Raw genomic sequence first — 56277 nt, 5'->3', positions numbered from 1 at the left:
CGGCACTTCGGTCAGCACCGTCGTGCCGCCGTTGGCAATCACATAGTCCGAGAAGCGGCCCAGCATCGGGTTAGCGGTAATGCCGGACAGGCCATCCGATCCGCCGCACTCCAGACCAAACTTCAGCTCGCTCAGCTTGCCCGGCTCGCGTTTGTCGTGGCGCATTACCTCGTACAGCTGGTGCAGCTGTTCAATGCCCGCTTCCACCTCATCGTCATGATGCTGACACACCATAAAATGCACCCGCTCAGGGTCAAACTCGCCGAGCGTCTCGCGGAAGGCGTCCACCTGATTGTTCTCGCAGCCGAGACCGATCACCAGCACCGCGCCCGCGTTCGGGTGGCGCACCATGTTTTGCAGCATGGTGCGGGTGTTAATGTGGTCGTCACCGAGCTGGGAGCAGCCATAGGTGTGGCTAAACAGATGCACCCCGTCAGTGCCTTCGGCATTGTTGGTCTCTTTCAGGAAACGCGTCTGGATCTGACGCGCAATCCCGTTCACGCAGCCAACGGTCGGGAGGATCCACAGCTCGTTGCGGATCCCCACGTTGCCGCTGGCGCGACGGTAGATCTGCACTTCACGATCCGCCGCCTGCATCGCTTCCGCGGGTAATTCAGGTTGATAGCTGTACTCGTCCAGATCGCTAAGATTGGTGCGGGTATTGTGGGAATGGATATGTTCACCCGGCTCGATATCCGCCAGCGCATGCCCAATCGGAAGACCGTACTTCACGACGTTATCCCCTTTGGCGATAGGCTTCACGGCAAATTTGTGTCCGCGAACGATCGCCTGACGCAGGGTGACGCTCTGGTTATCAACGGTCACCACATCGCCTTCACAGAGATCCGTCAGCGCGACGGCCACGTTATCCAGCGAATGGATTTTGATGTATTGCATATCAACCTCAAACGGCCCTAGTTCAGTTCAATGGCGAAGTAGTCACGCGCATTGTTAAAGCAGATGTTTTTCACCATTTCGCCCAGCAGCTGGATATCCGCTGGCGCTTCGCCTGCGTGTACCCAGCGGCCAATCATCTGGCACAGAATGCGGCGGAAATATTCATGACGGGTATAGGACAGGAAGCTGCGGCTGTCGGTCAGCATGCCAACAAAGCGGCTTAACAGGCCAAGCTGCGCCAGCTGCGTCATCTGACGTTCCATACCGTCTTTCTGATCGTTGAACCACCAGCCGGAGCCGAACTGCATCTTGCCCGGCATCCCTTCGCCCTGGAAGTTGCCGACCATGGTGCCCAGCACTTCGTTATCGCGCGGGTTCAGGCAGTAGAGAATGGTCTTTGGCAGCAGGTTTTGTTCGTTCTGTTTGCTCAGCAGCTTAGACAGCTCTTCGGCCAGCGGACGGTCGTTGATGGAGTCGAAGCCTACATCCGCGCCCAGCAGCTTAAACTGGCGCTGGTTGTTATTGCGCAGCGCGCCGATATGGTACTGCTGTACCCAGCCGCGACGGGCATACTCCGCGCCGAGGAACACCAGTACCGCCGTTTTAAACTGCGCCACTTCATGCTCGCTCAGGCCTTCGCCGGAGAGACGACGCGCCAGAATGCTGTCCAGCTCGGCTTCGTTTGATTCCGCAAACAGCACCACGTCCAGCGCGTGGTCAGAGACTTTACAGCCGTGCGCCGCGAAGTGATCCAGACGTTTGGTCAGCGCGGTTTGCAGGTCTGCGAAACGACGAATGTCGGTATCAGAGACTTCCGCCAGCTTCGCCATGTATTCGTTAAACGTGGCCTGTTCGATATTAAAGGCTTTATCCGGACGCCAGCTTGGCAGCACTTTGATATCAAACGCGCCGTCTTTGGCGATCGCCGCATGGTGTTCCAGAGAGTCAACCGGATCGTCGGTGGTGCCCACCATCTTCACGTTCATCTGCTTCATGATGCCGCGCGCGGAGAAGTTATCCTGCGCCAGCAGCGCGTTGCAGCGATCCCAGATTTCATCAGCGGTCGTTGGGGAGAGCAGCGTTCCGGTAATACCAAACGGGCGGCGGAGCTCAAGGTGCGTCCAGTGGTAGAGCGGGTTGCCGATGGTGTGCGGAACGGTGGAAGCCCAGGCGTCAAACTTCTCGCGGTCGGTGGCGTCGCCGGTACACAGGCGTTCAGCCACACCGTTGGTGCGCATGGCACGCCATTTGTAGTGGTCACCCTTCAGCCAGATGTCATACAGGTTTTTGAAACGATAATTTTCGGCAACCTGCTGCGGCGGCAAGTGGCAGTGGTAGTCGAAAATCGGCTGGTCTTTTGCGTAGTCGTGGTACAGGCGGCGAGCAAATTCGGTATCTAACAGAAAATCGTCGGTCATAAACGGCGTCATTATCGTCTTCCTCATTACGGGAGCGTCAGAAAGCGTATGTTCATATGCTGCAAAGTTATCACACCAATTTCCACCAACCGAAGCTTTTTTCGTGAGTGAGATCAATAAACGTCAACAAATAAATTACCCTCTATGGAGTAAACCCTTCTGCATCCCGCGCCATTACTGGCTTTGCCTGCAACGGTGAATGTCCCCACAAAGAATCATACATTTGTGATGTCACTCACCTTTTAAAGTTGTATGACAAGTTATCTTTTCGCCGTCGCAAACACTCAGCCGACGGAATGCATTACCGGTGTGAGAGACATCGGATTTAACGGTACGGATACCGACTTATGCACGCTTACTTATGGCAAGGTTCGGGCCGTTCCGGGACATGCTCCCGGCTACGCCCCTCCCGTTACACAACTGCTCCCGGAAACGGTTGAGAGGTTGCCGTGCTCTGGCGCGGAAATAACATAACGATGAGGTTTTAGATGCGTAAAATTAAAGGGTTACGTTGGTATATGATTGCACTGGTGACGCTTGGCACCGTGCTGGGCTACCTGACGCGTAACACCGTGGCAGCAGCAGCGCCAACGTTGATGGAAGAGCTGCATATCTCCACGCAGCAATACTCCTACATCATTGCCGCCTATTCCGCGGCTTATACCATCATGCAGCCTGTTGCTGGCTATGTGCTGGATATTCTCGGTACCAAAATCGGCTATGCCTTCTTCGCCATCGCCTGGGCGGTGTTCTGCGGGGCAACCGCGCTGGCCGGCAGCTGGGGTGGTCTGGCACTCGCTCGCGGCGCGGTAGGTGCAGCTGAAGCCGCCATGATCCCCGCAGGGCTGAAAGCCAGCTCCGAGTGGTTCCCGGCAAAAGAGCGTTCCATTGCGGTCGGTTACTTTAACGTGGGCTCATCCATCGGGGCGATGATTGCGCCGCCGCTGGTGGTGTGGGCTATCGTGATGCACAGCTGGCAGATGGCATTTATCATCTCTGGCGTGCTGAGCTTTGCCTGGGCCATGGCGTGGCTGATTTTCTATAAACACCCGCGCGATCAGAAAAAGCTCTCTGAAGAAGAACGCGAATACATCATTGGTGGTCAGGAAGCACAGCATCAGACCAACAACGGCAAAAAGATGACCGTCTGGCAGATCCTCGGCACCCGTCAGTTCTGGGGTATCGCCCTGCCGCGTTTCCTGGCTGAACCGGCCTGGGGTACCTTTAACGCGTGGATCCCCCTGTTCATGTTTAAAGTCTACGGCTTTAACCTGAAAGAGATCGCGATGTTTGCCTGGATGCCAATGCTGTTCGCCGACCTCGGCTGTATCGTTGGCGGCTACCTGCCACCGCTGTTCCAGCGCTGGTTTGGGGTCAACCTGATTGTCTCCCGTAAAATGGTGGTGACCATGGGGGCGGTGCTGATGATTGGCCCGGGTATGATCGGCCTGTTCACCAGCCCGTACGTGGCTATCGCCCTGCTGTGCATCGGTGGTTTTGCGCATCAGTCCCTGTCCGGGGCGCTGATTACGCTCTCCTCAGACGTCTTCGGCCGTAACGAAGTGGCAACCGCCAACGGTCTGACCGGGATGGCCGCCTGGACCGCAAGTACGATGTTTGCATTGGTAGTCGGCGCGCTGGCAGATACCATCGGCTTCAGCCCGCTGTTTGCCGTGCTGGCGATCTTCGACCTGATGGGGGCGGTGGTTATCTGGACGGTGCTGAGAAGCAAGTCGGCAGAGGAGCTGGCGAAAGAGTCCCTCGGGAAACCGGCGACGCAGAGTTAGCGTTGTTGTGCCGGGAGCCGGGTGGCGGCTTCGCCTGACCCGGCCTACAAAACCCATTAAAATCGTAGGCCGGGTAAGCGCAGCGCCAGCCGGCAAAATCTTCTCAAAAGCCGCCTCCGGGCGGCTTTTTTAATGGCAAAATCTGGAGAGTGGCACGCAAAAGTGGTATAACAAATCATCTGCCGTACCCTGCCTGGAGCGCATATGGAAATCACCGAACCACGTCGTTTATATCAACAACTTGCTGCCGAGCTGAAAGATCGCATCGAGCAAGGGGTCTATCTTGTCGGTGATAAACTTCCCGCCGAGCGCTTTATCGCGGATGAAAAAAGCGTGAGCCGCACCGTAGTGCGCGAAGCAATTATCATGCTCGAGGTTGAAGGCTACGTTGAGGTACGCAAAGGCTCCGGCATCCACGTGATTTCTAATCTGCCGAAACACTCTCCCGTCACAGACGAAAGTCTGGAGTTCGCCAGCTATGGTCCGTTTGAGCTGCTCCAGGCTCGCCAGCTGATCGAAAGCAATATTGCTGAATTTGCCGCGACGCAGGTGACCAAGCAGGACATCATGAAGCTGATGGAAATTCAGGAGAATGCCCGCAAGGAAAAATGTTTCCGCGATTCAGAGTGGGATCTGCAGTTCCACGTTCAGGTCGCCCTGGCAACCCAAAACACGGCGCTGGCGGCAATCGTTGAGAAAATGTGGACTCAGCGCGTTCACAACCCGTACTGGAAAAAACTGCACGACCACATTGATTCACGTACCGTCGACAACTGGTGTGACGACCACGATCAAATCCTTAAGGCGCTGATTCGCAAAGACCCCCATGCCGCTAAACTGGCAATGTGGCAGCACCTGGAAAACACCAAACAGATGCTGTTCAATGAAACCAGCGATGACTTTGAATTTAACGCTGACCGCTATCTTTTTGCCGATAATCCTGTCGTTCATCTCGATACAGCGTCGAGTGCCGCAAAATAGATGACGTTTCTGCCAGAAGGCGCTTCGCTGCGCCTTCTGGCTTAAATGGGTAAGCAAAACATATATAGTGTCAGCCTTTGTAAATCCCCTCGCTCCCCTCCATGGCTTACGCCAAAATCAACTCACCCCTGCAAATTCTGTGACGCAGAACGTTGGGCTTTGTTACAATTGGATTCAATTCCTTATTTTGTAAGTTAGTGCTTGCTAACCAGCCAATTAACAGGGAACAGTGTTGGCCACAACGCAATGTGTCCGCGAGCGACCATAATGAAATCACAACAATGTCGCCGTGCTGTTTGTCCCGGATAACAGGCGTGACGTTAACCGATTTCCAGGAACACTGAATGGAACTTTTGACCCAACTACTGCAGGCCCTCTGGGCGCAGGATTTTGAAACGCTGGCCAACCCTTCCATGATTGGCATGCTCTATTTCGTCTTGTTTATGATCCTGTTCCTTGAGAACGGTTTGCTGCCTGCTGCCTTCCTGCCCGGTGATAGTTTGCTGGTGCTCGTTGGCGTGCTGTGTGCCAAAGGGGCGATGGCGTTTCCACACACCATTTTATTACTGACCGTTGCGGCCAGCCTCGGCTGCTGGGTGAGTTATATCCAGGGGAGATGGCTGGGCAATACCCGGATCGTCCAGAACTGGCTCTCTCATCTTCCTGCGCATTATCATCAGCGTGCGCACCACCTTTTCCATAAGCACGGGCTTTCCGCGCTGCTGATTGGCCGCTTTATCGCCTTTGTACGCACCCTGTTGCCCACCATTGCCGGTCTGTCGGGGTTGAGCAGCACGCGCTTCCAGTTCTTCAACTGGATGAGCGGCCTGTTATGGGTGCTTATTCTGACCACGCTGGGCTATGCGCTGGGTAAAACCCCGGTCTTTATGAAATATGAAGATCAGCTGATGTCCTGCCTGATGCTGCTGCCCGTAGTTCTGCTGGTCTTCGGCCTGATTGGCTCACTGGTTGTCCTGTGGAAAAAGAAATACGGAGCCAGAGGCTGACGATGGTTATCTCACCGCTCGCTCTGCGCCGTTTTGCCTTTGCCGTGATTACACTGGTGGTGCTCAGCGCCATGCTGCTGGCATGGAGCGCGCTTTCACATCAGGAATCGACGCTGGCCATTCGCCCGGTAAACCAGGGTGCCAGCGTGCCTGACGGCTTCTCAGTCTGGCATCATCTGGATGCGAACGGGATCCGCTTTAAGAGCATCACCCCGCAGGACGATGTTTTACTGATCAAGTTTGATTCCCGTGCGCAAAGTGCCGCTGCGAAAGTGGTGCTCGACCGTACGCTGCCGCACGGGTATATCATTGCTCAGCAGGAAGAAGACAGCCAGCCAGCAGCCTGGCTCTCATTGATTCGCGATACGTCGCATCGGTTTGGATAACTTCCAGGATTCCGAATCTTTTCACTCACTTTGGTGAATCCTCCGTTTACTTACTATGCTTAAGTACGCGGAGCATCCCTCGAATGTACTCCGCATAACTTTGGATAGCGGCTTATGCCGCCACACAATGGAAGGTTTCGATAATGAAATTCCGCATTACTCTGGCTCTGGCCCTTTTTTCTTTAAGCACAGCATCCTTCGCAACTTCTCTCTGTCAGGAGAAAGAACAGGATATACAGCGTGAGATCGGTTATGCCGAAAAGCATAACAATCAGCACCGTGTTGATGGTCTTAAAAAAGCGCTGAGCGAAGTGAAAGCGAACTGCTCAGACAGCAAGCTTCGTGCCGATCACCAGAAAAAAATCGCTGAACAGAAGGACGAGATAGCCGAGCGCCGTCGCGACCTGCAGGAAGCGAAAGAGAAAGGGGATGCGGAAAAAATTTCTAAGCGCGAGAAGAAGTTGAAAGAAGCGCAGGACGACCTGAAAGCGCTGGAAGCTCGCGATTATTGAGTTAACGGAAATCTCAACAGGAGAGAATCATGTCAAAAGATACGACGTCTGAACATCTGCGCGCTGAACTGAAATCCCTGGCCGATACCCTTGAAGAGGTGCTGAACTCCTCTGCTGACAAGTCAAAAGAAGAGGTTAGCAAACTGCGCAGCAAGGCGGAGCAGGCGCTGAAAGAGAGCCGCTATCGTCTGGGTGAAACCGGCGATGCACTGGCGAAACAGACCCGCGAAGCGGCTGCCCGTGCGGACGAATACGTACGTGATAATCCATGGACGGGTGTGGGGATTGGTGCCGCAGTCGGTGTGGTACTGGGTGTCCTTCTGACGCGTCGTTGATATGGAAGATCCTCGTCACGCACAAGGGCCTGCTAACAACGTCCTCGGCATCGGCCAGCGTATTTTAACGACGCTGGTCGGGATTGCCGAAACGCGCGTCCGGCTGGCAGTGGTCGAGCTGGAAGAGGAGAAAGCGAACCTCTTCCAGATGCTGCTGATGCTCGGGCTGACCATGCTCTTCGCCGCGTTTGGTCTGATGAGCCTGATGGTGTTAATCATCTGGGCCATTGATCCGCAGTATCGTCTTAACGCGATGATTGCCACCACCGTTGTTCTGCTGGTCGCGGCATTGATTGGCGGTATCTGGACGCTGCGCAAAGCGCGTAAATCCACTTTCTTGCGCCATACGCGCCAGGAGCTGGCTAACGATCGCGCCCTGCTGGAGGATGACTAGCCGTGAGCGGTAAAGCCGAACGTCAGAAGCGGAAAGCGTACCTGTTAAGTGAGATCCAGCAGCAACGGCTGGACCTGTCTGCCAGCCGTCGCGACTGGATTGATGCGACGCGGCGCTTTGACCGTGGCTGGAATACCGTCCTGAGCCTGCGTTCATGGGCGCTGGTCGGCAGCAGCGTGATGGCTATCTGGACGGTTCGTCATCCAAATATGCTGATCCGCTGGGCCCGTCGTGGATTTGGTGCCTGGAGCGCCTGGCGTCTGGTGAAAGCGACGATTCGTCAACAGCAGTTGCGGTAGCCTTCTCGCCGGGTGGCGGCTACGCCTTATCCGGCCTACTTGCAAACGTAGGCCGGGTAAGCGCAGCGTCACCCGGCAAAATCCCCCTCCCTTACTCAATATCTTTGAAATAGATTGACAGTTTTCCTTGCTAACAATTGCTACCCGCCCCGTTTATGATGCTCTCCATCGACAGCAATGACGCGGTATCTACCCGGAATTGCAGACAAATAAAGTTCAGCCGCTGATGTGGTTTCCTGGAGAGTAAAATGAAAAAATTAGAAGATGTTGGTGTACTGGTAGCACGTATTCTGATGCCAATTCTGTTCATCGTTGCAGGTTGGGGAAAAATCACCGGCTATGCGGGTACCCAGCAATACATGGAAGCCATGGGCGTTCCGGGGTTCCTGTTGCCACTGACCATTCTTCTTGAATTCGGCGGCGGCCTGGCGGTACTGTTCGGCTTCCTGACCCGTACCACCGCGTTGTTTACCGCAGGCTTCACCGTGCTGACAGCGTTTATCTTCCACAGCAACTTTGCGGAAGGCGTGAACTCTCTGATGTTCATGAAAAACCTGACCATCGCCGGTGGCTTCCTGCTGCTGGCCGTCACTGGCCCGGGTGCATACAGCATCGACCGCGTTCTGAATAAGAAGTGGTAAGCACGCTATACTGAATGAACAAAAAGCGAGGAGACTTCTCCTCGCTTTTGCTATCTGACGGAGGAGAAAAAATGGGACAACTCGTAGACGGCGTCTGGCAGGATGTCTGGTATGACACCAAATCCACCGGTGGTCGCTTCAAGCGCTCAGCTTCGGCCTTCCGTAACTGGCTCACCGCTGACGGTGCGCCTGGCCCGAGCGGCGAAGGCGGCTTCGCGGCTGAGAAAGACCGTTATCATCTTTATGTTTCCCTTGCCTGCCCGTGGGCACACCGCACGCTGATTGTGCGCAAACTGAAAGGTCTCGAATCCCTCATTCCGGTTTCCGTGGTGAACCCGCTGATGCTGGAAAACGGCTGGACGTTTGACAGTGATTTCCCTGCGGCGACCGGCGACGATCTTTACCACCACGATTTCCTTTACCAGCTCTATCTGCGCGCCGATCCGCACTACACAGGACGCGTTACCGTGCCGGTGCTGTGGGACAAGAAAAACCAGACGATTGTCAGCAATGAGTCTGCGGAAATCATCCGCATGTTCAATACTGCGTTTGACGCGCACGGCGCCCGCGCCGGGGATTACTATCCGGTTGAACTGCGCGAAAAGATTGATGAGCTGAACAGCTGGATTTACGACAACGTCAACAACGGTGTCTACAAAGCCGGCTTTGCCACCAGCCAGGAAGCGTATGACGAAGCGGTCGGGAAGGTGTTTGAATCGCTGGAGCGTCTGGAACAGATCCTCGGCCAGCACCGCTACCTGACGGGTGACCGCCTGACGGAAGCGGACATTCGCCTGTGGACCACGCTGGTTCGCTTTGATCCGGTGTATGTCACCCACTTTAAGTGCGATAAACACCGCATCAGCGACTACCTGAACCTGTATGGTTTCCTGCGTGACATCTACCAGATGCCGGGCATCGCCGACACGGTCGATTTCGACCATATCCGCACCCACTATTTCCGCAGCCACAAGACCATTAACCCAACGGGCATTATCTCCATTGGGCCGTGGCAGGACCTGGATGAACCGCACGGGCGTGACGTTCGTTTTGGATAAATATTAAGGGCATCAATAGATGCCCTTTTTAAATTCACAATCTCCATCTATCCTTACCTCGATCGCTTAGAAAACAAGTGATTGACTGACTAATGAGGCAAGGAAAATGGACTGGTATTTAAAAGTACTGCGTAACTATATTGGATTTGGTGGCCGTGCCCGCCGTAAAGAGTACTGGATGTTTGTTCTGGTGAACTTCGTCCTCATTATGGTGCTGGGTATTATTGATAAAATTCTTGGCTGGGAGCGGGCTGGCGGAGAAGGCGTGCTGACTACTATCTATGGCCTGTTAGTCCTGCTGCCATCATGGGCGGTGCTATTCCGTCGGCTGCACGATACCGATCGTTCGGCGTGGTGGTTATTGCTGCTGTTGATCCCGATTGTGGGCTGGATCGTGATTCTGATCTTCAACTGTCAGAGCGGCACCCCGGGTGAAAACCGCTTTGGTCTGGATCCGAAAGCTGGCGTGTAAATCAGAGCCCGGTGGCGCTTACGCTTACCGGGCACAATTTTATTTATTGTGGTGGGCAAAGAGCTTCGGAATTTCGCGCAAGCACCACGATTTGGCTTCGCCCATGCTGTCGCGACGCCACGCCATAATGATATCCACTTCGCTGGTGTACTCCGGGCTCACTACCCGCAACCGTCCTTCCGCAATATCTTTTTCCACAAACGGATATGGCATCGTCGCCACGCCCAGACCGGCCAGCAGCGCCTGCCGTTTGTCTTCCAGTGAGGTCACCGTCAGACGAGGCTGTTTATCCAGCAGCTGTACCGTCAGTACCGGGCGCTCACGCGCGGTATCCGCGACCGCCACGCCGCGATACTTCACGCGCGTGACTTCTGAAAGCGGTTCCGGCTCCTGGTGAATCGGGTGATTGGGTGCAGCAACGTAGACGTTCATCACGCTGTAAAGCTTGCGCGAGTTGATTTCCGATGAGGAACGGAAGTGCATGTCCGGCGCAATGACGATGTCCGCCCTGCCCGTCTCCAGACGCTCCCACGCACCTGCCAGCACCTCGGTGATAATTGACAGCTGGGTATTGGCCTTCGCCGCCAGGCGGTCCACCAGCGGGAACAGCGCTTCAGTCGGCACCAGCGCTTCCGTCACCAGCGTCAGGTGGGTTTCCCAGCCGCGCGCCAGCGCTTCGGCGTCTGTCGTGAGCTTATCCGCCGCTTCCAGCAGCACGCGGCCGCGCTCCAGCAGCATCCGCCCGACGTTGGTGAATTTTGTTCGATGACCGGAGCGGTCAAAAAGCACCACGTCCAGCTCTTCCTCCAGCTTCTGCATGGTGTAGCTCAGCGCAGACGGAACACGCCCCAGTTCATCTGCCGCCGCCGCAAAACTGCCACGCCGGTCAATCGCGTCCATCACGCGAAGCGCCTCAAGCGTCAATGCTCTTTCTTTAGCCATCTCGTTCTCATTCAGGAAATTTGAACATACCAGGCAGAATATCTGGCTAACAATGCAGCGTCCATACCTTTACCATTGTTTTAGTGTAAAGAGAGGTCAAGTTTATGATTACGACAAGAACAGCTAAACAGTGCGGACAAGCCGATTTCGGTTGGCTGCAGGCCCGCTACACCTTTTCCTTTGGACACTACTTTGACCCTAAACTCCTCGGTTACGCTTCATTGCGCGTGTTGAACCAGGAAGTGCTCGCCCCGGGTGCCTCCTTCCAGCCGCGTACGTACCCGAAAGTCGATATCCTGAACCTGATCCTGGAAGGCGAGGCAGAATACCGCGATAGCGAGGGCAATCATGTCCAGGCAAAGGCTGGCGAAGCGTTGTTAATTTCCACGCAGCCGGGCATCAGCTACAGCGAGCATAACCTCAGCAAAGACAAAACGCTGACCCGCATGCAGCTGTGGCTCGATGCCTGCCCTGAGCGGGAAAATCCGCTGGTACAAAAGTTAGACCTGGCAGGCGATAAGCAGCAGTTGATCGCATCGCCAGATGGCAGCAAAGGTAGCCTGCAGCTGCGTCAGCAGGTGTGGCTGCATCATATCGAGCTGAAGAAAGGTGAACAGGCGAGCTTCCAGCTTCATGGCCCACGCGCCTATTTACAGTCGATTCACGGCACGGTGCATGCGGTGACGCACGCGGAAGAGAAAGAAGCGCTCACCTGCGGCGACGGAGCGTTTATTCGTGATGAAGCGAATATCACGCTGGTGGCGGATACGCCGCTGCGCGCGCTGCTGATTGATTTGCCGGTTTAGAGAACGCCCTCACCCTAACCCTCTCCCAATGGGAGAGGGAACCGATCGAGCCCCTGAACTCGCTACACCTTACTTGCCATAATCTCAATAATCTGCCGGTCCGTTGCCTGCATCGAGCGGCACGCCAGCGCGCACAGGTTCGAGATAGACTGCTCCACATCGTGTGCCACAATACCTTCGTTGCCCGTCACGGCCGAATCATCCAGCGCCATCATCACCGCTTTCCAGGCACTTGCCACGCTGGTTGAGACCTTCATGGCGCAGCTGTTTGACGCGCCGTCGCAGATCATCCCGCTGACGTCCCCGATCATGCTGCTGATGGCCATCGCAATCGTCTGGTAACTGCCGCCCATCAACCACGCCATGCCCGCCGACGCCCCCATCGCCGCCGTTGTTGCCGCACACAACGCCGACAGACGCGGAAGCTGGAAATGGATATAGATCGCCGAAAGATGTGACAGCATCAGCGCCCTCGCCAGCCGTTCGTCACCAGCCTGAACGTGCTCAGCCACCACTACCACCGGCATGGTGGCGGCGATCCCCTGATTGCCGGAACCCGAGTTGCTCATCGCCGGCAGCGTCGCCCCGCCCATGCGGGCATCAGAGGCCGCACTGGTGCGAATAACAATGTCTGAACCCAGATCCTGCGCCATCCAGCCGCGAGAGCGCTGCTTATTGAGCGTTGCGCCAATGTGCAGGCCCCATTTCCCGCTGAGCCCTTCCCGGGAGAGCGCATCGTTCAGTTGCCCTGCTTCCAGGATAAAGCGGATCGCCTCAAACGGGATCTGCTCAACAAATTCCAGGATCTGCGACAGCGTGATAGTTGAGAGCACCGCCAGCGGATCGTCGTTCATCTGGCACTGATGATCGTCAAGCGTAAAGCGCGTTTCGCCCTGATAAACCACCTCCACCACCCGGGTATGCCCGCCGGCGATGGTCACCATTGCCGAGGTATCTCCGGCATGCACCCGGGCACGAGAGTAAAGGATTTCATCGCACGGCTCCTGCAGTTTCACCTGCACCTTGCCAGAGGTCAGCAGCAATTTGGCCTGTGCCAGCGCCTCGGCTGACGCGTCTTTTAACACCTCCAGCCCGGCCTGTGCATTACCGCCGATTGCTCCCAGCGCCGCCGCAATGGGTAACCCAACCATGCCAGTGCCCGGTACCGTCACGCCAAGCCCGTTTTTCATCAGGTTCGGCGAGACCCACGCCTCAATCTGCGTAATGTCACCCGGCAGAAGATCTGCGGCCATTGCGCAGGCCAGCGCCAGAGAGACGGGTTCGGTACACCCAAGTGCAGGTTTAACTTCTTCCTGCACCGCGCGAATAAATTGATTCCATAAAGGATGAGTTTGCTCAGACATCGTTACGACCTTAATGACCCTCAGGAGAATGCGAGGAAAGGAGAAACACAAAGCAGTAGCCCGGTGATGACAATGATCGCCAGCGATACGCCTTTATATTTATGCAGTGCCGGGACCTTGTAGACCAGCCATGCAGGGATCAGGCAGCCCACCATGCCGAAGATGGGGCTGCAAATGGAAGTGAAGCTCAACACCGGCGCGTTTAACACAATCGCGCTCCAGGCCAGCAGGATGGCGAACAACATAATGCCGCGCTGAACGGTGTTTTCATTGATTGTATCTGCCGGCATTTTGCGGCGCAGGATGTTCATCACGATACCCTGCGTGGCCTCACGAAAGCCGAGATAGACGCCGAAGAATGCGGTCATTACCGCAAAGATATTCAGGATCACGCTGACGATTTTGACCCAACCCGCACCGTCACCGCTGATAAACTGCGCGGCTATCGCCAGGGCAGAGATATTTTGTTCATAGGCTTTGACCGCCTCATCGTGCCCCATCGCCAGCGTAAAGGAGACGGCGTAGAAGAAGACCGTCACAAACAGCACACCAAAGGCAATATTCATCGCCCGCAGCGCTTTATGGCGCGCAACCTCCACGGATTTTTCACGTGAACGATACGAGATCACCATCGGGCTTAAGGTCTGAATAAACAGAATTGAGGTTAAGGTAAAGGGCAGCGTAATGATGGCATTTTTAACCAGCAGCCACACGGGCGGCAGCATACCGACATTGGCTAAATGCCAGAGACCTATCATCGACAGCCCCAGCGCCGCCACAACAAACAGCTTGGTAAGAACCATCAGGCTGGAGACTCTAAACAGCAGCTTTTCACCGCGCGAGGAGATCGCCACCAGAATACAGATCAGGAATAACCCGTAAAAAGGATTTTCAGAGAGCAAATGGTCGGTCACACCAAAAGTATGCAAATACGATGCGCTGTCGTTGGTAATGGCGGTGGAATAGACAAACATCCAGATCACCAGCATCACGAAATAAAGCGCACCTAATAAAATCCCCCAGTTCTTGCCCAAATATCCGCTGATCACGCTCGGGTAGTCTTTGCACTCCGGTGATTCCGCCAGGGTATTAATAAAAAGACGCTGGAATAAATACATGGCCGGATAGCCAATTATTGATGAAAGCAAAAATACCCACAGCCCCATTAACCCGACCTGGACAGGGAGAAAAACAATCCCCGCGCCGATAGCCATCCCAATACTCATGATGACCCAACCCGTGTCGGTGCTGTCGAATTTAATTGCCGCTTGCCACTCGCTGTCGCTCATTCCCGCTCGCCTTGCCGCGGGGGAATCACTCACAATCACACTGCTGTTTGTTGCCGTATCCATTGGGCACTCGCTTATTTTGTAGGGTAATCAGTTGTTTTTATAGGTTTCCGATCGCCAGCGATTGCGATTCAGATGACTGCAGGTGTGTTATTGGTGTGGGAAGATCATATCCGGAGCGCGGGAGAAAAAGGTCACAACATTAATAAGGATATTCTATTTTTGGAGGAAGATTTTCTTCTGAATGTGGAAATTATGCTTGAACTTTCTAAAAGTGATGACGATCAAGAAATAAATACCCGCGCCATGCGCGGGCAGGAAATTAATTAGCCAGCGCGTTAGCCATATCGGTTCTGATCTGCTTACGCTGCTCCGGCGTCAATACCTGGCTGACGTCGAAGTAATACTTCACGCGGTAGTAACGGGTCTGCTCTTCAATTTTGCTGAACGCGGTAAGCTGGCTTTTCACCGTACTTTCGTCCCATTTACCCGCCTGGAACATGTCGATCAGCGCGCCGTCCTTTACGCCCGTCATCGGGATCTTGCTGACATTCTGTTCCAGTTGCTCATGCAGACCTTCAATTTTCTTCACCTGCTCATTGCTGAGCTTCAGGTGCTGAACCAGCGGATCCTGCGAGGGAGACGGGGCAGCCTCAACGTTAGCGGCCTGAGCCGTAAAACTGCACACCGTCAGTGAAGCCGCTACTAACGCAATACGGGTCATTTTCATCATCTTACTGTCCTTACATTCTGTTATAGGGGAAAGCAGGCGTATTGTTTTTCAAGAGCGGATGAATATGTGTGAGTAATTATATAAACAATTTTGTATGTTTAGCGGGCAAAAAAATGCCCCCTGCATTGAGGGGGCATGAGACCTGAAATGTCGTCAGATGGATTGCGTAAACGTCCTTGAAATCACATCCTGCTGCTGCTCGCGCGTCAGGGCATTAAACCGCACCGCATAACCCGAAACGCGGATGGTCAGGTTCGGGTAATTTTCCGGGTGCGCAATGGCGTCCAGCAGCATTTCCCGGTTCATGACGTTGACGTTCAGATGCTGCCCGCCCTCGATGGCCGCTTCGTGATGGAAATACCCGTCCAGCAGCCCGACAAGATTGGTTTTGCGCACCAGCTCATCTTTGCCCAGCGCCTGCGGCACGATGGAGAAGGTGTAGGAGATCCCGTCTTTCGCATAGGTGAACGGCAGCTTGGCGACCGAGGTTAACGAGGCCACGGCCCCTTTTCTGTCGCGGCCGTGCATCGGGTTCGCGCCAGGCGCAAACGGCGTGCCGCCGCGACGTCCATCCGGCGTGTTGCCGGTCTTCTGGCCGTAAACCACGTTGGAGGTGATAGTCAGGATCGACTGGGTCGGCACCGCGTTGCGGTAGGTTGGCAGCGCCTGAATTTTCTTCATAAAGCGCTCCACCAGATCGCAGGCGATGCTGTCCACGCGGTCGTCGTTGTTTCCGTACTGCGGGTAGTCCCCTTCTATCACAAAGTCGACCGCCAGACCGGTATGGTCGCGCACCGGTTTCACTGTGGCGTATTTAATGGCGGAAAGGGAATCCGCCGCCACCGACAGGCCAGCAATGCCGCAGGCCATGGTGCGATAGACGTCGCGGTCGTGCAGCGCCATCAGCGAGGCTTCGTAGCTGTACTTATCATGCATGTAGTGAATGAGATTCAGCGCGCTGATGTACTGCACCGCCAGCCAGTCCATAAAGTGATCGAGGCTCGCCATCACGGTGTCGTAATCCAGCACGTCATCCAGCAGCGGCTCAGTTTTCGGGCCGACCTGGATCTTCAGCTTCTCGTCCACCCCGCCGTTGATCGCGTACAGCAGCGTTTTAGCGAGGTTGGCGCGGGCGCCAAAGAACTGCATCTGCTTGCCGATCACCATCGGGCTGACGCAGCAGGCAATCGCGTAATCATCGCTGTCGAAGTCGGCACGCATCAGATCGTCGTTCTCGTACTGCAGAGAAGAGGTAACGATCGATACCTGCGCGGCGTATTTCTTAAACGCGATCGGCAGCTGTTCAGACCAGAGGATCGTCAGGTTCGGTTCTGGCGCAGGCCCCATGGTATGCAGCGTGTGCAGATAGCGGAAGCTGTTTTTGGTCACCAGCGTGCGGCCGTCCAGCCCCATGCCGCCGATCACTTCCGTCGCCCAGATCGGATCGCCGGAGAAGAGGGTGTCGAACTCCGGCGTGCGCAGGAAGCGCACCATGCGGATCTTCATAATGAAGTGGTCGATCAGCTCCTGCGCCTGAACTTCATTCAGCCGCCCGGCCTGCATGTCGCGCTCGATGTAAATATCGAGGAACGACGCCGTGCGCCCCAGCGACATCGCCCCGCCGTTCTGGGATTTTACCGCCGCCAGGTAGGCAAAATAGACCCACTGCACCGCTTCCTGGGCGTTCATCGCCGGACGTGAAATATCAAAGCCATAGCTCGCCGCCATCTGCTGGATCTGCAGCAGCGCGCGTTTGTGCTCCGCCAGCTCCTCGCGCAGGCGGATCGTCGCCTCGAGATCTTCACCGCGCTCGAGTTTCCCCTGCAGATCCGCAAACTGAAGTTCACGCTCGCGCACCAGATAAGCGATCCCGTACAGCGCCACGCGACGATAGTCGCCAATGATGCGCCCGCGCCCGTAACCGTCCGGCAGGCCAGTCAGCACGCCGGATTTACGGCAGCGCATCATCTCTGGCGAATACACATCAAAAACGCCCTGGTTGTGGGTTTTACGCAGATCGGTAAACAGGTATTCGAAATGCGGATCCATCTCGCGGCCGTAGGCTTCAAACGAGCTGCGGATCATGTTGATCCCGCCGTACGGATGCAGGGCGCGCTTGAGCGGTTTATCGGTTTGCAGACCGACGATCGTCTCCAGATCCTGGTCGATATAGCCAGGTCCGTGAGCCGTAATAGTGGTGGCAATATTGGTGTCAAAATCCACCGGGGCGTGGGTGGCATTCTCCTGACGAATGCCGACCATTACCTTCTGCCACAGCGCCGTCGTTGCTGGCGTCGCCTGCGCGAGGAAAGCCTCATCGCCTTCATAAGGGGTGTAGTTATGCTGAATAAAATCGCGCACGTTGACGGTGTCTTTCCATTCTTCACCGCGAAACCCGGCCCATGCGTCGCTGTAGGGCGCGACGCCCGTATCGATTGTTACTTTCATGTGTTTCTCGCTTTATCAGGCGTAAGCCGCAGCCGGGGTAACCTTCCCAAGACGGAGGGCGTCCAGCGCGATCATTTTTTCTTCGTTGGTAGGGATAACCGCGCAGGCCACGCGGGACGACTCGGTGCTGATGAGGCGCTCACCCGCGCTGCCCGGCAGGGCGTTTTTGGCGTTGTCGAGGCTGATACCAAACACCTTCAGGTGTTCCGCCACCAGCGCGCGGATCAGCATTGAGTTTTCGCCAATGCCACCGGTAAAGACCACCCCATCCAGGCGGTGCAGCGACGCGGCGTGACCTGCGATATGCCGTGCGATACGGTGCACAAAAGTCTGGATCGCCAGCTGCGCCCGTTCATTGCCCGCGTGCCAGGCTTTCTCCAGCGCCCGCAGATCCGAAGAGATGCCGGAGATCCCAAGCAGCCCGGACTCTTTGTTGACCACGCGCTCCAGGTCCTCGAACGACTGGCCGGTCTGCTGGGCAATCCACGCCATCGCGCCGAAGTCCACGTCACCGCAGCGCGTGCCCATCACCAGCCCTTCCAGCGGCGTCATCCCCATGGAGGTATCCACGCTTTCGCCATTGCGCACCGCACAGATGGATGCGCCGTTGCCGAGATGGGCAATCACCAGGCCGCTGTCATCGGGGGACAGCCCGAGAAGCGCCTGCGCCTGCCCGGCCACGTAGCGGTGAGAGGTACCGTGGAAGCCGTAGCGACGCACGCCCAGCTCTTCAAAATAGCGGTACGGTAATCCGTACAGATACGCCTGCGGCGGCAGCGTTTGGTGGAAGCTGGTATCGAACACCGCAACCTGCTGAACGCCCGGGAACAGGCGCTCTGCGGCTTCCACGCCGCTTAAGTTGGCGTAGTTATGCAGCGGTGCCAGCGGTGAAACCTGGCGGATCTGCTCAATCACCTCTTCCGTAATCAGGGTCGACTCGCTGAAGAGGTCACCGCCGTGAGCAATGCGGTGGCCAATTAAGGCCACGCTGCTCATCAGGTTACGCTTCTCCAGCTCCAGGGCGATGGCAGCCAGCGCCCCTTCGTAGTCGTGGTGAGCCAGACTGACCGGCTCACCCCCGTTCACGGAAATAAAGGCTTTCTCAGTGTTGATACCGTCCGCAATGCCCGTCATCAGGGCATCGCAGCTGCTGGCATCGAGCACCGAAAACTTAACAGAGGACGAACCGCAGTTAATAACCAGTACAACCGGAAACTCAATCATCATGTGACTCCGCTCTTCCTGAGCTTTGGTTAGAACAGTTTGTAAACGATATTCAGAATGGTCAGCAGGCCCACAACCATGACGAAGATGTTCTCCGGTCTGCCTTTATATTTCGCCATGGCCGGCGCTTTGCGGATGGCATACATCGGCAGCAGGCACAGCAGAGAGGCGATGATTGGCGCACCCATCGCTTCGATAAGGTCAAGAATGTTCGGGTTGGCGTACGCAACAACCCAGGTGGAGCCCATGATGAACACCATGCTGATGGTGTTCAGTTTGCCAACAGAGACTTTCTTCTTGTCGCCCTTGTAGCCGAACTTGAGGATCAGACCGTTCAGCCCTTCCAGCGTGCCCAGGTAGTGCCCGAAGAAGGATTTGAAGATAGCCACCAGCGCGATGATGGAGGCACCGTATTCCAGTACCGTCGCGAACGTTGATTTAGTTCCTGACATCGACGCAAAGTGGTTCGCCAGGTATGAGAGCACCGGAATGTTCTGCGCTTTGGCTTCCGCCATGTTCTGCGGAGAGAGCGTAAACAGGCAGCTAAAGGCGAAGAACATCACCACCGCGACCATCAACAGGCTGGCGCGACCGATGATTTTGGAACATTTCTGCTCGGTAAATTCTTTACCGAACTCTGGCTCGTACTCTTCACGCTTGGAGACCACAAACGAGGAGACGATGGGCGAGAAGTTAAAGGAGAAGACCATGATGGAGATCCCCAGCCATACCGTGACCAGGATGCCGTCATGACCGGTGAAGGTGATATCGCTCAGGTTGACCTGGTCGATCACCGCCGAGTTCCAGTAAGGGATCAGCGACAGGGAAATCAGTACCAGGCTGGCAATAAACGGGAACACCAGGAAACTCATCACCTTCACCATCAGGTCTTTACCGAACCAGATAACAAAGGCCATCAGCAGCAGCAGGAACAACGCCACCACGCCGCGGTTCAGCGCAGGCAGCTGGAGCTGGTTTTCCCAGAAGGTCATAAAGGTGTTGGTAATGGTGACGCCGTAAATCCACAGCAGCGGGCAAATGGCGAAGAAGTAGAGGAACGTGATGACCACCCCACCGGTCTTACCAAAGTGCTCTTCTACCGTTTCGGTGATGTTGCCGGAGACGTTGCTACCGGACAGGCACAGACGCGCCAGCGCGCGGTGGCAGTAAAACGCGATCGGGAACGCGAGAACCAGCATCAGCAGGATCGGGATCAAGCCACCAAAGCCTGCGCGAATGGGGAAGAACAGCACGCCTGCGCCAATCGCGGTTCCGAACAGGCCAAGCGTCCAGGTGGTATCAGACTTACGCCAGGAGGACGTTTTTGTCTGGCCAACGATAATGCTTTCTGTGTTGCTCATAGGTCACCTTTATGCGTCAACGAAGCCGGTAATTTGGGAAACGCGGGAGAGATCGATATTGCCGCCGGAAATAATGCAGACGGTTTTACGCCCCTGAATATAGTGGTCTAGCTTGCCGCTTAATAACGCGGCACAGGCCAGCGCGCCGGCGCCTTCCGTCACCACTTTATTTCGCTGAATGAGTGCAATCATGCTGTCGCGAATGTTATCTTCGCTGACCAGCACAATGTCATCGACTAATTCACGAACAATTTCGAACGGTAAATTACCGGGACGAGAAACGTCACAGCCGTCGGCCAGCGTGCCGGTAACGCGATGGCTTGTTATTTCTCCAGCCTGATACGATGCCGCCATGCCGTGAACATTTTCTGACTGCACGCCGATAATATTAATGGTGGGGTTGATGGATTTAATTGCCGTCGCAATCCCGGCAATTAAACCGCCGCCGCCGATAGGCACAATAACGTTATCCACATCGTATAAATCTTCGAGAATCTCCAGCCCGATGGTGCCCTGCCCGGCGATCACTTTGGCGTCATCATAAGGTGGAATAAAAATACGCCCTTCCATCTCGACGATCTCGCTGACTTTGGCGATGGTATCGTTGAAGTTCTCGCCGTGCAGTACCACCTCCGCCGAGTAGTCGCGCGTCGCGGCAACTTTAGACTTCGGTGCGCCCATCGGCATCACGACTTTGCCGTCAATGCCCAGCATGGCGCAGGAGAGGGACACCCCCTGAGCGTGGTTTCCCGCGGAGCAGGCGACGACGCCTTTGCGTTTTTCGGCGTCGGTCAGCGAGCTTAATTTGTTAAACGCACCGCGGATCTTAAACGAACCGGTACGCTGCATGTTCTCAAACTTCAGGAATATTTCGCCCTTACAGCGTTCGCTGAGATAATTCGAGCGTGGCATACCGGTTTTATATATCTTTCCTGCCAGTCGCTTTCTGGCATCCTGAATATCTTCAATCGTTACCGGGAGATCGTAGGTAATATGCATAATATCCTCGTTATAATAATTCATTCTTTTCGGGCAAAGTCAGGGTATCAGCGCGTTAACATGTTAACGCTCTGGGTGTTTTTAAAATGGATACTAATTATTCATCGTCGTCTTTCGATATTCATCGACGAATATTGTTTTGCCAGTTCAACTAATACTGACGCTGATTTTTTAATTCTGTAATTTTTCGACCACACGGCGGCATAACGCGCCACGGGTAATTCATCTTCCACTGGCAGGACAATAAACTGGTCAGAACCGAACGGGGCAATCATGTCGCGGGGAATGACCGTCAGATAATCGGCATTCAGCACAAGGTTATAAATGGTGACGACGGAATCGGTCTGGACGATGTTTTCAATGCTGATGTGGTTGTCTTGCAGGGTGGTCAGAAGTTCTTTGTAGTAGCCCATATCGGTTTGCGGCATCACCCACTGCTCCTGCGTGAGCGATGCCAGTGTCGTCGGGCCGGTGCACGTTCGTGATTTGCTGGCAACCAGCACAAACTCGGACTCAAACAGCGGCTCGACGTGCAGATCCTGCAGCAGCATTTCATCGCTCAGCGTGCCGATGGCGAAATCCAGACGACCATCGCGAATGGCCGGCAGGAAAGATGACAGCTGCGCTTCATACATGGAGACGCGTGCTTTCGGAAACACTTCCTTAAATTTTTTGATCATCTCAGACAGGAAGGTAAAGCCGATCAGCGACGGGTAGCCAAAGGATACGTCCATGACGGTGCTGAAGCTCAGGCTGTTGATTTCGCTCACCATGTTTTTCATTTCACGCGTGATCGACTCCGAGTAGGAGAGCAGTACCTGGCCCGCGGCAGTGAGTTTTACGCCGGTGTTTTTACGCACCATCACTTCCACGCCAAAGTAGGATTCGATATCGCTGATGATTTTGCTGACGGCGGGCTGCGTCAGGCCCAGCTGTCTTGCTGCAGAACCTATGGAGCCACTTTTAATGACTTCCTGAAATACCACGAGGTGCTGTGTTTTCGGTAGAATAATAGTGTTCATAATATTCTGCGCTTATTTCCCTATGACGGGGTGAATTCTACTCAATAATGTTTAAAGGGGTATGTGCTGTTACTCACAATTTCCTTTTCAGTGCCTTTAACCTGCACATCAATAAATCATTAAAAACCTTACCTATCAAGTAATTAGAAGACAATAAATACGCTACAACGCTGATATTGATCAACAAAAATAGCGGTAATAAATTTATTTTATGGCGATAACCCGAGCAAATTTAACTGTGGCAAAAAAATCAATAAAGACGATCTTTCAGGCAATTAAAGGACAATAAATAACCGTTATTTATTTGAAACATTCTTTCAATTTATCAAATTTTTCTGGCGCGAATTTTTAAGCTTCAGGAAAAGAGTGGAATACGTCACACATTCACGGGGCGAATGTTTTTAATTTCAATATGTACATATCAAACGAGTAAAGTTTCACGATCATTAAGGCAACGTTCGCAACAAATTATCAACACTAAAGATTGATGATTTTCTAGCGTGAAATTTCGTGATGTCGATCGTCTATAGATGCCGGATAGACATTGAAGGGGTAAAAACAGTGAAATGTGCTTAATGTCGCAAATATGAGAATTGATGTCGCTTATGCGATTGCCGGGTGACGCTGCGCTTACCCGCCCTGCAATCCTCTGAAAGCAAAAACCCCGCCGAAGCGGGGTTTTTTAAGAAGTTGAAGCTGACCGATAAGCCGGGTTCTGTCGTGGACAGTCATTCATCTAGGCCAGCAATCGCTCACTGGCTCAAGCAGCCTACCCGGGTTCAGTACGGGCCGTACCATGTGAACCCCTATTTGGCCTTGCTCCGGGTGGAGTTTACCGTGCCACGGACTGTTACCAGCCGCGCGGTGCGCTCTTACCGCACCCTTTCACCCTTACCTGATCCCGCTTGCGCGGGCCATCGGCGGTTTGCTCTCTGTTGCACTGGTCGTGGGTTTCCCCCCCAGGCGTTACCTGGCACCCTGCCCTATGGAGCCCGGACTTTCCTCCCCTCCGCCCGTCTCCCCCGAAGGGGACGACGACGAAGCGGCGACTGTCTGGTCAGCTTCGGCGCGCAGTATAGAGGGTTTGCGCGCCGCTGTCACCCTCAGGTGTGGGCAAGACGCGATTAACGCGCGACTTCCACCTTCGCCAGCTTTTCGTAGTAGCACGCAAGCGCGCTGTGGTCGGCCGTGCCCAGGCCATCCGCGCGCAGCGCCTGCATCATCTCCATGACCGCAGCGGTCAGCGGCAGCTGTGCCCCCACGCCGTGAGAGGTATCCAGCGCGTTGGCCAGGTCTTTAATATGCAGGTCGATGCGAAAGCCGGGTTTGAAATTTCTGTCCATGACCATCGGCGCTTTGGCATCCAGCACGGTACTACCCGCCAGACCACCGCGAATCGCCTGATAGACCAGGTCCGGGTTGACGCCCGCTTTGGTAGCCAGCGTCAGCGCTTCCGACATGGCGGCAATGTTTAGCGCCACAATCACCTGGTTTGCCAGCTTGGTCACGTTACCGGCGCCGATGTCCCCGGTATGCACCACGGAGCCCGCCATCGCTTTCATCAGATCGTAGTATTTGTCGAAAACGGCCTTGTCGCCGCCGACCATCACCGACAGCGTGCCGTCGATCGCTTTCGGCTCACCGCCGCTGACCGGCGCGTCCAGCATATCAACACCCTTCGCTTTTAACGCCTCGCTGATTTCACGGCTTGCGAGCGGCGCGATAGAGCTCATATCGATCAGCACCAGGCCAGGCTTCGCACCGTCGATAATGCCGTTCTCACCCAGCGCAACCTCTTTAACATGCGGTGAGTTTGGCAGCATGGTGATGATGACATCGCACTGCTCAGCAATGGCTTTCGCGGTGGTGGCCGCTTCTGCGCCAGCCGCTATCACCTCTGCCACGGCCTGCGGATTGTGATCGGATACCACCAGTGAGTAACCTGCTTTGATGAGGTTCTTACTCATTGGTTTACCCATGATCCCCAGGCCAATAAAACCCACTTTCAGCGTCATAGTTTTTTCCTCAATGATGGTTATTTTTTAAAAGCGTCCGCTAATTTCTGCGTGGCCGAGCGGAATACGCCGAGGTCGCTGCCGACGGCAACAAACGTGGCTCCCCACTCCAGATAGCGGCGGGCATCCGCCTCAACCGGTGCCAGAATGCCGCACGGTTTACCGTGCGCTTTGGCGCGGGCAAAGATGTGCTGAATGGCACGCTGTACGTCCGGGTGACCGGCATTCCCCAGGTGTCCGAACGCGGCCGCCAGATCGCTTGGGCCGACGAAGATACCGTCCACGCCGTCGGTGGCGGCAATTGCATCGACGTTATCGACGCCCTGCTGGCTCTCGATCTGGACCAGGATGGTGATGTTGCTGTTGGACTGCACGAAGTAGTCCGGGACGGTGCCAAACATGTTGGCGCGGTGTGAAACGGAGACGCCGCGGATCCCTTCCGGGGGATAGCGCGTGGAGGCCACGGCCAGCGCCGCCTGCTCTGGCGTTTCCACAAACGGGATCAGGAAATTGTAGAAACCGATATCCAGCAGACGTTTAACGATCACCGGTTCGTTGGTCGGCACGCGCACTACCGGTGCGCTGTGGCTGCCTTTCAGCGCCATCAATTGCGGAATAAAGGTGCTGATATCATTCGGCGCATGCTCGCCGTCCAGCACCAGCCAGTCGAAACCGGCCAGACCCAGCACTTCCGTGCTGATGGGGTTTGCCAGCGCGGACCAGCAGCCAATCTGAATCTGGTGTGCCGCGAGGGCCGCTTTAAACTTATTCGGGAAGATATCGTTATTCATCGCGTTTACCTTTTTAATTCCGCAGCCTTGTTCAATATCATTTTATTTATTCAGACGCAGCGACAGGATTATATTTATTATTCTGAGCTGGTTTGGCGTAATAAAATCGTCATTCAGTATAAGACGCAATCCACGACCGCACATTGTTTTAATGCTCAAGCATTCCGGTACATTTTGATAATATTTTGAGCATATGCACAAAGCACTGGGCGCTAATGCACAGAATCAGGCATTACTGGTTCCGGAGCGATCGGGATCACATTCTCACATCCCATCTGCTGACATGCTTTATTTCTGAAAGCCACGTATTTATTTCTACCATTAGAAAATGGGCTGACTTTATTATCAGACACTTTGCTGGAGAATAGTGAACAATGGCCGACATTGAAATTCGACACGCATCGCCGACGGCGTTCTATATAAAAGTGCATGACACCGATAACGTGGCGATTATTGTCAACGACAATGGCTTAAAAGCAGGAACCCGCTTTCCGGACGGGCTGGAACTGATTGAGCATATTCCGCAGGGACATAAAGTTGCCCTGGTGGATATCCCTGCTAAAAGTGAAATCGTGCGTTATGGCGAAGTCATCGGCTATGCCGTCCGCTTCATTCCGCAGGGGAGCTGGATTGAGGAGTCACTGGTTGAGCTGCCGGAAGCACCGCCGCTGAATACGCTGCCCCTGGCAACCCGCGTGCCGGAGCCGCTTCCTCCGCTGGAAGGCTATACCTTTGAAGGCTATCGCAATGCGGACGGCAGCGTCGGTACCAAAAACCTGCTCGGCATTACCACCAGCGTGCACTGCGTGGCGGGCGTAGTGGATTACGTGGTGAAAATCATCGAGCGCGATCTGCTGCCAAAATACCCGAACGTGGACGGTGTGGTCGGCCTGAACCACCTTTACGGCTGCGGCGTGGCGATTAACGCACCGGCAGCGGTCGTGCCAATTCGTACTATCCACAACATCGCCCTCAACCCGAACTTTGGCGGCGAGGTGATGGTGATCGGTCTGGGGTGCGAAAAGCTCCAGCCCGAGCGCCTGCTGCAGGGCACGGAAGATGTCAAAGCCATCCCTGCGGATGAGGCCAGCATTGTGCGCCTGCAGGACGAACGCCACGTTGGATTCCGTTCAATGGTCGACGATATTCTGCAGGTCGCAGAGCGCCATCTGGACAAACTCAACCGGCGCCAGCGCGAAACGTGTCCGGCGTCGGAACTGGTGGTGGGCACCCAGTGCGGCGGCAGCGATGCATTCTCCGGCGTGACGGCTAACCCGGCTGTGGGCTATGCGTCCGATCTGCTTGTTCGCTGCGGCGCCACGGTAATGTTCTCCGAAGTGACCGAAGTCCGTGACGCCATCCATTTGCTTACGCCACGCGCCGTCAATGAAGAGGTCGGCAAACGCCTGCTTGAGGAGATGGCCTGGTACGATAACTATCTGGATATGGGTAAAACCGACCGCAGCGCCAACCCCTCTCCGGGGAACAAAAAAGGCGGTCTGGCAAACGTGGTGGAAAAAGCCCTCGGCTCCATTGCCAAATCCGGTCAGAGTGCCATTGCCGAAGTGCTCTCTCCCGGCCAGCGTCCGACGAAGCGCGGCCTGATCTACGCGGCAACGCCAGCCAGCGATTTTGTCTGCGGCACGCAGCAGGTGGCATCCGGTATTACGGTGCAGGTCTTCACCACCGGGCGTGGTACGCCGTACGGTCTGATGGCGGTTCCGGTGATTAAAATGGCGACGCGCACCGAGCTGGCAAACCGCTGGTACGACTTAATGGATATCAATGCAGGTACCATCGCCACCGGGGAAGAGAGCATTGAGGAGGTGGGCTGGAAGCTGTTCCACTTCATTCTGGACGTGGCGAGCGGGCGGAAAAAAACTTTCTCGGATCAATGGGGGCTGCATAACCAGCTGGCGGTATTTAACCCGGCACCGGTGACGTGATCGTCACTAACGGCACCATTCCGTTCCCTCTCCCCTGTGGGGAGAGGGTTAGTGTGAGGGGAAAAACCCTCTTTAAACCAACACCACGTCGATCCCGCTTTTACGCAACCCGTCCAGGCTCTCGGCCGGAATGCCTTCGTCGACAATAATCATATCAATCCGTTGCGTATCAATGATTTTATGCAGGCTTGAGCGGTTAAATTTGCTGGAGTCAGTCACCACAATAATACGCTCTGCCACCTCGCACATTTTGCGGTTCAGACGGGCCTCGTCTTCGTTATGCGTACTCACGCCGCGATCGAGATCGATGGCGTCAACGCCCAGGAACAGCAGATCAAAGTGATAATTCTGTAAGGACTGCTCCGCCTGGTCGCCGTAGAAGGATTGCGACTGGCGGCGCAAGTGCCCGCCGGTCATCAGCAGTTCCACGCCTTCCGCCTCCAGCAACGCATTCGCCACGTTCATCCCATTGGTCATGGCAATCACATCCGTGTGCTGACGCAGCATGCGGGCAATTTCAAACGTCGTGGTACCGGAGTCCAGAATAATGCGGTGTCCGGGTTTCACCAGCGCGGCAGCGGCCTGCGCGATACTGCGCTTCACCGCCGTGTTGAGCGAGCTTTTGTCTTCTACAGAAGGCTCAGCGCCCGGCGAATTGCCCTCACAGATGAGCGCGCCACCGTAAGCGCGCACGGCGATACCCTGTTTTTCAAGGAATGCCAGATCGTTGCGGATCGTTACCGTTGATACGCCATATAAATGAGAAAGATCGTTAACCTGTACGCTTCCCTGCGCCCGCAGCCGCTGAATGATTTGCTCTCGCCTTTCACTGGTGCCGGTGATGCGCTTTTCTGCGGATGGATCGGTGCTGCTCATGCGAGCTCCTTAGTAAAAACACTTTCGTTTTATTTCGTTTTGCCTATTAACGCCTTTCTTTTGGGGGAATGCAAGCCCTGAAAACCCGCCTGGCATTCACCTTACCCGCGCTGAAACCTTTCATTCCGTTTCTTTTGTGAAACAGATCGGAAAACTATTATCTTTCGTTTTATTTTTATATCACCATGATGCAGGATTAAATGAAACAAAACGAAAGATAAGTGTCATCACCATCCGACATGGAGAGGAAAGTGAAACATCTGACAGAAATGGTGGAGCAGCATAAACGGGGGAAGACAAACGGAATTTATGCCGTCTGCTCCGCGCATCCGCTGGTACTTGAAGCCGCAATTCGTTACGCCTATTCGCAACAGACACCGCTGCTGATTGAGGCCACCTCAAACCAGGTCGATCAGTTTGGCGGTTACACCGGCATGACGCCTGCCGATTTTCACGGGTTCGTCTGCAAGCTGGCAGGCTCTCTTGGCTTCCCGGCGTCACAGCTGATCCTCGGCGGCGATCACTTAGGGCCAAACCGCTGGCAACATCTGCCCGCACGGGAAGCCATGGCCAATGCCGACGATCTCATTAAAAGCTATGTCGCTGCCGGGTTCAAAAAAATCCACCTCGACTGCAGCATGTCCTGTAAGGGCGACCCGGTTCCCCTGACCGACGCGATTGTCGCCGAACGCGCCGCACGTCTGGCAAACATTGCCGAAGCGACCTGTCGGGAACAGTTTGGTGAATCCGATCTGGTCTACGTTATCGGCACGGAGGTTCCGGTACCGGGTGGAGCGCACGACACGCTCACCGAGCTTGAGGTCACCACGCCAGACGCGGCGCGCGCGACGCTTGAAGCACATCGTCACGCGTTCGAAAAGGAAGGATTAAGCGACATCTGGCCACGCATTATCGGACTGGTGGTACAGCCCGGCGTGGAGTTCGACCACGCACACGTCTGCGACTATCGGCCGGAAAAAGCCATCGCCCTGAGCGAAATGGTGGAAGCCTACGATACGCTGGTTTTTGAAGCGCACTCCACTGACTACCAGACGCCGCAGGCGCTGCGCCAGCTGGTAAAAGATCACTTCGCCATCTTAAAAGTCGGCCCGGCATTGACCTTCGCCCTGCGCGAAGCCCTCTTCTCACTGGCCGCCATTGAAGAGGAGCTGCTGCCAGCGAAGGCCAGCTCTGGCCTGCGCCACGTGCTGGAAAACGTGATGCTCGACCGACCGAAGTACTGGCAAAGCCATTACCACGGTGACGGCAACGCGCGTCGCCTGGCGCGCGGCTACAGCTACTCTGACCGCGTGCGTTATTATTGGCCGGACAACCAGATTGACGAGGCCTTCGCGCGGCTGGTACGCAACCTGGCAAACGACCCTATCCCATTGCCGCTGATCAGCCAGTACCTGCCGCTGCAGTACAGCAAAGTTCGCGAAGGCGCTCTCAAGTCGACGCCTCGGGAACTCATCATCGACCACATTCAGGACATACTCCAGCAATACCACGCCGCCTGCGAAGGCGTAACGACGCAAAACGCATAATAAAAAGAGGAAAGCACTATGCCAAACATTGTCTTATGCCGCATTGATGAACGCCTGATCCACGGTCAGGTGGGCGTGCAGTGGGTAGGGTTTGCGGGGGCAAACCTGGTTCTGGTCGCCAACGATGAGGTGGCTGAGGATCCTGTTCAACAGAACCTGATGGAAATGGTGCTCGCGGAAGGGATAGCCGTGCGTTTCTGGTCATTACAAAAAGTGATCGACAACATTCATCGCGCCGCGGACCGCCAGAAAATTCTGCTGGTCTGTAAATCTCCCGCCGATTTTCTGCAGCTGGTCAAGGGCGGCGTGCCCATCACCCGTATCAACGTAGGAAACATGCACTACGCCAGTGGCAAACAACAAATTGCCAAAACGGTCTCCGTCGACGCGAACGATATTGCCGCGTTCAATGGCCTGAAAACGGCCGGGGTGGAATGCTTTGTTCAGGGCGTTCCGACAGAAACTGCTTTGGATCTCTTTAAACTGCTCTGAGGGATTCACAATGGAAATCAGTCTGTTGCAGGCATTCGCGCTGGGGCTTCTCGCCTTTATCGCGGGTCTGGATATGTTTAACGGGTTAACCCACATGCACCGGCCGGTCGTTCTCGGGCCGCTGGTTGGCCTGATTCTTGGCGATCTGCACACCGGGATTTTGACCGGCGGGACGTTAGAACTGGTCTGGATGGGCCTGGCGCCGCTCGCGGGCGCACAACCGCCAAACGTCATTATCGGCACGATTGTGGGTACCGCATTTGCCATTAGCACAGGCGTGAAGCCAGAAGTTGCCGTCGGGGTCGCCGTGCCGTTTGCTGTCGCGGTACAGATGGGGATTACGTTCCTCTTCTCCGTGATGTCCGGCGTGATGTCCCGCTGCGATCGCATGGCGGCCAATGCTGATACCAACGGCATTGAACGGGTTAACTATCTGGCCCTGCTGGCGCTCGGCATCTTCTATTTCTTGTGCGCGTTTCTGCCCATCTATTTCGGTGCGGAGCACGCGAAAACCGCCATTGACGTTCTACCGGCGCGTCTGATTGACGGCCTCGGCGTCGCGGGCGGCATCATGCCCGCTATCGGCTTCGCCGTGCTGCTGAAGATCATGATGAAAAACGTCTACATCCCTTACTTCATTATCGGTTTTGTCGCCGCAGCCTGGCTCAAGCTTCCAGTCCTGGCGATTGCGGCCGCCGCGCTGGCCATGGCGCTGATCGACCTGATGCGTAAATCACCTGAACCGACGGCTCCAGCGGCCCAGAAAGAGGAATTCGAAGATGGCATCTAATCAAACAACGTTACCGGGCGTGTCTGAAACTGAAGAGACCCTGCTGACCGGCGTCAACGAAAACGTCTACGAAGACCAAAACATAGGTGCCGAGCTGACGAAAAAGGATATTAACCGCGTCGCCTGGCGTTCAATGCTGCTGCAGGCCTCGTTCAACTATGAACGTATGCAGGCCTCCGGCTGGCTGTACGGGTTGCTGCCTGCGCTGAAAAAGATCCACACCAACAAGCGGGACCTGGCGCGGGCGATGAAAGGCCATATGGGCTTCTTTAATACCCACCCGTTCCTCGTGACCTTTGTTATCGGCATTATTCTGGCGATGGAGCGCTCCAAACAGGATGTGAACAGCATCCAGAGCACCAAAATTGCCGTCGGTGCGCCGCTCGGCGGCATTGGTGACGCCATGTTCTGGCTTACCCTTCTGCCGATCTGCGGCGGTATTGGTGCCAGCCTGGCGCTGCAAGGATCAATTCTGGGCGCGGTGGTCTTTATCGTGCTGTTTAACGTTGTGCACCTCGGCCTGCGTTTTGGTCTGGCGCACTACGCTTACCGGATGGGCGTTGCGGCCATTCCTCTGATCAAAGCCAACACCAAAAAGGTCGGCCATGCGGCCTCCATCGTCGGGATGACGGTGATCGGCGCGCTGGTGGCAACCTATGTCCGTCTCAATACCACGCTCGAAATCAAAGCCGGGGATGCGGTCGTCAAACTGCAGGCCGACGTTATCGACAAGCTGATGCCCGCGTTTCTGCCGCTGGTTTACACCCTGACCATGTTCTGGCTGGTGCGCCGTGGCTGGAGCCCGCTGCGGCTGATTGGTATCACCGTGGTGCTGGGCGTTGTCGGCAAATTCTGTCACTTCCTGTAAAAGCAAAGAGGTTGCGATGTTAGGCATTATTTTGACGGGTCACGGCGGTTTTGCCAGTGGGCTTGAGCAGGCAATGAAGCAGATCCTCGGCGAGCAGCCGCAGTTTATCGCCATCGATTTTCCTGAAACGTCCACCACGGCGCGGCTGACCGCTCAGCTTGAGCAGGCGGTGAGCGAACTCGACGCCCGGCACGATATTGTGTTTCTCACCGATTTGCTGGGCGGCACGCCGTTTCGCGTGGCCTCAACGCTCGCGATGCAAAGACCGGGCAGCGAAGTGATCACCGGCACCAACCTGCAGCTCCTGCTGGAGATGGTGCTGGAGCGCGACGGATTAACCAGCGAAGCGTTTCGTCTGCAGGCGCTGGAGTGCGGCCACCGCGGCCTGACGAGCCTGGTGGATGAGCTTGGCCGCTGCCGCGAGGAAGCGCCCGCTGAGGAAGGGATATGAGCCAGCTGCTGCGCGCACGACGGGTGCTCACCGAACAGGGCTGGCTGGATGACCACCAGCTTCGTATTGAAAACGGCGTTATCGCGGCGATTGAGCCTATCCCCACGGGCGTTCACGCCCGCGATGCCGATAAGCTCTGTCCGGCATACATAGATATTCACGTGCATGGTGGCATGGGCGTGGATGTGATGGATGACGCACCCGATACGCTGGACGTTTTAGCCATCCATAAAGCGCGTGAAGGGGTGGGGGCATTTTTGCCCACCACCGTCACCGCACCGCTGGAGCTCATTCACGGCACCCTCACGCGCATCGCCCGACGCTGTCGGTCGGGCGGCCCCGGCGCGCAGATTCTGGGCAGCTACCTGGAAGGCCCGTACTTCACCCCGCAGAACAAAGGGGCACACCCGTCGGCGCTGTTTCGGGAGCTGGATATTGCCGAGCTGGACGAGCTGATTACGCTCTCGAACAACACGCTCAAGGTAGTGGCGCTGGCACCGGAAAAACCCGGCGCGTTACAGGCTATCCGCCACCTTAAGCAGCGGGGTTTACGTGTGATGCTTGGCCACAGTGCCGCCACGTATGAGCAAACCCTCGCCGCCTTTGACGCCGGCGCTGACGGGCTGGTGCACTGCTATAACGGCATGACGGGGCTGCATCACAGAGGGCCCGGCATGGTCGGCGCGGGGCTGACGGACAAACGGGCATGGCTGGAGCTTATCGCCGACGGCCACCATGTTCATCCTGGAGCCCTGCGTTTATGCAGTTGCTGTGCGAAAGAGAGGGTGGTGCTGATTACCGATGCCATGCAGGCGGCAGGTATGCCGGATGGGCGGTATACGCTCTGTGGCGAAGAGGTCACGATGCACCACAGCGTGGTGAAAACCGCCTCCGGCGGACTCGCGGGCAGCACGCTGTCGCTGGATGCCGCAGTCAGGAATATGGTGGAGCACGCGGGCGTCACCGCTGAAGACGCTATTCATATGGCCTCGCTGCACCCTGCCCGCCTGCTGGGCATCGATCGTCAGCTCGGATCCTTAACGCCAGGGAAACGCGCCAATATGATTGCGCTGGACGGTGGTTTACACCTTCAGCAGATCTGGATTCAGGGCCAGGCTCTCCCCCTTTAGCCCTTTCATTGTGTCTCCTTTTGGCTTTACGGCCTGAAACCGTAAGGCCTTTCTTTTCCTTTCCTTAAATTTTCCCTTTCCTTTCACGATCACACTTTTCGTTTTATTTCTTTTCTTTCATTGAACTTTCGATTTCTTTTCTATAGATTTTATTTAACTGCTTAAGTGAACAAGTGAAACGAAACGAAAGATAGCGACACGTTTGCCAGCGTCTGATGTGGAATTCACACGACTAAGGACTGAGTTATGCCACAAATCACCCCCGCCGCCACAACCGGCACCTGGACCGAAGAAGAGATCCGCCAGCAGCCTGCCAGCTGGATCCGCTCGCTCAACAACATCGATAATCTGCGTTCCTCGATTGACGGTTTCCTGACGCCGCTGCTGCGCAAGCGCGATCTGCGGATCGTGCTGACCGGCGCGGGCACGTCCGCGTTTATTGGCGATATCATTGCGCCATGGCTTGCGAGCCACACCGGGAAAAACATCTCCGCCGTACCGACAACCGATCTGGTCACGAACCCGATGGATTACTTCAGCCCGACGCATCCGCTGCTGCTGGTTTCGTTTGCCCGCTCCGGTAACAGCCCGGAGAGCGTGGCTGCGGTAGAGCTGGCCAATCAGTTCGTGCCGGAGTGCTACCACCTGTCGATCACCTGTAACGAGGCGGGCAGCCTGTATCAGAATGCTGTCGACAGCGATAACGCTTATGCCCTGCTGATGCCTGCCGAAACGCACGATCGCGGCTTCGCGATGACCAGCAGTATCACCACCATGATGGCGAGCTGCCTGGCGGTATTCGCGCCAGAGACGATCGGCAGCCACACCTTCCGCGACGTGGCCGATCGCTGTCAGGCGATCCTCAACTCACTCGGTGATTTCCGCCACGGCGTCTTTGGCAACGAACCGTGGAAAAGGATCGTCTACCTGGGAAGCGGTGGCCTGCAGGGCGCGGCGCGCGAATCGGCGCTGAAGGTGCTGGAACTGACGGCGGGCAAGCTGGCGGCGTTCTACGAGTCCCCAACAGGCTTCCGCCACGGACCTAAATCGCTGGTGGATAGCGAAACGCTGGTGGTGGTGTTTGTCTCCAGCCATCCGTATACGCGTCAGTACGATCTCGATCTGCTGGCCGAACTGCGCCGCGAACGTCAGGCCCTGCGCGTCGTCGCCATCGCTGCAGAAAACGATCCGGTTATTGAAGCGGGTCCGCACATCCTGCTGCCGCCTTCCCGCCCGTTTATCGATATGGAACAGGCGTTCTGCTTCCTGATGTACGCCCAGGTCTTTGCGCTGTCCCAGTCCCTCAGCGTGGGCAATACGCCCGATACACCATCTGCCAGCGGCACGGTCAACCGTGTGGTGCAGGGCGTTGTTATTCATCCGTGGCAGGCTTAAGAGGATCGCACTATGAGCATTATCTCAACGAAATATCTTCTGCAGGATGCGCAGGCAAAAGGCTACGCGGTGCCGGCGTTCAACATCCACAACGCCGAGACGATCCAGGCGATCCTCGAAGTGTGTAGCGAAATGCGATCGCCGGTGATCCTCGCGGGCACGCCGGGCACGTTTAAGCACATTGCGCTGGAAGAGATCTACGCTCTGTGCAGCGCGTACTCGCTAACCTACGACATGCCGCTGGCGCTGCATCTCGATCACCACGAATCCCTCGACGATATTCGTCGCAAGGTCAACGCTGGCGTGCGTAGCGCGATGATCGACGGCAGCCACTACCCGTTCGAACAAAACGTGAAGCTGGTGAAATCGGTCGTCGATTTTTGCCACCTCAACGACTGCAGCGTCGAGGCCGAGCTGGGGCGTCTTGGCGGCGTGGAAGATGACATGAGCGTCGACGCCGAAAGCGCGTTTCTCACCGACCCGCAGGAAGCGAAACGCTTTGTCGAGCTGACCGGCGTCGATAGCCTCGCCGTCGCCATCGGCACCGCACATGGTCTGTACACCAAACGCCCGAAAATCGACTTCCAGCGGCTGGCCGAGATCCGCGAAGTGGTCACCGTGCCGCTGGTGCTGCACGGCGCGAGCGATGTGCCGGATGAGGATGTTCGCCGCACCATCGCGCTGGGCGTGTGCAAAGTCAACGTGGCTACCGAGCTGAAAATCGCCTTCTCTGACGCGGTTAAAGCCTGGTTTGCCGAAAACCCGCAGGGTAACGATCCGCGCTTCTATATGCGGGTCGGTATGGACGCCATGAAAGAGGTGGTCAGAAGCAAAATTACCGTTTGCGGCTCGGCAAACCGCTTGCTGCTTCCGGCAGAAGCCTGATTAAAAAGGAGCTTACCCTGATGAAAAAAATCCTCGCACTCTCAGTGCTGGCCCTGTGCGTTTCTCATAGTGCGGTGGCCGCGAACTACACGCTCAGTAACGACAATATTGCCCTGTCATTTGATGATGCAAACTCAACGGTAGTGGTTAAGGACAGCAAAGCTAACCATCCGCTCACGCCGCAGGAGCTGTTCTTTCTGACGCTGCCGGACGAGACTAAAATCCACACGGCAGATTTTAAAATCAAGCATGTCGAAAAGCAGGACAGCGGGATTGTCATTGATTTCACCCATCCGGAATTTAACGTGACGGTGAAGCTGAACCTGGTGAAGGGCAAATACGCCAGCATCGACTACACCATAGCCGCCGTTGGGCAGCCCCGGGATGTGGCTAAAATCACCTTCTTCCCGACCAAAAAGCAGGCTCAGGCTCCTTACGTCGACGGGGCAATTAACAGTTCGCCGATCGTCGCAGACTCGTTCTTTATTCTGCCGGATAAACCCATCGTTAACACTTACGCCTATGAAGCGACGACCAACCTCAACGTTGAGCTGAAAACCCCTATTCAACCGGCAACCCCGGTCAGCTACACCACATACTTTGGTACCTTCCCGGAGACCAGCCAGCTGCGACGTAGCGTAAACCAGTTTATTGATGCCGTCCGTCCGCGTCCGTATAAGCCTTATTTACACTACAACAGCTGGATGGATATCGGCTTCTTTACCCCGTACTCCGAGCAGGACGTGCTGGGGCGGATGGATGAATGGAATAAGGAGTTCATCACCGGGCGCGGCGTGGCGCTGGATGCGTTCCTGCTTGACGATGGCTGGGATGACCTGACCGGGCGCTGGCTGTTTGGCCCGGCTTTCAGCAAGGGTTTTGGCAAGGTACGGGAGAAAGCTGACAGCCTGCACAGCTCCGTCGGCCTGTGGCTCTCGCCGTGGGGCGGATATAACAAACCGCGCGATACTCGCGTCTCGCATGCAAAAGAGTACGGTTTCGAAACGGTAGACGGGAAGCTGGCGCTGTCAGGCCCGAACTATTTTAAAAACTTTAACGAGCAGATCGTTAAGCTTATCAAAAACGAGCACATCACCTCGTTCAAGCTCGACGGGATGGGTAATGCCAATTCGCATATTAAGGGCAGCCCGTTCGCCTCGGATTTTGACGCCTCTATCGCTCTGCTGCATAACATGCGCAGCGCCAATCCGAATCTGTTTATTAACCTGACGACCGGTACCAACGCCAGCCCATCCTGGCTGTTCTACGCCGATTCCATCTGGCGTCAGGGAGATGATATCAACCTGTACGGCCCCGGCACGCCGGTGCAGCAGTGGATGACCTACCGCGATGCGGAAACGTATCGCTCCATAGTGCGTAAAGGTCCGCTGTTCCCGCTGAACTCCCTGATGTATCACGGGATCGTCAGCGCGGAGAATGCGTATTACGGTCTGGAGAAGGTGCAAACGGACAGCGATTTTGCCGACCAGGTCTGGAGCTACTTCGCCACAGGCACCCAGTTGCAGGAGCTGTATATCACCCCATCCATGCTCAACAAGGCGAAGTGGGATACCCTGGCACAGGCCGCGAAGTGGTCCCGGGATAACGCCAGCGTGCTGGTGGATACCCACTGGATTGGCGGTGACCCGACGGCATTGCAGGTTTACGGCTGGGCATCCTGGAGCAAGGACAAAGCGATTATCGGCTTGCGTAACCCGTCGGATAAGCCACAAAGCTACTATCTGGATCTGGCAAGAGACTTTGAGATCCCGACAGACGGCACGACACAATTTGGTTTGAAGGCGGTGTACGGCAATAACGATAGCGTACCGGAGGCGTATAAAAACGCGGTGGTGATTACCCTGAAGCCCCTGGAAACGCTGGTGTTTGAGGCATTACCAGGAAAATAAAAGTGTTCAGCTGGCAGGTTAAGCCATGACCTGCCAGCTTCCTCCTTTCCTTGCCCCCAGGCGTTTTAATTTACCTTTTGTTTGCAAAGAACGGAGATATCGTTCCGCGGTGCGGGAAGTCACGCCCAATACAGATGCTAGCATTACCGCAGTCATTTGTGGTTGAACGGTAAGAAGCTCAAGAATAGCATTTTCCTTTTCCGACATTTCTTCCGACATTTTTTCCGACATTACGGACGACATCCCTATGCCTTCCCGCAAAGCTTCGGCCATATTTTGCAGCATAAACTCCACGAATGCCGTGCAATCACTGGCCCGATCGCATTGTCCTAAAATCTGGTAATAGCGCGTTTGCTGGAAGTGAATGAGAGTCTCAACGGGCAGCCATGCAAGTTCTGCACGCCATTGGCTTAAGATCAACGTTTGCCACAGCCGCCCCATGCGGCCATTTCCATCTGAAAAAGGATGGATGAATTCAAACTCGTAATGAAATACCGAGCTGGCAATCAGAGGGTGAAGATCGGTTTGCTTAAGCCAGGCAAGAAGATCGTCGATAAGACGGTTCATCTGCGAGGCTGGCGGAGCCATGTGGACTAACTGGTTCCCACGGTATATCCCTACATCCCCATGCCGAAGCTTGCCAGGATTATTGACCAGACCAGTCATGAGTAACCGGTGTGCACTGAGTAAGTCTTTAAGCTTCCAGGGCTTCCATTCGGGCAATTTTTCATAAGCAAGAATCGCGTTACGTACTTCCTGAATATCTTTTTCAGGTGCGAGCACGCGCTTACCCTCCATGATTGCCGTCACTTGCCCGGTCGTCAGAGAGTTATGCTCGATGGCCAGAGAAGCCTGGATTGTGCGGATTCGGTTCTCTTTGCGCAGTAGCGGAGAGGTTCTTCCTGAATGTGCCGCCCAGTGCCCTAATAGCTCACCAATCTCAACAACCTGATTGAGAATCGATGGTGTGATGGTAAAAGGGGGCTGATAGCGGCTCATCTGGATTATTCTCCCTGCTGCTCCAGCGCATATTTATACAACGCATTTTTCTTCACGCCGTGAATTTCCGCCGCCAGTGCAGCCGCTTTCTTCAGCGGCAGCTCTGCCTGCAGCAGCGCCAGCGTACGCAGCGCATCGGCAGGGAGCGCGTCTTCTTGCGCTTTATGCCCTTCGACGATCAGCACCATTTCGCCCTTGCGGCGATTTTCGTCTTCCTTCACCCACGCCAGCAGTTCGCCCACCGGCGCGCCGTGAATGGTCTCCCAGGTTTTAGTCAGCTCGCGCGCCAGCACCACGTAGCGGGCTTCTCCCCAGACGGTGACCATGTCTTCCAGGCTCTCCAGCAGGCGATGCGTGGATTCGTAGAAAATCAGGGTGCGCGGTTCCGCTTCCAGATCCTTCAACACGTCACGGCGGCCTTTGGATTTGGCCGGGAGGAAGCCTTCATAGCAGAAACGGTCGGACGGCAGACCCGCGGCGCTCAGCGCAGCAATGGCAGCGCACGGTCCAGGAAGCGGCACAACGCGAATACCGGCTTCGCGACAGGTACGCACCAGATGGTAGCCAGGATCGTTAATCAGCGGCGTACCGGCGTCGGAGACCAGCGCAATGTTCTGCCCTTCCTTCAGCTTCGCCACCAGCGTTTCGGCTTTTTGTTGCTCATTGTGATCGTGCAGAGCAAACAAACGGGCGTTAATCGCAAAATGTTGAAGCAGTAACCCGGTGTGCCGGGTATCTTCAGCGGCAATTAAATCAACAGCTTGCAATACGGTGAGCGCACGTTGGGTAATATCAGATAAATTCCCGATAGGAGTAGGTACAATATAAAGCTGGCCTTGAGAATTATCTGCCGTTTCGTGTTGTTTCATTGTTTCGTCCGTATTGCCGATTTAATATTGAGCATTGCGTAAAAAAAATCACTGGATACAGTATGGTACCGTTAACGTTTCTTCGAAAAAAAGCCACGCGCAGCGTGCCGCTTCTGCTGGCAGCCCTGATCTTTGCAGGCTGTGGCACCCAGGCACCTGACCAGAGCACAGCCCATCTTCAGGGTTCCGCTCAGGCTGACTCTGGCTTTTATCTGCAACAAATGTCGCAGAGTTCAAATGATACCAAGACCAACTGGCAATTACTCGCCATTCGTGCACTGCTGAAAGAGGGTAAAACCCAGAAGGCTGCCGAGCTGTTTAACCAGTTGCCGAAAGATCTTAACGACACCCAGCGTCGTGAGCAGAGCCTGCTCTCTGCCGAACTGAAAGTCGCTCTGAAAGATTACGCCGCCGCGAAGAAGATCCTCGGTGACATCGACGTGAGCGCACTGGATAAAAATCAGCAGGCACGCTTCTGGCAGGCGGGCATTACCGCTGAGCAGGGGCGTCCTTCGCTGACGCTGCTCCGTGCGCTTGTTGCACAAGAGCCACTGCTCGGTGGTGCGGATAAGCAGAAAAATATTGATGCCACCTGGCAAGTGCTTGCCTCTATGACCCAGGAACAGGCGCAGGCGCTGGTCATCAACGCGGATGAAAACGTCCTTCAGGGCTGGCTGGATCTGCAGCAGATGTGGTTCAACAACCGCAGCGATCCAAAAATGTTGAAAGCCGGTATTACAGACTGGCAGACGCGATACCCGCAAAACCCGGGCGCAAAAATGTTGCCAACCCAGCTGGTAAACGTGCAGAACTTTAAGCCCGCATCGACCAGCAAAATCGCCCTGCTTCTGCCGCTAAACGGCCAGGCGGCAGTGTTTGGACGTACCATACAGCAGGGTTTTGAAGCGGCGAAAAACGGCACCACGTCGGTAACGGGCAGCGCGGTTCCCGCACAGGCGGCCCAGGCGGCCAATGTGAATGACGTTGTCAGTCCTTCCGCCGCGGAGACCAGCGACCTGACCACAGCGCAAACCCCGGCGCAGGGCACGATGCAAAACCCGGTGACGGCCCCGACAACGCCTGCGGCTACTCCAGCACCCGCGACGCAGGCTCCGGCTGAGACACAGACAGCGCCTGCACCTGACGCCGCAGCAGCACAGCCCCAACAGACTCAACAGACTCAACAGCAGCCTGCCCAACCCGCAGCTCAACCTGCCGCGCAGCCGCAGGCCATAGCAGCCACCAGCGCCAACCCGGGCGCTGAGTTGAAAATCTACGACACCAGCTCGCAGCCGCTTGACCAGGTGCTGGCGCAGGTTCAACAGGACGGTGCAAGCATCGTTGTCGGCCCGCTGCTGAAAAATAACGTGGAAGAGCTGATGAAGAGCAATACCACGCTGAACGTGCTGGCGCTCAACCAGCCTGAGCAGGTTCAGAACCGGGCGAATATTTGCTACTTCGCGCTTTCTCCTGAAGATGAAGCCCGCGATGCGGCCCGTCATATTCACGAACAAGGTAAGCAGGCTCCGCTGCTGCTCATCCCACGCAGCACGCTGGGCGATCGCGTGGCCAATGCCTTTGCCGATGAGTGGCAGAAGCTGGGCGGCGGCGTGGTGCTGCAGCAAAAATTCGGTTCCGTCTCTGAACTGCGCGCGGGCGTGAACGGCGGAGCGGGTATCGCGCTTAACGGTAGCCCGGTGACCGCGAGCCTGCCGCAGCAGCAGGGCGTGACGATTGGCGGCCTGACGATCCCTGCCCCACCTACCGACGCGCAGATTAGCGGTGGCGGTAAAGTGGATGCGGCCTATATCGTTGCCACACCGCAGGAGATCGCCTTTATCAAACCGATGATTGCGATGCGTAACGGCAGCCAGAGCGGCGCAACGCTCTACGCCAGCTCACGCAGCGCGCAGGGCACCGCAGGCCCTGATTTCCGGCTGGAAATGGACGGCCTGCAGTACAGTGAAATCCCTATGCTGGCAGGCAGCAACCCGGCGCTGATGCAGCAAGCGCTCAGCACGGTGCGTAACGATTACTCTCTGGCGCGTCTGTATGCGATGGGTGTCGATGCGTGGGCGCTGGCGAACCACTTTACCCAGATGCGTCAGGTGCCGGGCTTTGAGCTTAACGGCAACACCGGCGATCTGACCGCGACTCAGGACTGTGTGATCAACAGGAAGTTATCATGGCTCAAATACCAGCAGGGGCAAATCGTCCCGGCCAGTTAAGCCGTAAAGAGACCGGCGATGCGTGGGAGTTAAAAGCGCGTCGCTGGCTTGAAGGCAATGGACTGCGCTTTATCGCCGCTAACGTCCGCGGGCGCGGCGGCGAAATTGACCTGATCATGAAAGACGGTCAGGTCATTGTGTTTGTAGAAGTCCGCTTTCGACAGTCCTCCCGTTTTGGCGGTGCTGCCGCCAGCGTGACGCTCGCCAAACAACATAAATTATTACAGACTGCCCACTTGTGGCTTGCCCGCCATAATGGGAGCTTTGATACTGTGGATTGCCGGTTCGATGTGATAGCCTTCACCGGAAATGAGATCGAATGGCTTAAAAACGCTTTTGGCGAAGATGCATAATTAAGATTTAAAAGGGATAACGTGCTCGAAAGAATTAAAGTGTGCTTCACAGAAAGCATCCAGACTCAGATTGCCGCGGCGGAAGCCCTTCCGGATGCTATCTCGCGTGCCGCAATGACGCTGGTGCAATCCCTGCTTAATGGCAACAAAATCCTCTGTTGTGGCAACGGCACGTCAGCCGCCAACGCACAGCATTTTGCTGCCAGCATGATCAATCGCTTTGAAACAGAACGCCCGAGTTTACCTGCCATTGCACTTAATACCGATAATGTGGTCTTAACAGCGATTGCTAACGATCGTCTGCATGACGAAATTTACGCGAAGCAGGTGCGAGCCCTGGGTCATGCTGGAGATGTGCTGCTGGCAATCTCCACGCGCGGCAACAGCCGGGATATTGTCAAAGCCGTTGAAGCCGCCGTCACCCGTGACATGACTATCGTGGCCTTAACCGGCTATGACGGTGGTGAGCTGGCGGGTCTGCTTGGGCCGCAGGATGTGGAAATCCGCATTCCGTCTCACCGGAGCGCACGTATTCAGGAGATGCATATGCTGACAGTAAACTGCCTATGCGATCTGATCGATAACACGCTTTTCCCTCACCAGGATGATTAAGGAGTTCTTATGAAGGCTTTATCGACCCTCGCAGTCCTTATGTCTGCATTACTGCTTCAGGGATGTATCGCTGCGGCCGTTGTGGGTACCGCCGCGGTAGGCACCAAAGCGGCAACCGATCCACGCACAGTGGGTACACAGGTAGATGACGGTACGCTGGAGCTGCGCGTTAACAGTGCGCTGTCGAAAGACGAACAAATCAAGAAAGAAGCGCGTATCAACGTGACGGCTTATCAGGGCAAAGTGCTGCTGGCAGGCCAGGCGCCGAATATGGAACTTGCCTCTCGTGCGAAGCAAATTGCGATGGGTGTTGAAGGTACCACAGAGGTGTTTAACGAAGTGCGCCAGGGCAAGCCAATTGGTTTAGGTGATGCCTCTTCCGATACCTGGATCACCACCAAAGTGCGTTCCCAGCTGCTGGGCTCGGACCAGGTCAAATCTTCCAACGTGAAAGTGACGACTGAAAACGGCGAAGTGTTCCTGCTGGGTCTGGTAACCGAACGTGAAGGAAAAGCGGCGGCCGATATCGCCAGCCGGGTGAGCGGCGTGAAGCACGTCACCACCGCGTTTACTTACATCAAGTAAGCCACACCTGACTGTAGGCCCGGTAAGCGCTAGCGCTACCGGGCTTTTTTTTACAGCAAAGCAATACTCCCCACAATCACCCCACTCAACGCCACCAGCCCTGCGGTGAGCCACAGCGCTTTCGCCGGGAATGACTTACGCAGCATGATGAGCGACGGCAGGCTGATTGCCGGCAGGGTGATAAGAAGCGCCAGCGCTGGCGCGGTGCCCATCCCGGCAAGCATCATGGTCTGAACAATGGGAATTTCAGCGGCCGTCGGGATAACGAACAGGCAGCCTGCAACGGCCATCGCAATGACCCACATTAGCGTGTTATCGATAGCACCATCCGCATGCGGGAACAGCCAGACGCGCGCCGCCCCCAGCACCAGTACCGCCAGGATATAAACCGGGATGGTGCTCCAGAAAAGCTGCCATAGCGCCCTGCCCCAGCGTGCGAAGAAACCGCCCTGCGGCTCGCTGACGTCCAGCTCAACTGAGGCGGGTTCTGCGTCAGTATCCTTCACCCATTTTTGCACCAGCGTCGCGACGACCAGCACGGTCAGCAGCCCGGCCACCAGGCGGATGAACGCGAAATGCCAGCCCAGCACAAAGCCCATAAACACCAGCGTCGCCGGGTTGAGCAGCGGGTTGCCCATCCAGAACGCCAGCGCGCCGCCCATCGACACGCGCTGGCGACGCATCCCTGCCGCCACAGGCGCGGCACAGCAGGAGCACATCATGCCCGGCAGGGAGAAAATCGTTCCCAGCAGCGTGCCCTGAAAGCGCGGCTGCCCGAGGGTTTTCACCAGCCAGTTACGGGGGATAAGCACCTGAATCAGTGAGCCCAGAATGACGCCTAAAACGGCGGCTTTCCAGACGGCAAGGAAGTAGACCATGGCATAGTCCCACGCCGCCTGCAGCGGGCTGGCATCAGCCTGCGCGAGAATAGATTTACCGATGCTGTGCGTTTCGGCAGCCGTAAAGGCTTTACCGTAGTACGGCTGCCATTTCACGTACCAGAGGCCAATAATGACCACGAGAAAGAAGAGTGCGGGCTTCCACCATTGAACAGGTGTTGCCGCCTGAGATGAAGACTGACCAGTCATAGCATTCCCCGGAGAGTATTAGGTAATTAGCCGGGGGAGTTTACGCCTCGCCCTGCGCGATTTCACGCAGTTTTGCCGAAGGGATAATGTTCACCCCTTCCTTCGATGGTGAAAGCGCCTCTTTCAACATGGCACGCGCCACGTCCCGCGCCTCAACGGATTTCCAGTTTCCGGGAAGGATGCGGAACAGCGGTGCGAAGATTGACTCATTGAAACGTCGTTCGTCCCGGTGTCCCAGCAGCATGGAAGGGCGAACAATCGTCAGGTGCTCCCACTTCTGGGCAATCAGCGCCTCTTCCATTTTGCCCTTCACTTTGTTGTAGAAAAAGGGCGATCCGACACTGGCGCCCAGCGAGCTGACCACGAGGAAATGTTTGGCCCCCAGCCTTTTGGCCGTGAGTGCCGTGTCCACCACCAGCGTGTAGTCCGCATGCACAAATGCCTCTTTACTGCCCGCCTCGCGCCGGGTCGTACCAAGACAACAAAAGGCGATATCAATCGGATCCTGCACCTGTGCCAGCGCGTCAGTCAGCTGCGGGTCGTGCGGGTTAAAGACGCCGGAAACGTCCGCGAGTGGCCGTCGCGTCGGGGCAGCGATATAGTTCACGCGACGATCCTGAATCAGCAGCCGCAGCAAATGCCCACCCACCAGTCCGGTTGCGCCTGTTATCAGTACCTGACTCATCTTATCTCCTTTACAGAATTGTCCGTTTGCGAACTCAGCGTGGTCGACCACACTTATACCCTAAATAATTCGAGTTGCAGGAAGGCGGCAAGGGAGTGAATCCCCAGGAGCTTACATAAGTAAGTGACTGGGGTGAACGAGTGCAGCCAACGCACATGCAACTTGAAGTATGACGGGTATAGAAGTCTGTTACAGGTAAGTATTTACCACAAGCGGAGAAAAATCTGTCTGAAGCCAAAACAACGGAGGAAGCATGGGCAAGAAAATCGCAGTCTTGATTACCGACGAGTTTGAAGATTCAGAATTTACCTCTCCCGCAGAGGCGTTCCGCAAGGCGGGACATGAGGTCATCACCATTGAGAAAGAAGCAGGCAAAACGGTGAAGGGCCATAAGGGCGAGGCCAGCGTGACCATCGACGAGACTATCGATAACGTTAGTCCCTCAGATTTTGACGCCCTGCTGTTACCCGGCGGCCATTCCCCGGATTCCCTACGCGGGGACGAGCGTTTTGTGACCTTTACACGGGACTTTGTCTCGACCGGCAAACCGGTCTTTGCCATCTGTCACGGCCCGCAGCTGCTTATCAGCGCTGAGGTTGTACGCGGGCGTAAGCTTACGGCCGTGAAACCGATCGTTATCGATCTGAAAAACGCGGGGGCCGAGTTTTACGATCAGGAAGTGGTCAACGACAAAGATCAGCTGATTACCAGCCGAACCCCGGACGATCTCCCGGCGTTTAACCGCGAAGCGCTACGCCTGCTCGGCGCGTAACCAGTGCAGCTTCTTGCCAAAGCCCAGGGTGTTGTCGGTAAATTTCAGCTCATCGAGGCGGATTTCCCACACCGGGGCTTTTAGCGCAGCGGCAACGGGAAAGCGGCGCGAGTAGAGCTTACGACGCGCGTCGCTCTCTTCTCCGTCCAGACGCCGAATTTCACCTTTGAACTGCACACCACGGATCAGCGCGACCGTTTTAGGCTGGCCGTTCACCGTACCCGCCACCTTTGCCTGCTGGCCAGTCATCTGCGCATGACGCGTTTTGTCTTCGCTCATGACGTAAAAAGCAACGCGCTCTGGATCGTAGTAGTAAAACGCGTTTGCACACCACATCTCCCCCTCGCTGTACACGCACCAGGTGACAACATGCTGCTTCGCCAGCCAGCGGTTAATGGCGGCCAGTGTTTCCATTTTCATTCTCTCTCATGCTATGGTGCGTTCACCTTAACATACTGAATCCGTTTACCGTGTGCTGGTTTCTCTATCTTGTCCGAACCGCTGATAACGCTCTCTACACCGGGATCACTACCGATGTGGCGCGGCGTTTTTTACAACATCAAACGGGGAAAGGGGCGAAGGCGCTGCGGGGAAAAGGGGAATTGCAGCTGGCATTTTCAGCCGCCGTGGGCGACAGATCGCTGGCGCTCAGGCTGGAATACCGGATTAAACAGCTGACGAAGCGCCAGAAAGAGCGCCTCGTGACCGGAGATGGCTCATTTGAGGCGCTACGCGAGAGCCTGATTAAAAGCGATTGAAATGGTCGTGGTACTCTACCAGGCCATTCACGCCGTTGAACGCATCGTCCGCCAGACGATGTACCTGGAAGGCGGATTCCGTACCCGGCCAGCGGCAACGGAGATCGTAATGTGCGGCCTGCTCAAAGCCTAAACGGCCATAGAACGCCGGATCGCCCAGCGTAACAACGGCCGCATAACCGAACTCATTGAGCGAATCCAGCCCTTCATAGACCAGCTGGCGCGCCAGACCCTGCCCGCGATAGCTTTCATCCACCGCCAGCGGCGCCATTCCTACCCACTGGAGCTCTTCGCCCTGAACGGTTACCGGACTGAAGGCAACATAGCCCACCACCTGACCTTCGTCATCGGTGGCAACCAGCCCCAGCGTAATCAGGCCGTCTTCGCGAAGATCGTGGACCAGTTGGGCTTCGGCATCGCTCGCAAAAGAGCGGCGCAGCAACGCATCGATCCCCGGCGCATCAATCCCAATTTCGACTCGAATCAGCATGGCTCACCTACTGAAGTGTGTTTACCGTCCGGCGGGGTTTTCAGCCCGGCCTCAACGAAATCTGCCATTTGCATTAACATCACGCGCAGCGCTTTCGGCATCTGCTCCAGCTCAATGGCATCCATTAAATTCTTAACGTACAGGCCAAGCTCCGTATCGCCTTCAATCACCAGACGGCGCTGGAAGAAGAGCGTATCCGGATCTTGCTTGCGCGCGGCGATCATCAGCAGATCGCTGGCGTTGGCGCTAAAGCTCACGTCCGCGTCGGCGGATTCGCGTACGATCAGCTGGTCATTCTCAACAGAGGTAAACCAGCGCAGACCGATGTCGCGCACCTCAATGCTTAACCAGCGGCCTTCCAGGAATTCCAGCTCGCCATCCTGCAGCGCCTGACGGAACTGCCAGCTCAGGACCTGCTCCAGCACCTGGCGTTTAAGCGCGAACGGCGCCAGTTTTACCGGCACGCTCAGCATTGATGGACCAAATTGTACGAGACGTGAACGCAGTTTATCCAGCACGAGCTTTACTCCCTGATATCTATAGTCCCGCTATTTTGCCATATCCGAAGGACAACATAGCGGCGTAAATCAACAAACCATCGTCCGGCGCACCTCATTATTGGTGTCATCAATACGCCATTAGCTGCCTTAAATCAAAAATTGTCGCGTATGGGTTAATTAAAATCCCAGCTCGTTAACAATTTTGCGTTCGACTACATCAGGATAAATTATGGAGCTGCTCTGCCCTGCCGGAAACCTTCCGGCGCTTAAGGCGGCCATCGAAAATGGGGCCGATGCGGTCTATATCGGGCTGAAAGATGATACCAATGCCCGCCATTTTGCTGGCCTCAACTTTACGGAGAAAAAGCTTCAGGAAGCCGTTAACTTCGTTCACCAGCACCGCCGCAAACTGCATATCGCCATTAATACCTTTGCCCATCCTGACGGCTACGCCCGCTGGCAGCGCGCGGTGGATATGGCAGCACAGCTGGGAGCCGATGCGCTGATCCTGGCCGACCTCGCCATGCTTGAGTATGCGGCAGAACGCTATCCCCATATTGAGCGCCACGTCTCTGTTCAGGCATCTGCCACCAACGAAGAGGCCGTACGTTTTTACCATCAACACTTTGATGTGGCCCGCGTGGTGCTGCCGCGCGTGCTCTCTATTCATCAGGTTAAGCAACTCGCGCGCGTCACGCCAGTACCGCTGGAAGTTTTTGCCTTCGGCAGCCTGTGCATTATGGCCGAAGGCCGTTGCTATCTTTCCTCTTATTTAACAGGGGAATCGCCTAATACCGTCGGGGCCTGCTCCCCTGCCCGCTTTGTCCGCTGGCAGCAAACGCCGCAGGGGCTGGAATCTCGCCTGAATGAGGTGTTGATCGATCGCTATCAGGATGGTGAAAACGCCGGTTATCCAACCCTGTGTAAAGGTCGCTATCTGGTCGACGGCGAGCGCTACCACGCGCTGGAAGAGCCCACCAGCCTTAACACGCTGGAGCTGCTGCCGGAACTGCTGGCGGCCAATATTGCCTCGGTGAAAATCGAAGGTCGTCAGCGCAGCCCGGCCTATGTGAGCCAGGTGGCGAAAGTGTGGCGTCAGGCCATCGACCGCTGCATGGCGGACCCGCAGAATTACGCCGCGCAACCGGCGTGGATGGAGACGCTCGGATCGATGTCCGAAGGCACGCAAACCACGCTGGGCGCGTATCACCGTAAATGGCAGTGAGATCATCATGAAATATTCATTAGGACCCGTTCTCTACTACTGGCCAAAAGAGACGCTGGAAGATTTTTACCAACAGGCCGCCAGCAGCAGCGCCGATGTGATTTACCTGGGCGAAGCGGTGTGCAGCAAACGTCGGGCGACCAAAGTGGGCGACTGGCTGGATATGGCGAAAACCCTCGCCGGAAGTGGCAAACAGGTGGTGCTTTCGACGCTTGCGCTGGTGCAGGCGTCTTCCGAACTGGGCGAGCTGAAGCGCTATGTCGAAAACGGCGAATTCCTGCTGGAAGCGAGCGACCTCGGCGTGGTGAACATGTGCGCCGAGCGCAAGCTGCCGTTTGTCGCGGGCCATGCCCTGAACTGCTATAACGCCGTGACCCTGCGCCTGCTGCTTAAGCAGGGGATGACGCGCTGGTGCATGCCGGTTGAACTCTCCCGCGACTGGCTGGCAAACCTGCTCACCCAGTGTGAAGAGCTGGGCATTCGCAATAAGTTTGAAGTGGAAGTGCTGAGCTACGGTCATCTGCCGCTGGCTTACTCTGCGCGCTGCTTTACCGCACGCTCGGAAGACCGGCCGAAAGACGAGTGCGAAACCTGCTGCATTAAGTACCCGAACGGACGCAGCATGCTATCGCAGGAGAATCAGCAGGTGTTTGTTCTGAACGGCATTCAGACCATGAGTGGCTATGTCTATAACCTGGGCAATGAGCTGGCATCAATGAACGGGCTGGTGGACATGGTTCGGCTGTCGCCGCTCGATACTCGCGTATTCGCGATGCTGGACGCCTTCCGCGCGAATGAAAACGGTGCCTCTCCGCTGCCGCTGCAGGCTAACAGCGACTGCAACGGTTACTGGAGACGTCTCGCCGGGCTGGAACTGCAGTCCTAAAAAAGGCTCACTTTGTTAACAACGGTTATGATTTTTTAATGCAGTATTAAAGAATGACCGTCGACAAAGTGAGCTGTTATGACTGACAAAACCATTCCGTTTTCGGTGCTGGATCTGGCGCCGATCCCACAAGGCTCCTCGGCAAGAGAGGCCTTTTCACACTCTCTCGATCTCGCTCAGTTAGCAGAAAAACGTGGCTATCACCGCTACTGGCTGGCCGAGCACCACAACATGGTCGGCATCGCCAGTGCGGCAACCTCGGTTCTGATCGGCTATCTGGCGGCCAATACCACTACCCTGCACCTGGGCTCCGGCGGCGTGATGCTGCCGAACCACGCCCCGCTGGTGATTGCCGAGCAGTTTGGCACGCTGAATACGCTCTATCCGGGCCGTATAGATTTAGGGCTTGGCCGGGCGCCGGGCAGTGACCAGCCGACCATGCGCGCCCTGCGTCGCCATATGAGCGGCGATATCGACAATTTCCCACGCGACGTGGCTGAACTGGTGGACTGGTTCGACGCGCGTGACCCGAACCCGCACGTGCGCCCGGTGCCAGGCTATGGTGAGAAGATCCCGGTGTGGCTGTTAGGTTCAAGTCTTTATAGCGCGCAGCTTGCCGCACAGCTGGGGCTGCCGTTTGCGTTTGCCTCGCACTTCGCACCGGATATGCTGCATCAGGCGCTGCATCTCTACCGCACGAACTTCAAACCGTCCGAGCGTCTGGAGAAACCGTACGCGATGGTGTGTATCAATATCATTGCCGCCGACAGCAATCGCGACGCGGAATTCCTGTTTACCTCCATGCAGCAGGCGTTTGTGAAGCTGCGTCGCGGTGAGACGGGCCAGCTTCCGCCGCCAGTGGAAAATATGCATCAGCTGTGGTCAGCCTCCGAGCAGTATGGCGTTCAACAGGCGCTGAGCATGTCGCTGGTGGGTGATAAAGCGAAGGTGCGTCACGGGCTTGAAGCGGTGCTGCGTGAGACGCAGGCCGATGAGATTATGGTTAACGGCCAGATTTTCGATCACCAGGCGCGTTTGCATTCGTTTGAGCTGGCGATGCAGGTGAAAGAGGAGTTGGTGGGGTAGCCTTTTTGCCGGATGGCGGCTTCGCCTTATCCGGCCTACGCGATCCATGTAGGCCCGGTAAGCGTAGCGCCACCGGGCTTTCTGTTTACTGATACACAGGCAACAGGTTGAAGCTCGACAGCACGTGGACCAGCGCGTTGCCAACACCAAACACCAGAATCAGCGCAATCATCGGCTTGCCGCCCCAGACGCGGAATTTAGGGCTGCCGAAGCGGTTACGTGATTTACGTGCCAGCAGCGCGGGCACAATTGCCGCCCAGATAGTTGCCGCCAGCCCTGCATAGCCGATGGCGTACAGGAAACCGTTCGGCCACAGCAGGCCACCCACGATAGGTGGCAGGAAGGTCAGCAGCGCAGTTTTGAAGCGCCCCATCGCAGAATCATCAAAGCCAAACAGGTCCGCCAGGTAGTCAAACAAGCCCAGCGTCACGCCGAGGAACGAGCTCGCCACCGCAAAGTTGGAGAATACCACCAGCAGCAGATCCAGACTGCGGCTATTCAACACGCCGCTCAACGCCTGCACCAGCACATCAATGTTACCGCCCTTCTGCGCAATGCCGATGAATTCCGGGCGCGGGATGTTACCCATCGTCCCAAGCAGCCAGATGACGTACAGCCCCAGCGCCAGCAGCGTACCGTAGACCAGACACTTCACGATGGTACGCGGATCCTTGCCGTAGTATTTCATCAGGCTTGGTACGTTACCGTGGTAGCCGAACGACGCCAGGCAGAACGGCAGCGTCATCAGCAGATACGGCGTGTAGGAAGTATTCACTTCGGCGACGTTAAACAGCGTTGCCGGCGTCACGTGCCCCAGCAGGCTGCCGAACGTCAGGAAGAAGGTGATAACCTTTGCGCCCAATACGATGGCCGTCATCCGGCTCACCGCTTTGGTACTCATCCAGACGATAAACGCCACGCCCAGTGCAAAGCACAATCCCGCCAGACGCGCCGGAACGTTCAGCGACATTTCCGAGAAGGTGTGATGCAGAATCGAGCCGCTCGCCGAAATATACGCATAGGTCAGGATATAGAGTACAAACGCGATGGAAAGCCCGTTCACCAGGTTCCAGCCTTTGCCTAGCAGATCTTTGGTGATGGTGTCGAAGCTGGAGCCAATGCGGTAGTTCAGGTTGGCTTCGAGGATCATCAGCCCGGAATGGAGCATGCAGAACCAGGTAAAGACCAGCGCGGCCAGCGACCAGAAGAACCACGCACCGGACATGACCACGGGCAGGGAGAACATCCCGGCACCAATAATGGTTCCGCCGATGATCACCACGCCGCCAAGCAGCGAAGGTGACGTTTGGGTGGTGGTTAGTGTCGCCATACAGCCTATTCTCCAGTCAATAATGCGGTTCTGCATTTTAATGTGACGCACTGTACCAGTACAAGAGTACAAAAGGAATAAAAAAAGCCCCGATAGCGTGTATCGGGGCTGTATATTTTACTTTACGTCAGTTGCGTAAGGCTTACGCGTCACGGCGACGGCTGGTGCCTTCGTCACGACGTGGGCCACGGCTTTCACGGCGCTCGCCAGAGAAACGACGAGGTTCACCACCGCGACCTTCGCTGCGACCGCCTTCACGACGTTCGCCACCGAAGCTGCGACCACCGCCACGACGTTCACCGCCGCGGTCAGGGCGTGGCTGTGCATCGCCCATCAGCTGCATGTTCATCGGCTTGTTCAGGATGCGGGTACGCGTAAAGTGCTGCAGTACTTCACCCGGCATGCCTTTTGGCAGTTCGATGGTAGAGTGCGTACCGAACAGCTTGATGTTACCAATGTAACGGCTGCTGATGTCGCCTTCGTTAGCGATCGCGCCAACGATGTGACGAACTTCAACACCATCATCACGGCCCACTTCAATGCGGTACAGTTCCATGTCACCCGCGTCACGGCGTTCACGACGTGGACGGTCTTCACCACCACGCTCTGGACGGTCTGCACGTGGACCACGATCGTTACGATCGTTACGGTCACCACGACGTTCGAAGCGATCGTCACGGTCACGGAATTCACGCTTAGGACGCATCGGTGCATCTGGTGGCACGATCAGGCTACGTTCGCCCTGAGCCATTTTCAGCAGCGCTGCAGCCAGGGTTTCCATGTCCAGCTCTTCGCCTTCAGCGGTAGGCTGAATCTGCGACAGCAGCGCACGGTACTGATCCAGATCGCTGCTTTCCAGCTGCTGCTGTACTTTCGCGGCAAATTTTTCCAGACGACGTTTGCCCAGCAGATCTGCGTTTGGCAGGTCAGCTTCTGGAATGGTCAGCTTCATGGTGCGTTCGATGTTACGCAGCAGACGACGCTCGCGGTTCTCAACGAACAGCAATGCACGGCCAGCACGACCCGCACGACCGGTACGACCGATACGGTGAACGTAAGACTCTGAATCCATTGGGATGTCGTAGTTTACAACCAGGCTGATACGCTCAACGTCCAGACCACGTGCTGCCACGTCGGTTGCAATCAGGATATCCAGACGACCGTCTTTCAGACGCTCCAGAGTCTGCTCACGCAGGGCCTGGTTCATGTCGCCGTTCAGCGCTGCGCTGTTGTAGCCGCTACGTTCCAGGGCTTCAGCCACTTCCAGGGTCGCGTTTTTAGTACGAACGAAGATAATCGCCGCATCAAAATCTTCCGCTTCCAGGAAACGTACCAGCGCTTCGTTTTTGCGCATGCCGTACACAGACCAGTAGCTCTGGCTGATGTCCGGGCGAGTGGTTACGCTGGACTGAATACGCACTTCCTGAGGATCTTTCATGAAGCGTTTGGTGATACGACGAATCGCTTCTGGCATGGTGGCAGAGAACAGCGCGGTCTGATGACCGTCCGGGATCTGCGCCATGATGGTTTCGACGTCTTCGATGAAGCCCATACGCAGCATTTCATCTGCTTCATCCAGTACCAGGCCGCTCAGTTTTGAGAGGTCCAGAGTACCGCGCTTCAGGTGATCCAGCAGACGGCCCGGCGTACCGACAACAATCTGTGGACCCTGGCGCAGGGCGCGTAACTGCACGTCATAACGCTGGCCGCCGTACAGGGCTACCACGTTTACGCCGCGCATATGTTTAGAGAATTCCGTCATTGCTTCAGCAACCTGAACAGCCAGTTCACGGGTTGGAGCCAGGACGAGGATCTGCGGTGCACGCAGGTCCGGATCAATGTTGTTCAGCAGCGGCAGCGAGAACGCTGCAGTTTTACCGCTACCAGTCTGGGCCATGCCCAGCACGTCACGACCAGAAAGCAGGTGTGGGATACACTCAGCCTGGATCGGAGATGGTTTTTCGTAACCCAGATCGTTAAGGGCTTCAAGGATAGGAGCCTTCAGGCCCAGATCTGCAAAAGTGGTTTCGAATTCAGCCATGTAGTACAAGTGCCTCGATATTAATGGCGGCCAGTCTACTTAGCTCATCGTGAAAATGATTAGCAATTTTCATTGAAAAGTGTGAACCGGCTCAAAGTAGGTGTATTGACGAACAACAACGCCCTCACCAGTTAAGGTGATGACAATCAAAAGATTACGGGCTGATGTTTATGTCGTCAGCTATTGCTGGTCCGATTCTGCCAGGTCGTCTTGCTCCTGGCCCAAGAGCGATAATTCCAACAATGCATAACGGTGCTCAACGAAGTTGTGTACGTTGTTAGCAACCGCTAATTTGAACAGTGCCGTAGCGCTGTCCATATCCCCCAGACTTAGGTAGTACTTACCTAAATAGAAGTTGGTTTCACTGAGATGCTCAGCGAGCGAGGTGTTATCCGTTGCGTCCGCCTTGAGGCGTTCCATCAGCGTTGCTTCGCTAATGTTGCCCAGGTAGAACTCGACAATGTTCCATCCCCACTGTTCCTTGTCCGATTTATCGAAGCGCTGCTTCAGTGCCTCTTTTGCCTGCTTCTCATCGAGCTTCCGCTCAACGATGTAAAGCCACAGGCTACGGAAAGGATCATTAGGATCGTCTTGATAAAACGCCAGCAGATCATCTTGCGCTAACTTATCACGACCGCCGTAATACAATGCGATACCGCGATTCAAGTGCGCGTAGTTGTAAGTTGGATCAAGCTCAAGTACAGAATCAAACGCTTCATAGGCAGCATCAAAATTGCCTGCCTGCGTTAAATAAATGCCTAAGTAATTGAATACTTCAGGCATATCAGGTCGGATAGCCAGCGCTTGTGAAAAATCATTTCGCGCTAATGCCCTCAGACCGAGACTATCATACAACACTCCGCGCTCATATAAAAGCTGTGCGCGTTCGTCATCGGTTAAAGCCCGACTGGCAAGTATTTGTTCCATGCGTGCCAGGATCACTTCCTGCTGCAAAGTCGGTTGCAATGGCACTGCGAGGACTTCGCTCTTACGCCAGGCAGAGTTGCTGCATCCTGCCAGCGTTAAAGCTGTCGCAACGAAACACCAGCGCAAAAAAGGCTTCATTTCCCACTCCCGAAGACAACAATTGGATGAACGTCCTGTCCCCCGGCGGCTTAACAAGGCGTCCTGCCTGATAATAGGCCCTCCGCAAAGCGGAGGGCAAATTGCAACTTACTCGCCTTGCTGTTCTGCTGCCTGTGCTTCTGGCGCAGCAGCTGGCTGAGACTGCTCGGTTGCTTCTTTAATGCTCAGACGGATACGGCCCTGGCGATCAACTTCCAGAACTTTAACCGGTACTTCCTGACCCATCTGCAGGTAATCGGTCACTTTCTCTACACGCTTGTCAGCGATCTGAGAGATGTGAACCAGACCTTCTTTACCGCCACCAATGGCAACGAACGCGCCAAAGTCAACGATACGGGTCACTTTACCTGCGTAGACGCGGCCCACTTCGATTTCTGCAGTGATTTCTTCGATACGACGAATCGCGAATTTCGCTTTCTCGCCGTCGGTTGCTGCGATTTTCACAGTACCGTCATCTTCGATTTCGATCGTGGTGCCAGTCTCTTCGGTCAGCGCACGGATTACGGAACCGCCCTTACCGATAACATCTTTGATCTTGTCTGGATTGATCTTGATGGTGTGGATACGCGGCGCAAACTGAGAAATGTCGCCACGTGGCGCGTTAATCGCCTGTTCCATCACGCCCAGGATGTGCAGACGTGCACCCTTAGCCTGGTTCAGAGCAACCTGCATGATCTCTTTGGTGATGCCTTCAATTTTGATATCCATCTGCAGAGCAGAGATACCGTCGCGGGAACCCGCCACTTTGAAGTCCATATCACCCAGGTGATCTTCGTCGCCCAGAATGTCAGACAGCACAACAAAGTTGTCGCCTTCTTTCACCAGACCCATTGCGATACCCGCAACAGCGGCTTTGATCGGCACGCCTGCATCCATCAGCGCCAGAGATGCGCCACACACGGAAGCCATGGAAGAAGAACCGTTGGATTCAGTGATTTCAGAAACCACACGCACGGTGTACGGGAATTTATCCGCTTCTGGCATCACTGCCAGCACGCCGCGCTTCGCCAGACGGCCGTGACCAATTTCACGACGCTTAGGCGAGCCAACCATACCGGTTTCACCTACGGAGTACGGAGGGAAGTTATAGTGGAACAGGAAGCTGTCGGTGCGCTCGCCCATCAGTTCGTCGATGTTCTGTGCGTCACGCGCAGTACCCAGGGTCGCGGTAACCAGCGCCTGAGTTTCGCCACGGGTGAACAGTGCAGAACCG

58 protein-coding genes and 1 other RNA gene (2 of these 59 running past the window's edge) are annotated in these 56277 nt (G+C 55.8%); 32 read left to right on the top strand and 27 right to left on the bottom strand.

Annotated elements, in window-relative coordinates:
* Both E3U32_RS02000 and uxaC read right to left on the bottom strand, forming a co-directional pair.
* Positions 1-897, bottom strand: the 5' portion of a protein-coding gene (locus tag E3U32_RS02000; RefSeq protein WP_134347460.1) for a UxaA family hydrolase. The gene continues 591 nt to the left of window position 1, outside the view; the window shows 897 of its 1488 coding nt (coding positions 1-897); the start codon lies at positions 895-897; its stop codon lies off the left edge, out of view.
* Between the two features lie 17 nt (positions 898-914).
* Entirely contained in the window at positions 915-2327 is a 1413-nt protein-coding gene (gene uxaC, locus E3U32_RS01995; protein ID WP_134347459.1) for a glucuronate isomerase, read from the bottom strand.
* 476 nt (positions 2328-2803) lie between these two features.
* Here uxaC and E3U32_RS01990 point away from each other — a divergent pair, with 476 nt between their 5' ends.
* The 11 genes from E3U32_RS01990 (at position 2804) to E3U32_RS01940 (ending at position 10187) form a co-directional block, all read left to right on the top strand.
* The gene (locus E3U32_RS01990) at positions 2804-4102 is read left to right on the top strand and encodes an MFS transporter (RefSeq protein ID WP_134347458.1); all 1299 of its coding nucleotides are present in this window, start codon (positions 2804-2806) and stop codon (positions 4100-4102) included.
* A gap of 204 nt (positions 4103-4306) precedes the next feature.
* Positions 4307-5083, top strand: coding sequence for a transcriptional regulator ExuR (exuR, locus tag E3U32_RS01985; protein WP_134347457.1), 777 nt, complete (start codon positions 4307-4309; stop codon positions 5081-5083).
* A 344-nt stretch (positions 5084-5427) separates the two neighbouring features.
* Positions 5428-6090: a DedA family general envelope maintenance protein YqjA gene (gene yqjA / locus E3U32_RS01980; protein ID WP_134347456.1), complete on the top strand. Its 663-nt coding sequence runs from the start codon at positions 5428-5430 to the stop codon at positions 6088-6090.
* 2 nt (positions 6091-6092) lie between these two features.
* Complete coding sequence (gene mzrA / locus E3U32_RS01975) at positions 6093-6476, top strand: EnvZ/OmpR regulon moderator MzrA (protein WP_134347455.1); 384 nt, start codon at positions 6093-6095, stop codon at positions 6474-6476.
* 143 nt (positions 6477-6619) lie between these two features.
* Entirely contained in the window at positions 6620-6988 is a 369-nt protein-coding gene (locus E3U32_RS01970) for a DUF1090 domain-containing protein (RefSeq protein WP_134347454.1), read from the top strand.
* A 29-nt stretch (positions 6989-7017) separates the two neighbouring features.
* Entirely contained in the window at positions 7018-7323 is a 306-nt protein-coding gene (locus tag E3U32_RS01965) for a DUF883 family protein (RefSeq protein WP_008503141.1), read from the top strand.
* 1 nt (position 7324) lies between these two features.
* Positions 7325-7717 (top strand): phage holin family protein, encoded by a 393-nt coding sequence (locus E3U32_RS01960; protein ID WP_023333540.1) that lies wholly within the window; start codon positions 7325-7327, stop codon positions 7715-7717.
* A gap of 2 nt (positions 7718-7719) precedes the next feature.
* Positions 7720-8016, top strand: a complete 297-nt coding sequence (locus E3U32_RS01955) for a YqjK-like family protein (RefSeq protein WP_047347747.1) — start codon at positions 7720-7722, stop codon at positions 8014-8016.
* 248 nt (positions 8017-8264) lie between these two features.
* A complete protein-coding gene (locus E3U32_RS01950) occupies positions 8265-8657 on the top strand; it encodes a DoxX family protein (RefSeq protein ID WP_023309292.1) in 393 nt (130 codons plus the stop codon).
* A 71-nt stretch (positions 8658-8728) separates the two neighbouring features.
* Positions 8729-9715, top strand: a complete 987-nt coding sequence (locus E3U32_RS01945; RefSeq protein ID WP_134347453.1) for a glutathione S-transferase family protein — start codon at positions 8729-8731, stop codon at positions 9713-9715.
* A gap of 106 nt (positions 9716-9821) precedes the next feature.
* Positions 9822-10187, top strand: coding sequence for a DUF805 domain-containing protein (locus E3U32_RS01940; protein ID WP_134347452.1), 366 nt, complete (start codon positions 9822-9824; stop codon positions 10185-10187).
* Positions 10188-10226: 39 nt separating this feature from the next.
* Here the strand turns inward: E3U32_RS01940 and yhaJ are convergent, their stop codons facing one another.
* Positions 10227-11129: a DNA-binding transcriptional regulator YhaJ gene (gene yhaJ / locus E3U32_RS01935; RefSeq protein WP_008503135.1), complete on the bottom strand. Its 903-nt coding sequence runs from the start codon at positions 11127-11129 to the stop codon at positions 10227-10229.
* A gap of 104 nt (positions 11130-11233) precedes the next feature.
* On the opposite strand from yhaJ, the gene E3U32_RS01930 reads away from it, so the two are divergent.
* Positions 11234-11935 (top strand): pirin family protein, encoded by a 702-nt coding sequence (locus tag E3U32_RS01930; protein WP_134347451.1) that lies wholly within the window; start codon positions 11234-11236, stop codon positions 11933-11935.
* A 62-nt stretch (positions 11936-11997) separates the two neighbouring features.
* On the opposite strand, the gene E3U32_RS01925 is transcribed toward E3U32_RS01930, so the two are convergent.
* Positions 11998-13299, bottom strand: coding sequence for a serine dehydratase subunit alpha family protein (locus tag E3U32_RS01925; RefSeq protein WP_134347450.1), 1302 nt, complete (start codon positions 13297-13299; stop codon positions 11998-12000).
* A 20-nt stretch (positions 13300-13319) separates the two neighbouring features.
* On the bottom strand, positions 13320-14651 hold the full coding sequence (locus E3U32_RS01920) for an amino acid permease (RefSeq protein WP_134347449.1): 1332 nt from the start codon (positions 14649-14651) through the stop codon (positions 13320-13322).
* A 93-nt stretch (positions 14652-14744) separates the two neighbouring features.
* Here E3U32_RS01920 and E3U32_RS23620 point away from each other — a divergent pair, with 93 nt between their 5' ends.
* Complete coding sequence (locus tag E3U32_RS23620; RefSeq protein ID WP_166790898.1) at positions 14745-14918, top strand: hypothetical protein; 174 nt, start codon at positions 14745-14747, stop codon at positions 14916-14918.
* Here E3U32_RS23620 and E3U32_RS01915 read toward each other — a convergent pair.
* From E3U32_RS01915 to garL, 9 genes are all read right to left on the bottom strand, one after another.
* Positions 14911-15321: a Spy/CpxP family protein refolding chaperone gene (locus E3U32_RS01915; protein WP_134347448.1), complete on the bottom strand. Its 411-nt coding sequence runs from the start codon at positions 15319-15321 to the stop codon at positions 14911-14913. The two genes, E3U32_RS23620 and E3U32_RS01915, sit on opposite strands and share 8 nt — an antisense overlap.
* A 153-nt stretch (positions 15322-15474) precedes the next feature.
* Complete coding sequence (pflB, locus tag E3U32_RS01910; protein WP_134347447.1) at positions 15475-17769, bottom strand: formate C-acetyltransferase; 2295 nt, start codon at positions 17767-17769, stop codon at positions 15475-15477.
* A 15-nt stretch (positions 17770-17784) separates the two neighbouring features.
* A complete protein-coding gene (tdcD, locus tag E3U32_RS01905) occupies positions 17785-18993 on the bottom strand; it encodes a propionate kinase (protein WP_134347467.1) in 1209 nt (402 codons plus the stop codon).
* A gap of 29 nt (positions 18994-19022) precedes the next feature.
* Positions 19023-20354, bottom strand: a complete 1332-nt coding sequence (gene tdcC / locus E3U32_RS01900) for a threonine/serine transporter TdcC (protein WP_134347446.1) — start codon at positions 20352-20354, stop codon at positions 19023-19025.
* A gap of 9 nt (positions 20355-20363) precedes the next feature.
* The gene (gene tdcB / locus E3U32_RS01895) at positions 20364-21353 is read right to left on the bottom strand and encodes a bifunctional threonine ammonia-lyase/L-serine ammonia-lyase TdcB (RefSeq protein ID WP_134347445.1); all 990 of its coding nucleotides are present in this window, start codon (positions 21351-21353) and stop codon (positions 20364-20366) included.
* 101 nt (positions 21354-21454) lie between these two features.
* A complete protein-coding gene (tdcA, locus tag E3U32_RS01890; RefSeq protein ID WP_134347444.1) occupies positions 21455-22375 on the bottom strand; it encodes a transcriptional regulator TdcA in 921 nt (306 codons plus the stop codon).
* 688 nt (positions 22376-23063) lie between these two features.
* An RNA gene (gene rnpB / locus E3U32_RS01885) (RNase P RNA component class A) lies at positions 23064-23440 on the bottom strand.
* Positions 23441-23499: 59 nt separating this feature from the next.
* Positions 23500-24390: a 2-hydroxy-3-oxopropionate reductase gene (gene garR, locus E3U32_RS01880; RefSeq protein ID WP_134347443.1), complete on the bottom strand. Its 891-nt coding sequence runs from the start codon at positions 24388-24390 to the stop codon at positions 23500-23502.
* Between the two features lie 20 nt (positions 24391-24410).
* Complete coding sequence (garL, locus tag E3U32_RS01875; RefSeq protein ID WP_134347442.1) at positions 24411-25181, bottom strand: 2-dehydro-3-deoxyglucarate aldolase; 771 nt, start codon at positions 25179-25181, stop codon at positions 24411-24413.
* Positions 25182-25555: 374 nt separating this feature from the next.
* Between garL and garD the strand changes: the two genes are divergently transcribed.
* On the top strand, positions 25556-27127 hold the full coding sequence (gene garD / locus E3U32_RS01870; protein ID WP_134347441.1) for a galactarate dehydratase: 1572 nt from the start codon (positions 25556-25558) through the stop codon (positions 27125-27127).
* A gap of 72 nt (positions 27128-27199) precedes the next feature.
* Here garD and E3U32_RS01865 read toward each other — a convergent pair whose 3' ends face one another.
* Entirely contained in the window at positions 27200-28003 is an 804-nt protein-coding gene (locus tag E3U32_RS01865; protein WP_134347440.1) for a DeoR family transcriptional regulator, read from the bottom strand.
* Between the two features lie 239 nt (positions 28004-28242).
* Between E3U32_RS01865 and kbaZ the strand changes: the two genes are divergently transcribed.
* The 9 genes from kbaZ (at position 28243) to E3U32_RS01820 (ending at position 37471) form a co-directional block, all read left to right on the top strand.
* Positions 28243-29550: a tagatose-bisphosphate aldolase subunit KbaZ gene (gene kbaZ / locus E3U32_RS01860; RefSeq protein ID WP_134347466.1), complete on the top strand. Its 1308-nt coding sequence runs from the start codon at positions 28243-28245 to the stop codon at positions 29548-29550.
* A gap of 18 nt (positions 29551-29568) precedes the next feature.
* On the top strand, positions 29569-30042 hold the full coding sequence (gene agaV / locus E3U32_RS01855) for a PTS N-acetylgalactosamine transporter subunit IIB (protein WP_134347439.1): 474 nt from the start codon (positions 29569-29571) through the stop codon (positions 30040-30042).
* Between the two features lie 10 nt (positions 30043-30052).
* Positions 30053-30832 (top strand): PTS N-acetylgalactosamine transporter subunit IIC, encoded by a 780-nt coding sequence (agaW, locus tag E3U32_RS01850; RefSeq protein WP_059312192.1) that lies wholly within the window; start codon positions 30053-30055, stop codon positions 30830-30832.
* Positions 30822-31700, top strand: a complete 879-nt coding sequence (gene agaE, locus E3U32_RS01845) for a PTS N-acetylgalactosamine transporter subunit IID (protein WP_134347438.1) — start codon at positions 30822-30824, stop codon at positions 31698-31700. Before agaW ends, agaE begins: the two co-directional genes overlap by 11 nt.
* A gap of 16 nt (positions 31701-31716) precedes the next feature.
* A complete protein-coding gene (gene agaF, locus E3U32_RS01840) occupies positions 31717-32151 on the top strand; it encodes a PTS galactosamine/N-acetylgalactosamine transporter subunit IIA (RefSeq protein WP_047347731.1) in 435 nt (144 codons plus the stop codon).
* A complete protein-coding gene (gene nagA / locus E3U32_RS01835) occupies positions 32148-33281 on the top strand; it encodes an N-acetylglucosamine-6-phosphate deacetylase (protein ID WP_134347437.1) in 1134 nt (377 codons plus the stop codon). Before agaF ends, nagA begins: the two co-directional genes overlap by 4 nt.
* A gap of 246 nt (positions 33282-33527) precedes the next feature.
* A complete protein-coding gene (locus E3U32_RS01830) occupies positions 33528-34676 on the top strand; it encodes an SIS domain-containing protein (RefSeq protein WP_134347436.1) in 1149 nt (382 codons plus the stop codon).
* A 12-nt stretch (positions 34677-34688) separates the two neighbouring features.
* Positions 34689-35561, top strand: coding sequence for a tagatose-bisphosphate aldolase subunit KbaY (kbaY, locus tag E3U32_RS01825; RefSeq protein ID WP_013098894.1), 873 nt, complete (start codon positions 34689-34691; stop codon positions 35559-35561).
* A 20-nt stretch (positions 35562-35581) separates the two neighbouring features.
* A complete protein-coding gene (locus tag E3U32_RS01820) occupies positions 35582-37471 on the top strand; it encodes an enterotoxin (RefSeq protein ID WP_134347435.1) in 1890 nt (629 codons plus the stop codon).
* 18 nt (positions 37472-37489) lie between these two features.
* On the opposite strand, the gene E3U32_RS01815 is transcribed toward E3U32_RS01820, so the two are convergent.
* Entirely contained in the window at positions 37490-38470 is a 981-nt protein-coding gene (locus tag E3U32_RS01815) for a Fic family protein (protein ID WP_134347434.1), read from the bottom strand.
* A gap of 5 nt (positions 38471-38475) precedes the next feature.
* On the bottom strand, positions 38476-39339 hold the full coding sequence (rsmI, locus tag E3U32_RS01810; RefSeq protein WP_029739643.1) for a 16S rRNA (cytidine(1402)-2'-O)-methyltransferase: 864 nt from the start codon (positions 39337-39339) through the stop codon (positions 38476-38478).
* A 62-nt stretch (positions 39340-39401) separates the two neighbouring features.
* Here rsmI and E3U32_RS01800 point away from each other — a divergent pair, with 62 nt between their 5' ends.
* The 4 genes from E3U32_RS01800 to dolP are packed head-to-tail and all read left to right on the top strand — an operon-like array spanning position 39402 to position 43117.
* Positions 39402-41567 carry a penicillin-binding protein activator gene (locus tag E3U32_RS01800; RefSeq protein ID WP_134347433.1) on the top strand — a complete coding sequence of 722 codons (2166 nt, stop codon included), beginning with the start codon at positions 39402-39404 and terminating at the stop codon, positions 41565-41567.
* Entirely contained in the window at positions 41525-41920 is a 396-nt protein-coding gene (locus tag E3U32_RS01795; protein WP_023333573.1) for a YraN family protein, read from the top strand. Before E3U32_RS01800 ends, E3U32_RS01795 begins: the two co-directional genes overlap by 43 nt.
* A gap of 21 nt (positions 41921-41941) precedes the next feature.
* A complete protein-coding gene (gene diaA, locus E3U32_RS01790) occupies positions 41942-42532 on the top strand; it encodes a DnaA initiator-associating protein DiaA (protein WP_003861754.1) in 591 nt (196 codons plus the stop codon).
* A 9-nt stretch (positions 42533-42541) separates the two neighbouring features.
* The gene (gene dolP, locus E3U32_RS01785) at positions 42542-43117 is read left to right on the top strand and encodes a division/outer membrane stress-associated lipid-binding lipoprotein (protein ID WP_008501489.1); all 576 of its coding nucleotides are present in this window, start codon (positions 42542-42544) and stop codon (positions 43115-43117) included.
* Between the two features lie 50 nt (positions 43118-43167).
* Here the strand turns inward: dolP and E3U32_RS01780 are convergent, their stop codons facing one another.
* Positions 43168-44205 carry a permease gene (locus E3U32_RS01780; protein WP_134347432.1) on the bottom strand — a complete coding sequence of 346 codons (1038 nt, stop codon included), beginning with the start codon at positions 44203-44205 and terminating at the stop codon, positions 43168-43170.
* A 40-nt stretch (positions 44206-44245) separates the two neighbouring features.
* A complete protein-coding gene (locus E3U32_RS01775; RefSeq protein ID WP_134347431.1) occupies positions 44246-44890 on the bottom strand; it encodes an NAD(P)H-binding protein in 645 nt (214 codons plus the stop codon).
* Between the two features lie 253 nt (positions 44891-45143).
* Between E3U32_RS01775 and E3U32_RS01770 the strand changes: the two genes are divergently transcribed.
* A complete protein-coding gene (locus tag E3U32_RS01770) occupies positions 45144-45662 on the top strand; it encodes a type 1 glutamine amidotransferase domain-containing protein (protein ID WP_008501486.1) in 519 nt (172 codons plus the stop codon).
* Here E3U32_RS01770 and E3U32_RS01765 read toward each other — a convergent pair.
* The gene (locus E3U32_RS01765) at positions 45642-46076 is read right to left on the bottom strand and encodes a YhbP family protein (RefSeq protein ID WP_134347465.1); all 435 of its coding nucleotides are present in this window, start codon (positions 46074-46076) and stop codon (positions 45642-45644) included. The two genes, E3U32_RS01770 and E3U32_RS01765, sit on opposite strands and share 21 nt — an antisense overlap.
* A gap of 14 nt (positions 46077-46090) precedes the next feature.
* Here E3U32_RS01765 and E3U32_RS01760 point away from each other — a divergent pair, with 14 nt between their 5' ends.
* Complete coding sequence (locus E3U32_RS01760; protein ID WP_023309323.1) at positions 46091-46420, top strand: GIY-YIG nuclease family protein; 330 nt, start codon at positions 46091-46093, stop codon at positions 46418-46420.
* Here the strand turns inward: E3U32_RS01760 and E3U32_RS01755 are convergent.
* Complete coding sequence (locus tag E3U32_RS01755) at positions 46407-46910, bottom strand: GNAT family N-acetyltransferase (protein ID WP_134347430.1); 504 nt, start codon at positions 46908-46910, stop codon at positions 46407-46409. The genes E3U32_RS01760 and E3U32_RS01755 overlap by 14 nt on opposite strands.
* The gene (gene ubiT / locus E3U32_RS01750; protein ID WP_029739636.1) at positions 46904-47428 is read right to left on the bottom strand and encodes a ubiquinone anaerobic biosynthesis accessory factor UbiT; all 525 of its coding nucleotides are present in this window, start codon (positions 47426-47428) and stop codon (positions 46904-46906) included. The genes E3U32_RS01755 and ubiT overlap by 7 nt, the downstream gene beginning before the upstream one ends.
* A 211-nt stretch (positions 47429-47639) precedes the next feature.
* Between ubiT and ubiU the strand changes: the two genes are divergently transcribed.
* The 3 genes from ubiU to E3U32_RS01735 all read left to right on the top strand — a co-directional run bounded on the left by ubiU (position 47640) and on the right by E3U32_RS01735 (position 50607).
* The gene (gene ubiU, locus E3U32_RS01745) at positions 47640-48635 is read left to right on the top strand and encodes a ubiquinone anaerobic biosynthesis protein UbiU (protein ID WP_134347429.1); all 996 of its coding nucleotides are present in this window, start codon (positions 47640-47642) and stop codon (positions 48633-48635) included.
* 7 nt (positions 48636-48642) lie between these two features.
* The gene (locus E3U32_RS01740; RefSeq protein ID WP_134347428.1) at positions 48643-49521 is read left to right on the top strand and encodes a U32 family peptidase; all 879 of its coding nucleotides are present in this window, start codon (positions 48643-48645) and stop codon (positions 49519-49521) included.
* A 78-nt stretch (positions 49522-49599) separates the two neighbouring features.
* On the top strand, positions 49600-50607 hold the full coding sequence (locus E3U32_RS01735) for a luciferase-like monooxygenase (protein ID WP_134347427.1): 1008 nt from the start codon (positions 49600-49602) through the stop codon (positions 50605-50607).
* Positions 50608-50692: 85 nt separating this feature from the next.
* Here the strand turns inward: E3U32_RS01735 and mtr are convergent, their stop codons facing one another.
* The 5 genes from mtr to pnp form a co-directional block, all read right to left on the bottom strand.
* Positions 50693-51937 (bottom strand): tryptophan permease, encoded by a 1245-nt coding sequence (mtr, locus tag E3U32_RS01730; protein ID WP_134347426.1) that lies wholly within the window; start codon positions 51935-51937, stop codon positions 50693-50695.
* A 142-nt stretch (positions 51938-52079) separates the two neighbouring features.
* Positions 52080-53978 (bottom strand): DEAD/DEAH family ATP-dependent RNA helicase, encoded by a 1899-nt coding sequence (locus E3U32_RS01725; protein ID WP_134347425.1) that lies wholly within the window; start codon positions 53976-53978, stop codon positions 52080-52082.
* On the bottom strand, positions 53971-54051 hold the full coding sequence (gene yrbN, locus E3U32_RS01720) for a protein YrbN (RefSeq protein WP_097397692.1): 81 nt from the start codon (positions 54049-54051) through the stop codon (positions 53971-53973). Before yrbN ends, E3U32_RS01725 begins: the two co-directional genes overlap by 8 nt.
* Positions 54052-54158: 107 nt before the next feature.
* Entirely contained in the window at positions 54159-55043 is an 885-nt protein-coding gene (gene nlpI, locus E3U32_RS01715) for a lipoprotein NlpI (RefSeq protein ID WP_061096959.1), read from the bottom strand.
* A 108-nt stretch (positions 55044-55151) separates the two neighbouring features.
* Positions 55152-56277: the 3' portion of a polyribonucleotide nucleotidyltransferase gene (gene pnp, locus E3U32_RS01710; protein ID WP_134347424.1), read on the bottom strand. 1013 nt of this gene lie beyond the right edge of the window; 1126 of the gene's 2139 nt are visible here — the last part of the coding sequence; the start codon falls outside the window, past its right edge; its stop codon occupies positions 55152-55154.

It is taken from the genome of Lelliottia nimipressuralis (genome assembly GCF_004402045.1).
GTDB lineage: Bacteria > Pseudomonadota > Gammaproteobacteria > Enterobacterales > Enterobacteriaceae > Enterobacter > Enterobacter chinensis.
The sequence above is the reverse complement of the archived record's forward strand: the minus strand, read 5'-3'. Positions and strand labels throughout refer to the sequence as shown.

What these genes read in the sequence shown, in the direction of transcription:
- dolP (WP_008501489.1), top strand. Translation starts at nt 42,542, where the DNA reads ATGAAGGCTTTATCGACCCTCGCAGTCCTTATGTCTGCATTACTGCTT.
- yhaJ (WP_008503135.1), bottom strand. Translation starts at nt 11,129, where the DNA reads ATGGCTAAAGAAAGAGCATTGACGCTTGAGGCGCTTCGCGTGATGGAC.
- agaE (WP_134347438.1), top strand. Translation starts at nt 30,822, where the DNA reads ATGGCATCTAATCAAACAACGTTACCGGGCGTGTCTGAAACTGAAGAG.
- tdcA (WP_134347444.1), bottom strand. Translation starts at nt 22,375, where the DNA reads ATGAACACTATTATTCTACCGAAAACACAGCACCTCGTGGTATTTCAG.
- yqjA (WP_134347456.1), top strand. Translation starts at nt 5,428, where the DNA reads ATGGAACTTTTGACCCAACTACTGCAGGCCCTCTGGGCGCAGGATTTT.
- tdcD (WP_134347467.1), bottom strand. Translation starts at nt 18,993, where the DNA reads ATGATTGAGTTTCCGGTTGTACTGGTTATTAACTGCGGTTCGTCCTCT.
- E3U32_RS01735 (WP_134347427.1), top strand. Translation starts at nt 49,600, where the DNA reads ATGACTGACAAAACCATTCCGTTTTCGGTGCTGGATCTGGCGCCGATC.
- kbaY (WP_013098894.1), top strand. Translation starts at nt 34,689, where the DNA reads ATGAGCATTATCTCAACGAAATATCTTCTGCAGGATGCGCAGGCAAAA.
- agaW (WP_059312192.1), top strand. Translation starts at nt 30,053, where the DNA reads ATGGAAATCAGTCTGTTGCAGGCATTCGCGCTGGGGCTTCTCGCCTTT.
- nagA (WP_134347437.1), top strand. Translation starts at nt 32,148, where the DNA reads ATGAGCCAGCTGCTGCGCGCACGACGGGTGCTCACCGAACAGGGCTGG.
- E3U32_RS01930 (WP_134347451.1), top strand. Translation starts at nt 11,234, where the DNA reads ATGATTACGACAAGAACAGCTAAACAGTGCGGACAAGCCGATTTCGGT.
- nlpI (WP_061096959.1), bottom strand. Translation starts at nt 55,043, where the DNA reads ATGAAGCCTTTTTTGCGCTGGTGTTTCGTTGCGACAGCTTTAACGCTG.
- tdcC (WP_134347446.1), bottom strand. Translation starts at nt 20,354, where the DNA reads ATGAGCAACACAGAAAGCATTATCGTTGGCCAGACAAAAACGTCCTCC.
- E3U32_RS01820 (WP_134347435.1), top strand. Translation starts at nt 35,582, where the DNA reads ATGAAAAAAATCCTCGCACTCTCAGTGCTGGCCCTGTGCGTTTCTCAT.
- E3U32_RS01970 (WP_134347454.1), top strand. Translation starts at nt 6,620, where the DNA reads ATGAAATTCCGCATTACTCTGGCTCTGGCCCTTTTTTCTTTAAGCACA.
- E3U32_RS01990 (WP_134347458.1), top strand. Translation starts at nt 2,804, where the DNA reads ATGCGTAAAATTAAAGGGTTACGTTGGTATATGATTGCACTGGTGACG.
- E3U32_RS01830 (WP_134347436.1), top strand. Translation starts at nt 33,528, where the DNA reads ATGCCACAAATCACCCCCGCCGCCACAACCGGCACCTGGACCGAAGAA.
- E3U32_RS01960 (WP_023333540.1), top strand. Translation starts at nt 7,325, where the DNA reads ATGGAAGATCCTCGTCACGCACAAGGGCCTGCTAACAACGTCCTCGGC.
- E3U32_RS01940 (WP_134347452.1), top strand. Translation starts at nt 9,822, where the DNA reads ATGGACTGGTATTTAAAAGTACTGCGTAACTATATTGGATTTGGTGGC.
- E3U32_RS01950 (WP_023309292.1), top strand. Translation starts at nt 8,265, where the DNA reads ATGAAAAAATTAGAAGATGTTGGTGTACTGGTAGCACGTATTCTGATG.
- E3U32_RS01815 (WP_134347434.1), bottom strand. Translation starts at nt 38,470, where the DNA reads ATGAGCCGCTATCAGCCCCCTTTTACCATCACACCATCGATTCTCAAT.
- E3U32_RS01920 (WP_134347449.1), bottom strand. Translation starts at nt 14,651, where the DNA reads ATGGATACGGCAACAAACAGCAGTGTGATTGTGAGTGATTCCCCCGCG.
- E3U32_RS01740 (WP_134347428.1), top strand. Translation starts at nt 48,643, where the DNA reads ATGAAATATTCATTAGGACCCGTTCTCTACTACTGGCCAAAAGAGACG.
- mzrA (WP_134347455.1), top strand. Translation starts at nt 6,093, where the DNA reads ATGGTTATCTCACCGCTCGCTCTGCGCCGTTTTGCCTTTGCCGTGATT.
- E3U32_RS01755 (WP_134347430.1), bottom strand. Translation starts at nt 46,910, where the DNA reads ATGCTGATTCGAGTCGAAATTGGGATTGATGCGCCGGGGATCGATGCG.
- E3U32_RS01915 (WP_134347448.1), bottom strand. Translation starts at nt 15,321, where the DNA reads ATGATGAAAATGACCCGTATTGCGTTAGTAGCGGCTTCACTGACGGTG.
- E3U32_RS01725 (WP_134347425.1), bottom strand. Translation starts at nt 53,978, where the DNA reads ATGGCTGAATTCGAAACCACTTTTGCAGATCTGGGCCTGAAGGCTCCT.
- exuR (WP_134347457.1), top strand. Translation starts at nt 4,307, where the DNA reads ATGGAAATCACCGAACCACGTCGTTTATATCAACAACTTGCTGCCGAG.
- E3U32_RS01800 (WP_134347433.1), top strand. Translation starts at nt 39,402, where the DNA reads ATGGTACCGTTAACGTTTCTTCGAAAAAAAGCCACGCGCAGCGTGCCG.
- mtr (WP_134347426.1), bottom strand. Translation starts at nt 51,937, where the DNA reads ATGGCGACACTAACCACCACCCAAACGTCACCTTCGCTGCTTGGCGGC.
- E3U32_RS01945 (WP_134347453.1), top strand. Translation starts at nt 8,729, where the DNA reads ATGGGACAACTCGTAGACGGCGTCTGGCAGGATGTCTGGTATGACACC.
- garD (WP_134347441.1), top strand. Translation starts at nt 25,556, where the DNA reads ATGGCCGACATTGAAATTCGACACGCATCGCCGACGGCGTTCTATATA.
- E3U32_RS01780 (WP_134347432.1), bottom strand. Translation starts at nt 44,205, where the DNA reads ATGACTGGTCAGTCTTCATCTCAGGCGGCAACACCTGTTCAATGGTGG.
- ubiU (WP_134347429.1), top strand. Translation starts at nt 47,640, where the DNA reads ATGGAGCTGCTCTGCCCTGCCGGAAACCTTCCGGCGCTTAAGGCGGCC.
- E3U32_RS01760 (WP_023309323.1), top strand. Translation starts at nt 46,091, where the DNA reads ATGCTATGGTGCGTTCACCTTAACATACTGAATCCGTTTACCGTGTGC.
- E3U32_RS01925 (WP_134347450.1), bottom strand. Translation starts at nt 13,299, where the DNA reads ATGTCTGAGCAAACTCATCCTTTATGGAATCAATTTATTCGCGCGGTG.
- yrbN (WP_097397692.1), bottom strand. Translation starts at nt 54,051, where the DNA reads ATGAAAATTGCTAATCATTTTCACGATGAGCTAAGTAGACTGGCCGCC.
- uxaC (WP_134347459.1), bottom strand. Translation starts at nt 2,327, where the DNA reads ATGACGCCGTTTATGACCGACGATTTTCTGTTAGATACCGAATTTGCT.
- E3U32_RS01765 (WP_134347465.1), bottom strand. Translation starts at nt 46,076, where the DNA reads ATGGAAACACTGGCCGCCATTAACCGCTGGCTGGCGAAGCAGCATGTT.
- garR (WP_134347443.1), bottom strand. Translation starts at nt 24,390, where the DNA reads ATGACGCTGAAAGTGGGTTTTATTGGCCTGGGGATCATGGGTAAACCA.
- E3U32_RS01965 (WP_008503141.1), top strand. Translation starts at nt 7,018, where the DNA reads ATGTCAAAAGATACGACGTCTGAACATCTGCGCGCTGAACTGAAATCC.
- agaF (WP_047347731.1), top strand. Translation starts at nt 31,717, where the DNA reads ATGTTAGGCATTATTTTGACGGGTCACGGCGGTTTTGCCAGTGGGCTT.
- E3U32_RS01775 (WP_134347431.1), bottom strand. Translation starts at nt 44,890, where the DNA reads ATGAGTCAGGTACTGATAACAGGCGCAACCGGACTGGTGGGTGGGCAT.
- E3U32_RS01770 (WP_008501486.1), top strand. Translation starts at nt 45,144, where the DNA reads ATGGGCAAGAAAATCGCAGTCTTGATTACCGACGAGTTTGAAGATTCA.
- garL (WP_134347442.1), bottom strand. Translation starts at nt 25,181, where the DNA reads ATGAATAACGATATCTTCCCGAATAAGTTTAAAGCGGCCCTCGCGGCA.
- pflB (WP_134347447.1), bottom strand. Translation starts at nt 17,769, where the DNA reads ATGAAAGTAACAATCGATACGGGCGTCGCGCCCTACAGCGACGCATGG.
- E3U32_RS01865 (WP_134347440.1), bottom strand. Translation starts at nt 28,003, where the DNA reads ATGAGCAGCACCGATCCATCCGCAGAAAAGCGCATCACCGGCACCAGT.
- agaV (WP_134347439.1), top strand. Translation starts at nt 29,569, where the DNA reads ATGCCAAACATTGTCTTATGCCGCATTGATGAACGCCTGATCCACGGT.
- kbaZ (WP_134347466.1), top strand. Translation starts at nt 28,243, where the DNA reads ATGGAGAGGAAAGTGAAACATCTGACAGAAATGGTGGAGCAGCATAAA.
- E3U32_RS01795 (WP_023333573.1), top strand. Translation starts at nt 41,525, where the DNA reads ATGGCTCAAATACCAGCAGGGGCAAATCGTCCCGGCCAGTTAAGCCGT.
- rsmI (WP_029739643.1), bottom strand. Translation starts at nt 39,339, where the DNA reads ATGAAACAACACGAAACGGCAGATAATTCTCAAGGCCAGCTTTATATT.
- tdcB (WP_134347445.1), bottom strand. Translation starts at nt 21,353, where the DNA reads ATGCATATTACCTACGATCTCCCGGTAACGATTGAAGATATTCAGGAT.